54 protein-coding genes, 4 pseudogenes and 1 other annotated feature (1 of these 59 cut by a window edge) are annotated in these 56,782 nt (G+C 57.9%); of the genes and pseudogenes, 17 read left to right on the top strand and 41 right to left on the bottom strand.

The genetic code is table 11. The features are described 5' to 3' along the window. The 3 genes from ACR809_RS00290 to ACR809_RS00280 all read right to left on the bottom strand — a co-directional run. Positions 1-309, bottom strand: partial view of a gallate dioxygenase gene (locus ACR809_RS00290; protein ID WP_032433286.1) — the start only. The gene continues 954 nt to the left of window position 1, outside the view; the window shows 309 of its 1,263 coding nt (coding positions 1-309); its start codon is at positions 307-309; the stop codon falls past the left edge of the window. 13 nt (positions 310-322) lie between these two features. Then, entirely contained in the window at positions 323-1,693 is a 1,371-nt protein-coding gene (locus tag ACR809_RS00285; RefSeq protein ID WP_048299720.1) for an MFS transporter, read from the bottom strand. A 211-nt stretch (positions 1,694-1,904) separates the two neighbouring features. Continuing rightward, positions 1,905-2,846: a LacI family DNA-binding transcriptional regulator gene (locus ACR809_RS00280; RefSeq protein WP_002923154.1), complete on the bottom strand. Its 942-nt coding sequence runs from the start codon at positions 2,844-2,846 to the stop codon at positions 1,905-1,907. Between the two features lie 293 nt (positions 2,847-3,139). Between ACR809_RS00280 and ACR809_RS00275 the strand changes: the two genes are divergently transcribed. From ACR809_RS00275 to ACR809_RS00260, 4 genes are all read left to right on the top strand, one after another. After that, positions 3,140-3,454, top strand: coding sequence for a PTS sugar transporter subunit IIB (locus ACR809_RS00275; protein ID WP_004145041.1), 315 nt, complete (start codon positions 3,140-3,142; stop codon positions 3,452-3,454). An 11-nt stretch (positions 3,455-3,465) separates the two neighbouring features. Then, positions 3,466-4,788 (top strand): PTS cellobiose transporter subunit IIC, encoded by a 1,323-nt coding sequence (locus ACR809_RS00270; protein WP_002923156.1) that lies wholly within the window; start codon positions 3,466-3,468, stop codon positions 4,786-4,788. A gap of 97 nt (positions 4,789-4,885) precedes the next feature. Next, positions 4,886-5,188, top strand: coding sequence for a PTS lactose/cellobiose transporter subunit IIA (locus tag ACR809_RS00265; protein WP_002923158.1), 303 nt, complete (start codon positions 4,886-4,888; stop codon positions 5,186-5,188). A 144-nt stretch (positions 5,189-5,332) separates the two neighbouring features. After that, positions 5,333-6,712, top strand: coding sequence for a carbohydrate porin (locus tag ACR809_RS00260; RefSeq protein ID WP_032422633.1), 1,380 nt, complete (start codon positions 5,333-5,335; stop codon positions 6,710-6,712). Between the two features lie 199 nt (positions 6,713-6,911). Here ACR809_RS00260 and phnV read toward each other — a convergent pair whose 3' ends face one another. The 5 genes from phnV to phnR all read right to left on the bottom strand — a co-directional run bounded on the left by phnV (position 6,912) and on the right by phnR (position 11,601). After that, positions 6,912-7,709 carry a 2-aminoethylphosphonate ABC transport system, membrane component PhnV gene (phnV, locus tag ACR809_RS00255; RefSeq protein WP_004145044.1) on the bottom strand — a complete coding sequence of 266 codons (798 nt, stop codon included), beginning with the start codon at positions 7,707-7,709 and terminating at the stop codon, positions 6,912-6,914. A gap of 2 nt (positions 7,710-7,711) precedes the next feature. Then, on the bottom strand, positions 7,712-8,572 hold the full coding sequence (gene phnU, locus ACR809_RS00250; RefSeq protein WP_002923191.1) for a 2-aminoethylphosphonate ABC transporter permease subunit: 861 nt from the start codon (positions 8,570-8,572) through the stop codon (positions 7,712-7,714). Further along, on the bottom strand, positions 8,572-9,684 hold the full coding sequence (gene phnT / locus ACR809_RS00245; RefSeq protein WP_004901529.1) for a 2-aminoethylphosphonate ABC transport system ATP-binding subunit PhnT: 1,113 nt from the start codon (positions 9,682-9,684) through the stop codon (positions 8,572-8,574). Before phnT ends, phnU begins: the two co-directional genes overlap by 1 nt. Positions 9,685-9,689: 5 nt before the next feature. Then, a complete protein-coding gene (gene phnS / locus ACR809_RS00240) occupies positions 9,690-10,703 on the bottom strand; it encodes a 2-aminoethylphosphonate ABC transporter substrate-binding protein (RefSeq protein WP_020953275.1) in 1,014 nt (337 codons plus the stop codon). 178 nt (positions 10,704-10,881) lie between these two features. Next, complete coding sequence (gene phnR, locus ACR809_RS00235) at positions 10,882-11,601, bottom strand: phosphonate utilization transcriptional regulator PhnR (protein WP_101856131.1); 720 nt, start codon at positions 11,599-11,601, stop codon at positions 10,882-10,884. Positions 11,602-11,742: 141 nt separating this feature from the next. Between phnR and phnW the strand changes: the two genes are divergently transcribed. Together phnW and phnX are read left to right on the top strand one after the other, a co-directional pair. Beyond that, positions 11,743-12,846, top strand: a complete 1,104-nt coding sequence (gene phnW / locus ACR809_RS00230) for a 2-aminoethylphosphonate--pyruvate transaminase (protein WP_102098144.1) — start codon at positions 11,743-11,745, stop codon at positions 12,844-12,846. Positions 12,847-12,855: 9 nt separating this feature from the next. Beyond that, positions 12,856-13,665 (top strand): phosphonoacetaldehyde hydrolase, encoded by an 810-nt coding sequence (gene phnX, locus ACR809_RS00225; protein WP_040173367.1) that lies wholly within the window; start codon positions 12,856-12,858, stop codon positions 13,663-13,665. On the opposite strand, the gene nepI is transcribed toward phnX, so the two are convergent. After that, positions 13,662-14,855, bottom strand: coding sequence for a purine ribonucleoside efflux pump NepI (gene nepI, locus ACR809_RS00220; protein ID WP_002923205.1), 1,194 nt, complete (start codon positions 14,853-14,855; stop codon positions 13,662-13,664). The two genes, phnX and nepI, sit on opposite strands and share 4 nt — an antisense overlap. A 211-nt stretch (positions 14,856-15,066) precedes the next feature. Between nepI and ACR809_RS00215 the strand changes: the two are divergent. Together ACR809_RS00215 and ACR809_RS00210 are read left to right on the top strand one after the other, a co-directional pair. Further along, positions 15,067-15,428: pseudogene (locus ACR809_RS00215) on the top strand (type II toxin-antitoxin system RelE/ParE family toxin). Continuing rightward, entirely contained in the window at positions 15,412-15,735 is a 324-nt protein-coding gene (locus tag ACR809_RS00210) for a helix-turn-helix domain-containing protein (RefSeq protein ID WP_004173862.1), read from the top strand. Before ACR809_RS00215 ends, ACR809_RS00210 begins: the two are co-directional and overlap by 17 nt. Before the next feature lie 128 nt (positions 15,736-15,863). On the opposite strand, the gene ACR809_RS00205 is transcribed toward ACR809_RS00210, so the two are convergent. The 8 genes from ACR809_RS00205 to ivbL form a co-directional block, all read right to left on the bottom strand. Continuing rightward, positions 15,864-16,316 carry a DUF1198 family protein gene (locus tag ACR809_RS00205; RefSeq protein WP_004901545.1) on the bottom strand — a complete coding sequence of 151 codons (453 nt, stop codon included), beginning with the start codon at positions 16,314-16,316 and terminating at the stop codon, positions 15,864-15,866. A gap of 136 nt (positions 16,317-16,452) precedes the next feature. Further along, the gene (uhpT, locus tag ACR809_RS00200) at positions 16,453-17,844 is read right to left on the bottom strand and encodes a hexose-6-phosphate:phosphate antiporter (RefSeq protein ID WP_440310706.1); all 1,392 of its coding nucleotides are present in this window, start codon (positions 17,842-17,844) and stop codon (positions 16,453-16,455) included. A gap of 145 nt (positions 17,845-17,989) precedes the next feature. After that, positions 17,990-19,318 carry an MFS transporter gene (locus ACR809_RS00195; RefSeq protein WP_023283088.1) on the bottom strand — a complete coding sequence of 443 codons (1,329 nt, stop codon included), beginning with the start codon at positions 19,316-19,318 and terminating at the stop codon, positions 17,990-17,992. A gap of 11 nt (positions 19,319-19,329) precedes the next feature. Further along, entirely contained in the window at positions 19,330-20,811 is a 1,482-nt protein-coding gene (gene uhpB, locus ACR809_RS00190) for a signal transduction histidine-protein kinase/phosphatase UhpB (RefSeq protein WP_074193729.1), read from the bottom strand. A 17-nt stretch (positions 20,812-20,828) separates the two neighbouring features. Then, positions 20,829-21,422: a transcriptional regulator UhpA gene (gene uhpA, locus ACR809_RS00185; RefSeq protein WP_040088152.1), complete on the bottom strand. Its 594-nt coding sequence runs from the start codon at positions 21,420-21,422 to the stop codon at positions 20,829-20,831. Positions 21,423-21,572: 150 nt separating this feature from the next. After that, a complete protein-coding gene (gene ilvN, locus ACR809_RS00180; protein WP_002923283.1) occupies positions 21,573-21,860 on the bottom strand; it encodes an acetolactate synthase small subunit in 288 nt (95 codons plus the stop codon). Between the two features lie 3 nt (positions 21,861-21,863). Continuing rightward, positions 21,864-23,552, bottom strand: coding sequence for an acetolactate synthase large subunit (gene ilvB, locus ACR809_RS00175; RefSeq protein ID WP_004173858.1), 1,689 nt, complete (start codon positions 23,550-23,552; stop codon positions 21,864-21,866). 104 nt (positions 23,553-23,656) lie between these two features. Next, entirely contained in the window at positions 23,657-23,752 is a 96-nt protein-coding gene (gene ivbL / locus ACR809_RS00170) for an ilvB operon leader peptide IvbL (protein WP_002923286.1), read from the bottom strand. Between the two features lie 12 nt (positions 23,753-23,764). On the opposite strand from ivbL, the gene ACR809_RS00165 reads away from it, so the two are divergent. The 5 genes and pseudogenes from ACR809_RS00165 (at position 23,765) to emrD (ending at position 27,301) form a co-directional block, all read left to right on the top strand. Continuing rightward, positions 23,765-23,932, top strand: a complete 168-nt coding sequence (locus ACR809_RS00165; RefSeq protein WP_004150272.1) for a hypothetical protein — start codon at positions 23,765-23,767, stop codon at positions 23,930-23,932. Between the two features lie 452 nt (positions 23,933-24,384). Further along, on the top strand, positions 24,385-24,504 hold the full coding sequence (gene tisB / locus ACR809_RS00160; RefSeq protein ID WP_004145059.1) for a type I toxin-antitoxin system toxin TisB: 120 nt from the start codon (positions 24,385-24,387) through the stop codon (positions 24,502-24,504). Between the two features lie 90 nt (positions 24,505-24,594). Beyond that, positions 24,595-25,040, top strand: a pseudogene (locus tag ACR809_RS00155) (GNAT family N-acetyltransferase). A gap of 67 nt (positions 25,041-25,107) precedes the next feature. After that, on the top strand, positions 25,108-25,941 hold the full coding sequence (locus ACR809_RS00150; RefSeq protein ID WP_102098421.1) for a DMT family transporter: 834 nt from the start codon (positions 25,108-25,110) through the stop codon (positions 25,939-25,941). Between the two features lie 175 nt (positions 25,942-26,116). Beyond that, positions 26,117-27,301, top strand: a complete 1,185-nt coding sequence (gene emrD, locus ACR809_RS00145) for a multidrug efflux MFS transporter EmrD (protein ID WP_004181587.1) — start codon at positions 26,117-26,119, stop codon at positions 27,299-27,301. 69 nt (positions 27,302-27,370) lie between these two features. Here the strand turns inward: emrD and dsdC are convergent, their stop codons facing one another. Both dsdC and ACR809_RS00135 read right to left on the bottom strand, forming a co-directional pair. Beyond that, positions 27,371-28,294 (bottom strand): DNA-binding transcriptional regulator DsdC, encoded by a 924-nt coding sequence (gene dsdC, locus ACR809_RS00140; RefSeq protein WP_004150274.1) that lies wholly within the window; start codon positions 28,292-28,294, stop codon positions 27,371-27,373. Continuing rightward, positions 28,282-28,428 (bottom strand): hypothetical protein, encoded by a 147-nt coding sequence (locus ACR809_RS00135; RefSeq protein WP_047718463.1) that lies wholly within the window; start codon positions 28,426-28,428, stop codon positions 28,282-28,284. Before ACR809_RS00135 ends, dsdC begins: the two co-directional genes overlap by 13 nt. Before the next feature lie 91 nt (positions 28,429-28,519). Here ACR809_RS00135 and dsdX point away from each other — a divergent pair, with 91 nt between their 5' ends. Next, positions 28,520-29,857 carry a D-serine transporter DsdX gene (dsdX, locus tag ACR809_RS00130; RefSeq protein ID WP_004173855.1) on the top strand — a complete coding sequence of 446 codons (1,338 nt, stop codon included), beginning with the start codon at positions 28,520-28,522 and terminating at the stop codon, positions 29,855-29,857. 17 nt (positions 29,858-29,874) lie between these two features. Next, positions 29,875-31,203, top strand: a complete 1,329-nt coding sequence (gene dsdA / locus ACR809_RS00125) for a D-serine ammonia-lyase (protein ID WP_004173854.1) — start codon at positions 29,875-29,877, stop codon at positions 31,201-31,203. Positions 31,204-31,206: 3 nt separating this feature from the next. Here the strand turns inward: dsdA and ACR809_RS00120 are convergent, their stop codons facing one another. The 5 genes from ACR809_RS00120 to ACR809_RS00100 all read right to left on the bottom strand — a co-directional run bounded on the left by ACR809_RS00120 (position 31,207) and on the right by ACR809_RS00100 (position 35,446). Next, positions 31,207-31,629, bottom strand: a complete 423-nt coding sequence (locus tag ACR809_RS00120) for a regulator (RefSeq protein WP_122051018.1) — start codon at positions 31,627-31,629, stop codon at positions 31,207-31,209. 74 nt (positions 31,630-31,703) lie between these two features. After that, a complete protein-coding gene (locus tag ACR809_RS00115; protein WP_002923304.1) occupies positions 31,704-32,066 on the bottom strand; it encodes a DUF202 domain-containing protein in 363 nt (120 codons plus the stop codon). Further along, the gene (locus ACR809_RS00110; protein ID WP_002923305.1) at positions 32,056-32,403 is read right to left on the bottom strand and encodes a YidH family protein; all 348 of its coding nucleotides are present in this window, start codon (positions 32,401-32,403) and stop codon (positions 32,056-32,058) included. Before ACR809_RS00110 ends, ACR809_RS00115 begins: the two co-directional genes overlap by 11 nt. 101 nt (positions 32,404-32,504) lie before the next feature. Then, complete coding sequence (locus tag ACR809_RS00105) at positions 32,505-33,827, bottom strand: 6-phospho-alpha-glucosidase (RefSeq protein ID WP_002923306.1); 1,323 nt, start codon at positions 33,825-33,827, stop codon at positions 32,505-32,507. Beyond that, on the bottom strand, positions 33,824-35,446 hold the full coding sequence (locus ACR809_RS00100) for an alpha-glucoside-specific PTS transporter subunit IIBC (protein ID WP_122051017.1): 1,623 nt from the start codon (positions 35,444-35,446) through the stop codon (positions 33,824-33,826). Before ACR809_RS00100 ends, ACR809_RS00105 begins: the two co-directional genes overlap by 4 nt. A gap of 298 nt (positions 35,447-35,744) precedes the next feature. On the opposite strand from ACR809_RS00100, the gene ACR809_RS00095 reads away from it, so the two are divergent. After that, positions 35,745-36,467, top strand: coding sequence for a GntR family transcriptional regulator (locus tag ACR809_RS00095; RefSeq protein WP_004151520.1), 723 nt, complete (start codon positions 35,745-35,747; stop codon positions 36,465-36,467). Here ACR809_RS00095 and ACR809_RS00090 read toward each other — a convergent pair. The 4 genes and pseudogenes from ACR809_RS00090 to ibpA form a co-directional block, all read right to left on the bottom strand. Next, the gene (locus tag ACR809_RS00090) at positions 36,459-38,120 is read right to left on the bottom strand and encodes a putative transporter (protein WP_020802518.1); all 1,662 of its coding nucleotides are present in this window, start codon (positions 38,118-38,120) and stop codon (positions 36,459-36,461) included. The genes ACR809_RS00095 and ACR809_RS00090 overlap by 9 nt on opposite strands. A 101-nt stretch (positions 38,121-38,221) precedes the next feature. Then, a pseudogene (gene dinD / locus ACR809_RS00085) lies at positions 38,222-39,046 on the bottom strand (DNA damage-inducible protein D). Positions 39,047-39,182: 136 nt separating this feature from the next. Continuing rightward, entirely contained in the window at positions 39,183-39,611 is a 429-nt protein-coding gene (gene ibpB, locus ACR809_RS00080; RefSeq protein WP_004145074.1) for a small heat shock chaperone IbpB, read from the bottom strand. Positions 39,612-39,727: 116 nt separating this feature from the next. Then, complete coding sequence (ibpA, locus tag ACR809_RS00075; RefSeq protein WP_004151523.1) at positions 39,728-40,141, bottom strand: small heat shock chaperone IbpA; 414 nt, start codon at positions 40,139-40,141, stop codon at positions 39,728-39,730. Beyond that, positions 40,135-40,210: a sequence feature (ROSE (Repression Of Heat Shock gene Expression) occurs in the 5'-region of heat shock genes and acts as an RNA thermometer to modulate expression.), on the bottom strand. Its footprint overlaps the gene before it by 7 nt. 245 nt (positions 40,211-40,455) lie before the next feature. Between ibpA and ACR809_RS00070 the strand changes: the two genes are divergently transcribed. Further along, entirely contained in the window at positions 40,456-40,788 is a 333-nt protein-coding gene (locus tag ACR809_RS00070; protein ID WP_004151524.1) for a YceK/YidQ family lipoprotein, read from the top strand. A gap of 1 nt (position 40,789) precedes the next feature. Here the strand turns inward: ACR809_RS00070 and ACR809_RS00065 are convergent, their stop codons facing one another. The 13 genes and pseudogenes from ACR809_RS00065 to dnaA form a co-directional block, all read right to left on the bottom strand. After that, positions 40,790-42,016 carry a DUF3748 domain-containing protein gene (locus ACR809_RS00065; protein ID WP_004150284.1) on the bottom strand — a complete coding sequence of 409 codons (1,227 nt, stop codon included), beginning with the start codon at positions 42,014-42,016 and terminating at the stop codon, positions 40,790-40,792. Positions 42,017-42,067: 51 nt separating this feature from the next. After that, complete coding sequence (locus ACR809_RS00060; RefSeq protein ID WP_004150285.1) at positions 42,068-43,405, bottom strand: MFS transporter; 1,338 nt, start codon at positions 43,403-43,405, stop codon at positions 42,068-42,070. Positions 43,406-43,582: 177 nt separating this feature from the next. Further along, positions 43,583-44,731: a galactonate dehydratase gene (dgoD, locus tag ACR809_RS00055; protein WP_016946147.1), complete on the bottom strand. Its 1,149-nt coding sequence runs from the start codon at positions 44,729-44,731 to the stop codon at positions 43,583-43,585. Then, entirely contained in the window at positions 44,728-45,345 is a 618-nt protein-coding gene (locus ACR809_RS00050) for a 2-dehydro-3-deoxy-6-phosphogalactonate aldolase (protein ID WP_004181595.1), read from the bottom strand. The genes dgoD and ACR809_RS00050 overlap by 4 nt, the downstream gene beginning before the upstream one ends. Then, positions 45,329-46,207, bottom strand: a complete 879-nt coding sequence (locus tag ACR809_RS00045; protein ID WP_040227207.1) for a 2-dehydro-3-deoxygalactonokinase — start codon at positions 46,205-46,207, stop codon at positions 45,329-45,331. Before ACR809_RS00045 ends, ACR809_RS00050 begins: the two co-directional genes overlap by 17 nt. Further along, entirely contained in the window at positions 46,204-46,893 is a 690-nt protein-coding gene (gene dgoR / locus ACR809_RS00040) for a D-galactonate utilization transcriptional regulator DgoR (protein WP_004145084.1), read from the bottom strand. The genes ACR809_RS00045 and dgoR overlap by 4 nt, the downstream gene beginning before the upstream one ends. 229 nt (positions 46,894-47,122) lie before the next feature. Further along, positions 47,123-48,256, bottom strand: a pseudogene (locus ACR809_RS00035) (BamA/TamA family outer membrane protein). Then, on the bottom strand, positions 48,253-49,335 hold the full coding sequence (locus ACR809_RS00030) for a hypothetical protein (protein WP_009485044.1): 1,083 nt from the start codon (positions 49,333-49,335) through the stop codon (positions 48,253-48,255). The pseudogene ACR809_RS00035 and the gene ACR809_RS00030 overlap by 4 nt, the downstream one beginning before the upstream one ends. Positions 49,336-49,484: 149 nt before the next feature. After that, on the bottom strand, positions 49,485-50,297 hold the full coding sequence (yidA, locus tag ACR809_RS00025; protein ID WP_004151530.1) for a sugar-phosphatase: 813 nt from the start codon (positions 50,295-50,297) through the stop codon (positions 49,485-49,487). 201 nt (positions 50,298-50,498) lie between these two features. After that, positions 50,499-52,913, bottom strand: coding sequence for a DNA topoisomerase (ATP-hydrolyzing) subunit B (gyrB, locus tag ACR809_RS00020; RefSeq protein WP_004173845.1), 2,415 nt, complete (start codon positions 52,911-52,913; stop codon positions 50,499-50,501). A gap of 28 nt (positions 52,914-52,941) precedes the next feature. Further along, on the bottom strand, positions 52,942-54,015 hold the full coding sequence (gene recF / locus ACR809_RS00015) for a DNA replication/repair protein RecF (RefSeq protein ID WP_004151532.1): 1,074 nt from the start codon (positions 54,013-54,015) through the stop codon (positions 52,942-52,944). Positions 54,016-54,161: 146 nt separating this feature from the next. After that, complete coding sequence (dnaN, locus tag ACR809_RS00010; RefSeq protein ID WP_004145090.1) at positions 54,162-55,262, bottom strand: DNA polymerase III subunit beta; 1,101 nt, start codon at positions 55,260-55,262, stop codon at positions 54,162-54,164. Positions 55,263-55,266: 4 nt separating this feature from the next. Beyond that, on the bottom strand, positions 55,267-56,670 hold the full coding sequence (gene dnaA, locus ACR809_RS00005) for a chromosomal replication initiator protein DnaA (protein WP_004151534.1): 1,404 nt from the start codon (positions 56,668-56,670) through the stop codon (positions 55,267-55,269). Positions 56,671-56,782: the final 112 nt, after the last annotated feature.

Below are 56,782 nucleotides of genomic sequence, written 5' to 3'. Positions count from 1 at the left end.
GTGCCTTGAGAGCGCCGCGTTGCCCTGGACCGGCGGCAGACAGCGCGGTCCGCCGCCTTCATCGGCAACGTCATATTGACTGTCGATTCCCAGCGTAAAAGTCGAATAGTGATCGAAGAAAAAGGCGGTCACATGGTCATTAAAGATGTACACCAGCGCATCCGGTTTTTTCTCCTCCAACCAGCGCTGCAGCGGTTCGAAGCTCTGGAAGATCGGCGCCCATGCCGGGTCCTGCTGTTTATGATGATCGACCGCGAAGCCGATAGTCGGGGTATGAGAGACGGCGATACCGCCGAGAATGTTAGCCATCAGATAACTCCACTTATCGGTGTTCGAGGGGGGATGACAAAGCGTCAAGTTCTGCCTCTGTGAGTCGAGGCTTAGCGTGATTCATACGGTGCAACAAAATACAGATCCCCGCCAGGCAGGCCGGCAGCGCAAGCACCAAAAAGATCGACGAGTGTCCCGGCACGGCCAGCATCAGCATCCCGCCCAGCGTGGAGCTGAGGATAGCCCCGGTACGGCCGATACCATGCATCCAGCTTACTCCGGTAGCGCGGATCTCGGTTTGATAATAGGCGGGCGAATAGGCCTGCAGACCGTTCTGCGCGCCGTTAATGCACATCCCGCTGATAAAAATCAGCACCGACAGCGCCGCCGAACCGAAATCCATCACCCCCTGGGACAACAGGCACAGACAGCCGAGGAAATAGGTTGCCGCAATGACGGCTTTCGCCGAAGCGCGATCCATCAGCATACCGACAAGGATCCCGCCCAGCGGGCCGCCGAGCTGGAACAAGCCGGTCATCATCGCCGCCTGCTGCAGCGACAGCCCGCCGGAGCGGAGAATGGTTGGCAGCCAGCCGTTCAGCAGGTAAATCACAAACAGCCCCATAAAATAGGTTAACCACAGCGCTATCGTGCCGCGGGCATAGCCATGCCGGAACAGCTGCGCCACTTTGCTGCTCCGCGTGATGGGCGGCGCATTCAGCTGGAAAACGGTTTCAGCCGTAAACTGGCCCCCAAGCCGGTTAAGCGCCCTGGCAATCTGCTCGCCCGGTAGTCGGCGCGCCACCATGTTCATCGCCGACTCTGGCAACATCACGATCATAAAGGGGAGCACCACGAGCGGCAGCACGCCGCCAAAAACCAGCGCCGAGTGCCAGCTGTAATGCGATAACAAACCGGCGGCGATAAAGCCGCCGAGGCCGGAACCCACGTTGAATCCGCTGTACATCAGGGTGATCATCACCCCTTTACGCCGCTCCGGCATATATTCCGCCACCAGCGTGACGCAGTTGGGCATCACGGCGCCAAGTCCAAGGCCGGTGAGAAAACGCATCAGCGCCAGCTGTGATGGGCTTTGCGCCACGGCGCCGGCCAGGCTGAACAGCGCAAACAGCGCCACCGACCAGAGTAAAATGCGTTTTCGGCCGTAGCGGTCAGAAAGCGGGCCCGCTACCAGGGCGCCGATGGCGACGCCGAACATGGCCGCCCCGAGTATCGGCCCCATTTCAGCCCGGCTGATGCCCCAGTCCTCAATGAGCGCCGGGGCGACAAAGCCCATCACCGCAGCGTCATAACCATCCAGCATAATGATGATGAAACAGAGTAGCAGCACGTTCCATTGAAAGCGCGAGACCGGGCGGGTATCTATCCACGCTTTCACATCGACAACGTTCGTGTGATTCATAGGGTGACTTCCTCAAGCAGGCGGTACGAATGTTCTGGTTAGTGTTTTTTGAGTGGAACTTTCGTACTCAACTTAAGGCAGGTCACGCAGGCTGTCCGGTTCGAAAATCCGGCGTCAGATATGAGTTTTATTTATAATGTGAGGGATACGACAAAAACCAGCCAGCAAAAAACCCGCAGCCAACGGCGGCGGGTCAGGGCAAGAGCAGCGTTTAGTGCTTCGGAATAATTAAATCGCCGCGCAGCGGGCTGCCGCCCGGGTTGTCCGTTTTCTCGGTCAGCCAGTTGACGATCCGCGACGCCATCGCGTCCATGGAATATTCAATCGCCGGGATAGTCGGGATACCGGGCAGCTGTAACGATCCGGCGAGGCTAAACACCATGACATTTTGCGGAACGGCGCGGTTAAACGCCTGCAGCTGCGGCACCACGCGCTGCGCCTGCTGTTCATCGCTCACCAGCAGCGCGTTAAAGTTCAGCGTCGTGGCGTTATTGACCAGCTCCTGCACCGCCACCGACGGCGAGGTGTTATCCAGAAACACCAGGTTGCGATTAAACGGCAAAAAGTTTTTTTCCAGCGCGTGCTTGTAGCCCAGCAGCACCTGGTCGGCAAAGCCGCTGCTCTGCGGATGAATCAGTGCAATCTGCCGTCTCCCCTGGCTAATCAGATAGTGACAGGCGGTTTCGGCGGCGAAAGCATGATCGAACTGAATACTGTTGTCGCCTTCGCTATCGAGGCAGTCCACCAGCACCACGTCCGGGCGGTTAATATTCAGAGGAAAACGCGCGCCGATGATTAGCACGTTATCGCACAGCCCGCAGGTCAACTCCTCTAGAGAGTTCATCACGCCGTGGCTGGTGTTGGCGAAGCGCAGCAGCAGGTGTTTCTGGTGCTGGCTGAGCTGTTTTTCCAGGGCGTAGAGATAGCTGGTGGTTTGGTTGATGTTGTCCTGGGCGCAGATGACGCCGATGCAGCCGGTGGACTGGCTGAGCAACGACTGGGCTATCATGTTTGGCCGGTAATTGAGCGCTTCCGCCGCCTGCAGCACCGCCTGACGACTGGCTTCCTTCACGCCACGTGAGCCGCTCAACACTCGCGACACCGTGGCTTTGGAAACCCCGGCAAGTCGTGAAACATCATTGATTGTCGACATCATTTTCCCCTGCGCGGGCGCCGCGTCCCGCCAAAATCCTGTAAACCTGAATCGCTTCAATTGTGACCAGCGCAGTATATCCATTTCGCCATTTCTTTGGAAACCGATTTTCCATTTCAGCGCAAAACATCGCCAAATCGACAGAATAATGTGAGCGAAATCCAATAAATCCGCCCTATAAGCAGGAGATCTTGACCACTATCACAGTTCTGCTTTTTATAAATGGAAACCGGTTTCCGTCTGATATCAAATCACCCACGCAATAACTTTTTACATTTTGAGGATGGTCGTCGATGTACAAGATTATGCTGTGCTGCTCTGCCGGGATGTCCACCAGTCTGCTGGTCAGAAAGATGGTTGAGGCGGCGAATGAACGTGACCTGCCGGTGCAGATTGACGCCTATGGCGTTTCCGAATTTGACATGCAGTTTCCGCAGTATCAGGTGGTTTTGCTTGGCCCCCAGGTGAAATACATGTTGAAAACCCTGTCTGACAAAGCGGCTTCCCTGAACATTCCCGTTCAGCCCATCGATACGATGGACTACGGTATGCAGCGGGGAGACAACGTCCTGAATTATGCTCTGTCGCTGATCCCAGCGGCGCACTGAGAGGTGTTGAAATGAGTTCTCTGTATCAGTCCATGATTGCCGTGATCGAGCAATCTATTACTCCGCTGGCAGGACGCCTTGGGCAGCAGAAATACGTTATCGCTATCCGCGATGGCTTCACTGCCGCCTTGCCGTTTATGATCATCGGCTCTTTCATGCTGGTATTTATCTTTCCGCCGTTTTCACCCGATACCACCAACGGCTTTGCCCGCGGCTGGCTTGATTTCTCCCAGCATTACCGCGAACAGCTGATGCTGCCGTTTAACCTCAGCATGGGCGTGATGACCTTCTTTATCTCGGTCGGCATTGGCGCCAGCCTCGGTCGTCAGTTTCAGCTCGATCCGGTGATGTCCGGTCTGCTGGCGTTTATGGCTTTCCTGCTGGTCGCCGCGCCCTATGCCGATGGCAAAATTTCCACTCAGTATCTGTCCGGTCAGGGCATTTTCACCGCGCTGATCACCGCCATCTACTCCACCCGCGTTTACGCGTGGCTGAAGCAAAACAACATTACGATTCGTCTGCCGAAAGAGGTCCCCACCGGCGTCGCCCGTTCGTTTGAAATCCTGATCCCGGTGCTGGTGGTTATTGCGACTCTGCATCCGCTGAATCTGTTTATCGAAGCGCAGACCGGGATGATCCTGCCGCAGGCGATCATGCATCTGCTGGAGCCGCTGGTTTCCGCCTCCGACTCGCTGCCGGCGATTTTGCTCTCTGTTCTGATGTGCCAGATTTTCTGGTTCGCCGGTATCCACGGCTCGCTGATTGTTACCGGCATTATGAACCCGTTCTGGATGGCCAACCTGTCGGCAAACCAGGCGGCGCTGGCGGCTGGCACGGTACTGCCGCACGTCTACCTGCAGGGCTTCTGGGATCACTATCTGCTGATTGGCGGCGTCGGTTCTACCCTGCCGCTGGCCTTCCTGCTGCTGCGTAGCCGGGCCACCCATCTGCGCACCATCGGCAAGATGGGCATCGTGCCGAGCTTCTTTAATATCAACGAGCCGATTCTGTTCGGAGCGCCGATCATCATGAACCCGATGATGTTTATCCCCTTCGTCTGCGTACCGATGGTCAACGCGGTGCTGGCTTACGGCGCGACGCGTCTTGGCTGGCTGAGCCAGGTGGTGTCGCTGACGCCGTGGACTACGCCGGCCCCAATTGGCGCGTCGTGGGCGGCTAATTGGACCCTGAGCCCGGTGGTGATGTGTCTCATCTGCATGGTGATGTCGGCGGTCATTTACCTGCCGTTCCTGCGCGCTTATGAACGTTCCTTAATGAAAACCGAAGTTGAGAAAGCCAAAAATAGCGTTCCGGTAGCAGAAACCGTTAGCTAATCCCTCTCCTTCCGGAGAGATAATAAGATGACAGCGTAATAATGCAGAAAATGGACTTTCACTGCATTATTAAATAATAAATACCTCAGGAATACACATGATTGAATTAGAAGATGCGGTAATGGAAATTATCGTTAATGCGGGACAGTCACGCTCATTATGTTTTGAAGCGCTGCATGCGGCCCGAACCGGAAATATCGACGAAGCGCGCTTACTCTTAAACGAGGCCGACGGTTACGCCCGCCGGGCGCATCAGATGCAGACCCAGCTCATCGGGCAGGATGCCGGTGAAGCGCGTCAGCCCATGACGCTGATTATGGTACATGCCCAGGATCATTTGATGAATTCGCTGCTGGCCCGCGAGTTCTCAGAAGAATTAATCCATCTGTACCAGCGTTAATTAATATGGAATAACGTTAGCGAGAATATTATTCTCCGGCGTCGCTGTACCCTAAAAAACAAATCAGCTTATTTTGGCTATTTATTCTAGCCAGAATGGGATGGTTATTATCTGAAATATATTAATTATTAAAGCGAGATAACCATGAATACTGTAAAAAAACTGCCTTTAGCCATGGCAGTGGTCGCCGCGCTGTGCCCAATTTCTGTCATGGCGCAAGAATTTACGCAGGAACAGATCGACGCCATCGTCGCCAAAGCCGTTGATAAAGCGCTGGCCGACCGCCAGGCAAAAATCGACGCCGCGGCCAACAAAAAGGTCGACGTGATTACTAACCCGGAAACCACCGCCGCCTCGCCGGATATGGCCATTCCGTTCGGCCTCAAGTTCAGCGGCTACGCCCGCTATGGCGCCCACTTCCAGACCGGCGACCAGAAATATGTCGGCGTCGACGGCTCCTATAACGGCGCCTCGGCGATCGGCCGTCTGGGCAACGAAAGCAACGGCGGCGAATTCCAGATCAGCAAGGCCTTCAAAAGCGCGCAGGGGGCTATCTGGGATCTTAACGTGATGTTCGACCACTGGAGCGACGAAGTTAACCTGAAGAAGGCCTACGTCGGGGTCACCAACGTGCTGGAATCCAACCCCAACGCCTATATCTGGGCCGGCCGCGACTTCCACCAGCGTCCGCAACAGGGGATCAACGACTACTTCTGGATGAACCACGACGGCCAGGGCGCCGGGGTGAAGAACTTTGATATCGGCGGCGTGCAGTTCGACGTGGCGGCGGTCTCGCAGGTGAAATCCTGTAGTCCGGAAGTGATGGCCGACGAGACCAACCCGTCGCGCATCACCTGTACCGGCAGCTCCGACACCGGCGACAACGGCCACTACGCGCTGACCACCAAAACCCACAACATCAAGGCCGGGCCGATCGACGTCGAGGTGTACGCCAACTACGGCTTTGATTCGAAGGCGGTGGACAGCGACGCGCGTCTCGAAGCCTGGCAGGGCGGGCTGGTGCTGAGCCACACCAACGACAGCGGGGTAAACAAGGTGATCCTGCGCTACTCCGACAACTCGGATAACAGCGTCTACAACAAAACCGACGACCTGACCACGGTCTACGCCAGCTTCGAGGGCAGCCATAAGTTCACCCAGCAGGCGCAGATCGAATACCTGCTGGCTTTCCATGACTACGACAACGGCAAAGATAATACCGACAACCGCAAAAACTACGGCGCCATCGTGCGGCCGATGTACTTCTGGAACGACGTGCACTCCACCTGGCTGGAAGCGGGCTACCAGCGCGTGGATTACGACCAGGGCGGGGATAACCACGGCTGGAAGCTGACGCTGTCGCAGAACATCGCCATCGGCATGGGGCCGGAGTTCCGTCCGATGCTGCGCTTCTACGTCACCGGCGGCCAGGTGGACAATGAGCATACCGCGAAGGTGAACGGCACCCAGGACCAGCAGCTGGATTCGCTGAACGTCGGCGGGATGTTTGAGGCGTGGTTCTGATGCGATAGCGTTGCCGAAGGAGCGTTCCCGGCTGGCGCTACGCTTAGCCGGGCTACAACGGGTGCGCTCCATTTATGCCGGATGGCGGCATAAATGCCTTATCCGGCCTACGTTCCTTCCTGCGGGCTCCCCCCCCAGGACCGGCAAGCGCAGCGCCGCCGGGCAGTCAGACCCGTGCCCTGGTGACGTCATCAATTCTTTATCTCTGGCTTAATCGGCGGGCGATACGCTCAAGCTTCATCATCAACAGCAGCGTGACGCCCACCAGCACAATGGTCAGCGCCGAGCCATCGGCGATATTGCCGCGATCGGTGAGGCTGAAAATGGTCACCGGCAGCGTCGTCCAGCCCGGCGGATAGATCATCACCGTCGCCCCTAGCTCTCCCATCGACAGCGATAAGCTCAGCGCCAGCGCCGAGATCATCCACGGCGTCATCAGCGGCAGTGTCACATGGCGCAGGCGATACCACGGCGAAGCGCCCAGGCTGGAGGCGACGTTTTCAATATCAGCGGAAATACGCGCCAGCCCGGTCGTTACGTTGCTGAAGGTAAAGGCGGAGATCAGCACGAAGTGCGCCGCCAGAACGATAAAGAAGGTGCCGTTCATCTGCAGCGGCCCCTGGCTAAACGCCACCAGAATGCCCAGCCCGACGGAAACCGAGGGGATGGCGCTGGGCAGATAAAACGCCAGGCCAAGATATTTCTGTAGCGTCGCGCCATACTGGCGCAGCGCCAGCGCCGCCCACATCCCGCACAGCAGCGCCAGCAGGCTGGCGCAGAAGCCCACCATCAGGCTCGAAAACAGCGAATCCCACGCCGCGCCGCGAAAGGCGTTAACAAAGTGGGCAAAGGTAAAGCCGGTGGGCAGCAGGCCATTCCATTGTTTACTCAGGCTGGAGAGTAAAATCACCGCCAGCGGCAGCAGGAAAACGCCGGCAAAAAGCGTCACCGCCAGCGCGCCCGCCGCCGCGCGGCCTTTACGCGACCAAATCAACATCGTTAACTCCTTACGCCAGTGCGCGCCGCCGCCAGCCGATAGAGCATAAACAGCCCCAGCGACAGCAGAATATTGATCAGCGCAATCATGCAGGCCACGCTGTAATCCGACTCCAGAATCGCCTTGCTGTAGACCATCATCGGCAGGGTATTAACCCCTTTGGCGCCAATAAACAGCACGATCCCGAACTCGTTAGTGGTCAATAGCAGGCACAGGCTGCCGCCCGCCATCAGCGCCGGGAGCGCCGCCGGGAAGATAACCTGGGTAATCACCCGTAACGGATGAGCGCCGAGAATACTCGCCGCTTCCAGCTGGCTCTTATCTATCTGCCGCAATCCCGCCATCAGCGGACGCATCACCAGCGGCGTAAAGACGGTAATCTCCGCCAGAATCACGCCGTTAATCGAATAGAGGAAGTCTACCGGCGGCAGTTCAAAAGCAAACAGCGCCATCAGGGTGCCGTTGAGCAGCCCCGCCGAGCCGTAAATAAAGGTGAACGCGAGAGTGATAAGAAAGGTCGGCAGCGCAATAAAAGTATCAATGACCCGGCTCACCAGTTGGCTGCCGGGAAACGGAATAAACACCAGAATCAGCGCCAGCACGCTGCCGAGCACCAGACAGCCAAGGGTAGCGAACACCGCAATCTGTAAGGTATTGAGCAACGCGCCAATAAAGCGTTTTGAGTCAATCACTTGCCAGAAGGTCTCGAGGCTCAGGTTGCCGCTGGCGTCGCGCAGCGCCTGTTCGGCGATCAGCAGCAGCGGATAGAAAAACAGCGTCGCCAGCACCAGCAGCGGCAACGCCAGCCACAGGTAAGGGCGTAGGTTTCGCGCCGGACGCGCAAGCGTGAGGGTTTGCGCCATCATTGCACCTCGATCAGAACCGCATCGCCAGGTTCGAAGTAGAGCGCCAGCTTGTCCCCCGCGCGCGGCAGTGGGTTGACCTGAGTCATGACGATCCGCACCGCTTCGCCGGCAACATCGCACAGCAGATGCGTCAGATCGCCCTGCCAGTGTACCGAGGTCAGGGTAGCATTGAGACGATTACTGGTTGCCGATCGCGGCGCCAGGCTCATGTGCTGCGGGCGAATGCATAACAGCTTTTTGTTGCCATGCAGGCCGCCCCGGCTGAAGGCGTTAATCAGGCCGCCGCCGCAGCTTACGCTAACCAGCCCCGGCTCGGGGCTGTCTTTCAGCGCCGTCGCCTGCAGGATATTGGCGCGGCCGAGGAATTCGGCGCTAAAGCGGTTCGGCGGATAGTGGTACAGCTCGTGCGTTTCACCGTGGGCGATCAGCGACCCGTCTTTCATGATGCCGATTTTGTCCGCCAGGGTCAGCGCTTCGGTCTGATCGTGGGTGACGTAGAGGATGGTGAGCTCCGGCAGTTCGCGATGCAGGCGGGCAATCTCTTCCACCATGTTATGGCGAATTTGCGCATCCAGCGCCGACAGCGGTTCATCAAGCAATAGCACCCGAGGACGCACGGCAATCGCGCGGGCTATCGCCACGCGCTGCTGCTGGCCGCCAGAAAGCTGATGCGGGTAGCGGGTGGCGTAATCCGCCATGCCGACGATTTTTAAGGCTTCAGTCACCCGCTCGGCGATAAGCCCCCTGGGCTGCTTTTGCGCCCGCAGGCCGAAAGCAACGTTATCTTCCACCTTCATATGCGGAAACAGCGCGTAGTTCTGCACCACCATCGCCAGCCCGCGTTTGTACGGCGGCAGCTGGGTGACGTCCGTATCGCCGATCAGGATCCGCCCGCCAGCCGGTTGCACAAAACCGGCAATCGCCCGCAGCACCGTGGTTTTCCCGGAACCGGAAGGGCCAATCAGCGCCAGCACCTCACCGGGCTCAATGGTCAATGACAGCGGTTTTAAGACCACGTTGCCGTGGTATGAAACGCGCAGCGAGTCCAGGGTGATCCCGGACGTCCCCGCCAGCGACGGGGAAGAAGTGACGGTGGTTTTCATCAACATCAGGCTTACTCGCTATCGGTCACTTTATGCCAGCGGGCAATGTCAGCCGACAGCGATACCGCGACATCGTCCCAGTTAGGTTCCCAGCTCTTCACGCCGTCGAGCGCCGCTTTCGCCGCCTTAAAGTTAGCATCATCCGGCGCTACATCGCTGCGTACCGGCAGGCCCCAGGAGCGCGCGCTGACGCTGGATTGCGCCGGTTTATCCAGCAGGAAATTGATCAGCTTTTTGCCGTTTTCGCTGTTCGGTCCGTTCTGCACCAGCCCGATGGTGTAGGGCAGCGCCAGCGCGCTGCGCTCGCCTTTGTCATCCGCCGGCCAGAAAATTTTAACGTTCGGGTTACGCGCCATCTGCGACAGGTTCATCTGCAGATCGCCGTTGGCGACGTACAGCTCGCCTTTGTTGACCAGCGCCGTCAGCTTACCGGTCGAGGCCGATGGGCCAACGTTATTGGCCTGCAGCTTGCCCAGATACTCGAAGCCGGCGTCTTTGCCGCCGAGGCTGTGGAACGCCTGCAGCATCACCGCGGTACCGTCGCCCGCCTGACCCGGCGTGGAGTACTGCAACTTGTTCTTAAAGCGGCTATCCAGCAGATCCTGCCAGCTGGCCGGCGCGGTTTTCAGCAACTGGCCGTTATAGATGAAGGTCAGATAGTTGTTCACCAGCGGCGAATAGCGGTCGTTGGCGCCGGGGATCTGCGCGCTACCTTGCGGGGTAAAGGTTGCCAGCAATTGCTCTTTCGCGGCGCGCTGGATAAACGGCGGCACCGTGACCAGCACGTCAGCCTGCGGATTGGTGCGCTCCTTGGCCAGACGCTCGACGATCGCGCCGGAGCCGCCTTCCACATACTGCACTTTGATCCCCGTCGCTTTGGTGAAGGCAGCGAACTGGCTCTGATACCAGCTGTTATCGCCGTCATGCAGGCCGTCGGCGGAGTAAACCGTGACGACGCCGTCCGCCCAAACCGGAGAGCTGGTCAGCGCGAACAGGGACAGCAGAGCAAGTCGGGAGAGTTTCATCGTTTAAGCCTCATCGGATAGTCAGTTATTCTGGTGTAGACCAGATTTCCCTTCACGCTACCGATGGTTTATGACAAAACGATGAAAGAAGTGTGTCGAAGGAGTTAAAACGAGCGGGATGCGTAGCCCCGGTAAGCGCTAGCGCCACCGGGGAGATCAAAAAATTTAACTAATAAAATCAATGGGTATCGACTTCGATCCGCAGGCTGTCATGCCGCCAGTATTCGATATCATAATCGAGAATACGCCCATGCTGATCGTAATTCAGCCGGCGTAACAGCAGCGCCGGGCGCCCCTCCATCACCCCCAACGCCTCTGCGGCCTGCGCCGGCATTGAGGTGGGATAAAACGACAAATGCATACTGGTATAGATCAGATCGTACTGAGTTTGATAAATCTCGGTCAGACTGCCGTTGAGATCGTGGCGCAGCAGCTCAGGCACCCGCGCGGGCAGACAGTGGTTTTCGCAGTAGCACACCGGCCGGCCATCGGCATAGCGCAGCCGGGTCAGCAAATAGACCTGATCGAAAGGTTGGAGCGCCAGCGGCGCCATCACATCCAGCGGCACGGCAGCCAGGCGGCCATCAAGCAGCACCGTTTTCGGTTCGCGCCCCTGTTCGAGACACAGCTTGTGGAAGTTGGTATTTTGCGTCGGATCCAGCCACAGACGCTCCGGCGTCACAAACCAGCCGCGGCGGTCGGCGCGGTAAATCACGCCGCTGGCCTCCAGCTGCGCCAGGCTCTCACGCACCGTAATCCGCGTCGTGTTGAACAGCGCGCACAGCTCGCGCTCGGAAGGCAGCTTGTCGCCGCTTTTGAGGGCGCCGTTTTGAATACGCGCCTGCAGCTGCGCCTTAATCATCAGGTATTGCGGCATCTCGCCAGAGGGTGATTTCATGTTTACTCACTGCCACTTTTCGTGCGCTCATTATACATAGCCAGATGAATTTTTTGTTGCAGCGCCACATTTCCTTTGACCCTTTCCCGGCTTTGTCTCCATGATAACTATAAATCTGGTATAGACCAAATGGTGAGACAAATGACTTCACGAAATTACCTGCTGCTGACCCCCGGCCCGTTAACCACCTCCCGTACGGTGAAAGAGGCGATGTTGTTCGATAGCTGCACCTGGGATGATGATTACAATCTCGGCGTGGTACAGACCATTCGCCAGCAGCTGGTGCAGTTGGCTACCCCGGCCGACGGTTATACCGCAGTGCTGCTGCAGGGTAGCGGCAGCTACGCGGTCGAAGCGGTGCTCGGCAGCGTCATCGGCGAACAGGGCAAAGTGCTAATCGTCAGCAATGGCGCCTATGGCGCGCGTATGATTGAGATGGCGCAGCTGATGGGCATCGCCTGCCACCCTTACGACTGTGGCGAAGTCTCCCGTCCGGACGTGGCCGCGATCGAACAGATCCTGCAGAACGACCCGGCGATCACCCATATCGCGATGGTACACAGCGAAACCACCACCGGTATGCTGAATCCGATCGCAGAGGTGGCCGAACTGGCGAAACGGTACGATAAACGCTATATCGTCGATGCGATGAGCAGCTTTGGCGGCATTCCGTTGGATATCGCCGCGCTGAATATTGATTACCTGATAAGCTCCGCCAACAAATGCATTCAGGGCGTGCCGGGCTTTGCCTTCGTGATTGCCCGTGAAGCGGAGCTGGCCGCCTGCAAAGGCCGTTCGCGCTCGCTGTCGCTGGATCTGTACGCCCAGTGGCGCTGCATGGAGGACAACCACGGCAAGTGGCGCTTCACCTCGCCGACGCATACCGTGCTGGCCTTCGCCCAGGCGCTGAAAGAGCTGGCGCAGGAGGGCGGCGTCAGCGCTCGCCATCAGCGCTACCGCAACAATCAGCGCCGGCTGGTCGCCGGGATGCGCGCGCTCGGCTTCCGGCCGCTGCTCGACGATAGCCTGCACTCGCCGATCATTACCGCCTTTTATTCACCGGATGCGCCGCAGTATCGCTTTCACACCTTCTACCAGAAGCTGAAAGATCAGGGCTTCGTTATTTATCCGGGCAAAGTATCGCAAAGCGACTGCTTCCGCATCGGCAACATTGGCGAAGTCTACGACGCCGATATCACCGCCCTGCTGGCGGCTATCGACAACGCCATGTACTGGAAACAATAAGGAACCGCCATGAACCGTATTAGCGCACTGATCCTTGACTGGGCAGGCACCACCGTAGACTTCGGCTCTTTCGCCCCGACGCAAATCTTCGTCGAGGCCTTCCGCCAGGCCTTCGATATTGAGATCACCCTTGAAGAGGCCCGCGTGCCGATGGGGCTTGGCAAATGGCAGCACATTGAGGCGCTGGGCAAACTCCCTTCTGTCGACAGCCGCTGGCAGGCCAAATTCGGCCGCGCGATGACGGCCGCGGATATCGATGCGATCTACGCCGCGTTTATGCCGCTGCAAATCGCTAAGGTTGTCGATTTTTCCGCACCAATAGCCGGCGTGGTCGACACCATCGCCACGTTTCGCGCCGAGGGCCTGAAGATCGGCTCCTGCTCGGGTTATCCGCGCCCGGTGATGGAAAAGCTGGTACCGGCCGCCGCCGCCCAGGGCTACGCCCCGGACCACTGGGTCGCCACCGATGACCTTGCCGCCGGCGGTCGTCCGGGCCCGTGGATGGCGCTGCAGAACGTGATTACCCTGGGCATAGACGATGTGGCCCACTGCGTGAAGGTCGACGACGCCGCGCCGGGCATCAGCGAAGGGTTACATGCCGGGATGTGGAGCGTCGGGCTGGCGGTGTCCGGTAACGAATTCGGCGCAACCTGGGAGGAGTACCAAGCGATGTCGAAAGCGGAAATCGCCACCCGCCGCGAGCGGGCGGCAGGCAAACTGTATGCCGCCGGGGCGCATTATGTGGTTGATACCCTGGCGGACCTGCCGGAAGTGATTGCCAACATCAATGCCCGGCTGGCAAAAGGCGAGCGGCCTTAAGCGGGTGAATTCACCTTCACTTTGGCCGCCACCAGCAGGCCGGTAAACAGCATCAATATCCCTGACAACACCAGCGGCGACAGCAGCCCTAAGTGGTCAAGCGCAATGCCGCCGACCGCGGCGCCGCAGGTGTTGGCCAGCTGGATCACCGCCACCTGAATCGACCCGGCTTTTTCCGCCTGATCGGAGAGGGAACGGGTGATCCACGTTGACCACCCCACCGGGATCAGCGCAAACGCGAAGCCCCAGATAATCGCCACCGTCGAGGCGATGATTTTGCTCTCTCCCCACAGCACCAGCGCCACCGCGCAGGCGGTCAGCACCAGCGGCGCAATCGCCAGCGCCGCTTTCACCGAACGCTTGAGCAGCACCGAGGAGAGCGAGGTGCCGATAAAGCTGGCGATACCAAAGCTCAGCAGCACCAGCGTCAGGCCGTCGACGTCAAAACCGGCGAGGGTCATGTAAACCGGGCGAATATAGGTAAAGAAGGCGAACTGTCCGGCAAAGGCCATGAAAATGGCGCACATTCCGGCCATCACCCCCGGACGCTTCAGCAGACCAAACATATTTTGCTGCTGAGAAGCCGATTCACCGGGCAGCGACGGCAGCGCTTTCAGCACCCAGAGCGTACACAGCACGCCCATTACCGCCGCGCCGTTAAAGACGTTGCGCCAGCCGATAAGCCCGCCAAGGAAACTGCCCAACGGGGCGGCGATCACCAGCGCGATTGATACCGCGCCGAAGATAATCGATAGCGCTTTCGGCACCACGCGCATCGGCACCAGACGCATGGTCAGCGATGCGGACATCGCCCAGAAACCGCCGAGCGCCAGGCCCAGACAGGCGCGCCCCAGCAGTAGCAGGGTGAAGCTATCAGCGAAAGATACCAGCAGGCAAGAAAGGGTCAGCAGCAGTGAAAACAGGATAACCACGTAGCGGCGATCGGTTTTACCTATCACCGTGGTGATAAACAGGCTGGAAAACATCGCGACGAATGCCGTCGTCGTCACCGACTGCCCGGCCATCCCTTCGGAGATGCCTAAATCCAGCGCCATCGGCGTCAGCAGGCTGACCGGCAAAAACTCAACGGTAATCAGGCAGGCGACGCAGAAAGCAACCGCGAAAACCGCCGACCAGTTTGGCCGCGCGAGATCGCGTGCATGGGGTTTGGTTTCATTTGAATGACTCATGAGTGACCTGCGAAGAAAGTGGCGGAAAGCTGCGCAGTGTAACATTTTGTATGTGACGTACTTAACGTTTTCGCAACTCTTCTCGCTTTTCATAAGAGGATGCGTAGCTGCTCGCATGTTTAAAAAAACGATGCTTGCTATCGCTTTAACAAATCTCAGGAGAATTTAATATAGCACTATGTGCTATACTTTTAACGACAGGATGTCAGCAATGCGTATCTTTAAAACCAAATGGTTCGCCAGAGAGGCTAGCTCTCATGGCATTTCCGACGACGAGCTCTATCAGGCAATTCAATCTGCGCTTCAGGGCAAGGTGGTTGATTTAGGAGGAGGGGTTTATAAAAAGCGACTCAACAAGAATCGCGATCGCGCAATCATCCTTACCAAAAAAGCGCAGAGTATTGGTTTTATACCTTTCTATATGCCAAACAGGATATGGCCAATATCAACCATCGCGAATTAATGGGGTTTCGTGAGTTAGCAAAACACTATGCCAATCTCTCTGAAGAGAAAACGACGGCCTTAGTTAAAAGTAAAGAATTAGTGGAGATTTGCGATGACAGCAAAAAATAAATACAAAAGCCCGGCTTTCGAAGCGATCCATAGCGCTGCGTCGGGGCTATTCAGCGTTGGCGCAATCCCACAGGAAACAATGCGCCATTTTGATGAATCATGTCTCGGTAGCGTAGCCGCACTTCAACCCATTGAAATTAAAGCGCTACGTGAACAACTCAATGTTAGCCAACCCGTGTTCGCTCGTTATCTGAATACCAGCGTGTCTACCGTGCAAAAATGGGAGACTGGCGCTAAACGACCGAGCGGAATGTCATTAAAATTGCTTAGCGTCGTACAAAAACACGGCCTGAAAATCCTACTGTAGTTATCCTGCCGGATGGCGCTTACGCTTATCCGGCCTACAAGTGACGAGTGCGGAAACCGTAGGCCGGATAAGGCGCAGCCGCCATCCGGCACAAAAAGCGATGAACCCCAGGCCGAATAACTATGAGATCAGTGCAGCCAGTGCACGCCGTCTTCCGGGAGAAACAGGTCGTTGTAGCGCTGCTGTAGGTTATGTAAATCGCTCACATCCGGGTCCAGCTCGCGCAGAAAACCTTGCGCCAGGCGGATCTGCGCGTCGGTAATCGGCGCCGCTAAACGTGCTTTTTGCATCAGGCGATACCAGTAATGCAGGTTTTTTTCGCTGGCGTCGACAATCGCGACCTGCCAGATCAGCAGCACCTGGGCGGCGTTCTGCAGATGTGCTTCATTCGGCCGCTCCAGGTAACGCAAATACTCATTACCGGCGGTTTTTCCCAGCTGATCGATCATCGATTCCAGCGGGACAGGCGTGATGCCGAGGCGTTCGCTCAGGCGGCGGATCGCGCGGCGTGAATCAGAGGTAAGCACCCGAAATCCCACAACAAACACCACTACCAGGGTGGCCAGTCCTATCCAGATCATGCATCCTCTCATCCAATCGCAGCCTGACTATCATAATGGGAATTTGCCTGCTGTCGACTGTCGGACCTGGCATAATGCGCAAGAAATAAAAAAGCCCGGCGCGAAGGCCGGGCAAGGTTACCAAATACCTGGTGAATCAGGCGGTCTGCAAAATACGGTTCTTTTTCTCGCGGCGAATTTTACGCTCTTCAAAGATAGCCACGATGGCCATCAGGCAGATACAGCCGACGGCGGCGGCGTCCAGCGCCGCAAAGGTGCCGGCCCAGCCGGTCAGGCCGAAGACCGGGGTGCCGTCGGCGATCATCCCGAGACCCAGTTTGGCGAAGCTATCGCCGATCAGATAGGCGAAGGTGCCCTTGATCCCATCGGCGGCGCCGATCGCTTTTTTCGGTACGAAACCGACGGCGGCGACGCCGATCAACAGCTGCGGACCAAACACCAGGAAGCCCAGCGCAAATAACGAGGCCAGATAGACGTACTGGTTGCTGGCGTGTTGGTAAACCCCAAGGGTGGCGATAATTAGCGCCAGCGCGATGCAGGCCACCAGCGCGCGGCGGCCGTTGGCCAGATCCGACAGCCAGCCCCACAGTAGCGTGCCAACCAGCGCGCCGACCTCAAACAGGGTAAAGCCCTGAATCGCCACCTCTTTAGACAGCTTCAGCTCCTGGAAGGCGTACACGGTGGACCACTGATCGATACCGATACGCACCACGTAGAGGAAGATGTTGGAGAAGCACAGCAGCCAGATCACTTTGTTTTTCAGCACGTACTCAACAAAGATCTGCCACTTGGTCATCGCATTTACTTCGGTCTCTTTGTCCTCTTCGCTGATCGCTTCGCCAAACAGCTCTTCCGCCGTGCCGAGGCCGTAGGATTCCGGAGAGTCGCTACCGTAGCGCAGGCCGATAAAGCCAACGATCAGCGCAATAATCGACGGGAAGATAAACATGCCGATCACATGGCCGTCGAACAGATAGTTGGCGCCAAACAGCGCCACGCCCGCCGCGCCCGCGCCGCCGAGGTTGTGGGAGATATTCCAGAAGCCGAGGAAAGTGCCGCGTTTGCGTCTGGGCGTCCACTTGGTGATGGTGGAATAGCTGCACGAGCCGCCGGTGCTCTGGAAGAAACCGCTCAGCGCATAGAAGGCGATCATCAGGAACAGGCTGGTAGAACCCGCCCCCATGCTGGCGCTAAAGCCCAGCATACAGATGGCGGAGAGGATCAGCATAAACGGCAGGAACTGCTTGGTGTTTTTGCCGTCGGCATAATAAGAGACCAGCGTCTTGCCCACGCCGTAGGTGATGGAGAAGCCCAGGCCAATCATCCCCAGCTGGGTCATGCTCAGCCCGTAGGTGGAGATCATGTCGTTCTGCGCGATGTTAAAGTTCTTGCGGATCAGGTACATGGTCAGGTAGCCGATGAAAACCACCAGATAGGACTGCATGAAAGGTTTGAACCACATTTTGCGCCGCACATCGAGCGGCAGATCCAGGGTCGGCTTGCGCACCTGATTCAGAAAGGCCAGCATGGGTATCTCCTGAGCTGATTTTTTATGCCTGCGTAATAACCAGGCATTGTAAAAACCAGCGCGCCGTCTGGCCTGAGACGGCGTCCAGGTAAAACCGGGAAAATTTCTTAGTTTTGCCCCGTTCGCGGCGAAAGGGTGAGCTACATCACGCTTCGCTGGCGGTACGCGGCGCCTGCGCGTTTAAAAACGGCAGCAGCAGCAGCGCGGAAATGCCGGCGGCAATCGCAATCACCACGAAGAATCCGGTCCAGTGCCAGATATCCATCACCTGCGCCAGCGGCCAGCCGGAAAGCGAGGCGCCAAGATAAGCGAACAGGCCGACAAACCCGGTTGCCGCCCCGGCGGCTTCTTTATGCGAACATTCCGCCGCCGCCATGCCGATCAGCATCTGCGGGCCGAAAACGAAGAAACCGGTAGTGAAGAAGCAGGCCGCCTGCATGACATAGCTGGCGAACGGCATCAGCCACAGGCCGCCAACCGACAGCAAAATTCCGGCGGCAAAAATCAGGTTCATCGGCCCACGGTTGCCGTTAAACAGCTTATCCGAGCCCCACCCCGCCACCAGCGCGCCGATAAAACCGCCCAGCTCAAACATGGTCACCGCCGAGTTAGCGGTCACCAGATCGACGCCGAGCGTCTCCGACATATACAGATTGCCCCAGTCGTTAATCGCCGCCCGCACCACGTACACCAGCACATAGCACAACGACAGCAGCCAGATGTAGGGATTGGCCAGCACGTAGCGGGTGAGGATCGCTTTACGAGACATCCCAGCGCCTTCCTGCTGCTGGGCGATTTCCAGCGCATCGTGACGCCAGTCGCCCACGGCGGGTAACCCCACCGCCTGCGGGCGATCGCGCAGCCGCCAGCACAGATACAGTCCGGCGAGGATCGCCAGACAGCCGGCGATGATCATCCCGGCACGCCAGCCGTAGTGCAGCGCCGCCGCGCCCACCACCATCGGGATCAGCGCGCCGCCGACGTTATGCGCCGTATTCCATAGCGCCCACCAGCCGCCGCGCTCGGTCCGCGAATACCAGGCCGTCAGCAGTCGGGCGCACACCGGCGAGCCCCAGCCCTGGAAGAAGGCATTCAGCGCCCACAGCAGCGCGAAAGCCCATAGTGAGGAAGAAAAACCGAACAGAATATTCACCACCCCGGTGGCGATAAGCCCCAGCCCCATAAAATAGCGGGCGTCGGAGCGGTCGCTGACGATACCGGAGAAAAATTTCGACAGTCCGTAGGTGATATAGAACAGCGTGGCCAGCAGGCCAATATCGCTGCGGGTCAGGACGTTGCTGGCGAGAATTTCCGGGACCGCGGCGTTAAAGCTTTTGCGGGTGAAATAGAACAGCGCGTAGCCCAGCCAGATGGTCAACAGGATATGGCGACGCCAGTAGCGATAACGCGCATCAAGCTCGCGTTTATCGCTAATCGGCGCAGCGTCCGGCGGGGCTTTTAAAAAGGCGAACATCGGCGATCCTCTCAGGCGTAACGCAGCGGTAGATTGACGCACACCCGGGTACCGTGGGTGCAGGAGATCGTCAGTGTGCCGCCCAGGGCGGTCACGCGCTCGCGCATGCCGGTCAGGCCGAACCCCTGCAGATTCGACCCCGGCGGCAGGCCGCAACCGTCATCTTCCAGCACCAGCATTAGTCGCTCATCCTGCTGCCAGCCCTGCAGAGTGACAGCGCTGGCGCTGGCGTGCTTGACGATATTATTCAGCCCCTCCTGGCAAACGCGAAACAGCGTCACGCGCTGGTTCTCGCTAAGTCCCGCCTCGTTAATCCGCCAGTCGAGATGGCTGACAATGCCGCGGTCCTCCAGCTCCATCTCGCGCATCAACGAACGTACCGCCTGCTCCAGCGGCAGGTCGTCGAGCTGACGCGGACGCAGACGGCCCAGCAGTCTACGCACCGAGTCGTAAACTCCCAGCGACAGCTGTTCTATCAGCTGACCGCTCTGGCGCACGCTGGCGTTGTCCGGCGCCAGCCGCTGTACGATCCCGGCCTGGGTGCGGATAGCGGTGATGGTCTGGCCGATATCATCATGGAGCTCGCGGGCGACGTCTCGCCGCACGCTCTCTTCGGTCTCCAGCAGGCGTTCCGCCAGCCGACGATTACGCGCCAGCTCGCTTTGTAATGACTGGTTCAGCTCGCGTAGCCGCTGGATCCCCGCCCCCAACAGCAGCCCGGTGAGGCTCTGTGCCAGCAGGGAAAGCAATAAATCGACCGGGTGATCGTGCCAGGTCTGGCTGGCAATCAAGGCGATAGCGTTCATCAGGGTGGCGATCAGCGCTCCCTGCCAGCCGTAGTGCCAGGCGAGGGCGATAATCGGCAGCGCCAGACAAAACGGGGTAAAGCGGGAGAGCTCGGCGGGCAGGCCAAGCTGCAGCCACAGGCTAATGGTGAATAACAGCAGATACCAGATCAGATGCCGCCCGCGCCAGTTAACCGGCTGCGCCACCAGCGCCGGCCCCAGCGGCCGCCAGACGGTGCTGGTAAGATAGTGCCAGAAAACCAGGCAGGTCGGCGCCAGCGTCAGGCCGCCGGTCAGCGTCAACAGCAGGGCGTTAAGCCCCTCGTCCCCCTCCGCCAGCCACGGCAGCGATTGCAGCAGAGCGGCGGCCATTAACGCCCCGCCCTGACGCAGCAGCGTCAGCCAGTCGCGCTGCTGCCGGTAGCGCGAGATCAACGCCACCGGCAGCAGAGTCAGCAGGCTTCCGGTCATCAAAATTATCGGGTGCGCCAGCGCCACCTCCTGCGCCAGCCAGAAGATAAGCAGCCACTCGGTTCCCAGCAGCACTGGCCAGTAGCTGCGGGGGCTTTGCAACATTAACCCCAGCCGCAGGCCAAAGGGAAACAGCAGCACCGCTAAATCCGCGCGTTCCACCAGATGCAGACTGATGCTCCACAGGCAGAACCAGGCGGCCGCGAAGATAAAGGCGCAGCCGATGACCGACAGCAATCGTGAGACGACGGCCTTCATTGCCAGCTATCGAACATGCGGCGCGCCAGCTCAACGTCGTTGTTGACGCCCAGCTTTTCCAGCAGGTTGGCGCGGTGTACGTGGACGGTTTTCGGCGACAGACCGAGCTCGGCGGCAATCTCTTTCACCGCCATGCCCTGCGCCAGCTTTTCCGCCACCTGACGCTCGCGTTTGGTGAGCGGATCCTGGCGCCCGGCGGCCAGCTTCATGGCGATATCCGGCGTGAGATAGCAACCGCCGGCCGCCACCGTGCGTACCGCGGCGATAAGTTCATCGGGGCTGCAGCGTTTCGACAGGAAGCCGCGCGCGCCGGCGTTCAACGCCTGCTCGATCAGCGCCGGGCTATCGTGTACCGACAGCATGATGGTCGCCATCCCCTTCGGCAGCTGGCTGAGCAGCTCCAGCCCGGAAATATCCGGCATGGAGATATCGCAGATACAGACCTGCACGCCGCGCCCCGGTAGCCCCGTCAACGCCTCGCGGCCGCTACCAAATTCGGCGACAACCTGAAAATCAGCTTCCAGCCCCAGCAGCTGAGCAAAGCCGGAGCGGACAATCAAATGATCGTCAATAAGGGCGATGGTGGTCATGGTGTGTCCTGGTGCCTGAAAACGCCGGATGGCGGCGTAAACGCCTTATCCGGCCTACGGATTCACTGCTTGTAGGCCGGATAAGCGCAGCGTCATCCGGCAAAGGCGCTTACCTTAGCGATAAGCGCGTGGCTGTTCAAGCCTTGAGCGCTATTCGAAGAACACCGCAATTTTGTTAAACATGGTGGGATCGGACTGGTTACGCGCCACTTTGGTGACATCTTCCAGCTTTTCAATCTGGCTAATCATCTGCCCCAGTCGCTGGTCATCATTTACCAGCAGCCAGATGCGGCTGTGTTCGCTGCCCTGAATTGGCAGACAGAGAATGCCTTCGACGTTAAACGCGCGACGGGCAAAAAGCCCGCACACGTGGGTCATGACGCCGGGATGGTTGCGGACGGTGAGTTCCAGAATGACGTTATCACATTGTTTTTGCATGGCTTATTCCCCCACCATTTCAGTATTGGCCGCACCCGGCGGTACCATCGGATACACTTTCTGCTGTGCGTCGATGCGCACGTGGATCAGCGCCGGCCCCGGACGGTCGATAATCGCCTGCAGCGCCGCCTGCGGATCGACTTCATTATTTAAATCACAGGTTTGCAGGCCAAAACCGGCGGCAATCTGCATAAAGTTAATCATCCCCGGATAGGTGGCGGCAAAAACGCCCTGCTGATAGAACAGGCTCTGCTGCTGATGCACCAGCCCCAGCGCTTCGTTGTTCAGCAGGATAATTTTTACATCCAGCTGATTTTCGGCGGCGGTGGCCATCTCCTGAATATTCATCATCAGGCTGCCGTCGCCGGAGAAGCAGATAACCTTGCGCTGCGGATTCGCCAGCGCCGCGCCGATGGCTGCCGGCAGGCCGAAGCCCATGGTGCCGAGGCCGCCGGAGGTCAGCCACTGGCGCGGACGATTGAGCGGGTAGGCCTGCGCCGTCCACATCTGGTGCTGGCCAACGTCGGTAGTGATGATCGCTTCATCATCCACGCAGGCGGCCACGGCGTTAATCAGGCCGTAATGGGAGAGCGGGTCGCTTTCCTGCGGGATGGCGCAGGGGAATTCGCGCTGCAAGTCGGCCACCAGCTGGCGCCATTCCTCGCGCGGCTGCGCCTCAATCTGCGGGTTCAGCTGGGCTAAGACTTCCGCCACATCGCCCTGAATCGCCACGTGCGGTTGCTTAATTTTGCCCAGTTCGGCGCGGTCGATATCGACGTGGATAATCTTCGCGTTCGGGCAGAACTGCTCGGTCTTGCCAATCGCCCGGTCATCAAAACGGGCGCCTAAAACAATAAGTAAATCCGCCTCCTGCAGAATGAAGTTGGTGCTGCGCGCGCCGTGCATCCCCAGCATCCCCAGCGACAGCGGGTGCGCCTTCGGCAGCATGCCCAGCGCCATTAAGGTCATGGTGGTCGGCAGGTTGGCTTTTTCCGCCAGCTCACGGATCGCCTGCGGCGCGTTAATCACCCCGCCGCCCAGATACAGTACCGGGCGTTTCGCCGCGTTGATCATTGCCGCCGCTTCACGCACGCTTTCAGGCGCGAATGCCGGTGCCGGGGCGCGCTCGCCAGGCTCAGGCAGCGCTTCCAGCTCAATGGTCGCCGACTGCACGTCCTTAGGAATGTCTATCCACACCGGCCCGGGACGTCCGGACTGGGCAATACGGAAGGCGTCGCTGATCACCTGCGGCAGCTCGGCAATGTCGCGCACCAGATAGTTATGTTTGGTGATGGGGATAGAGATGCCGTAGGTGTCCACTTCCTGGAAGGCGTCGGTACCGATCATCGAGGCCGGTACCTGGCCGGTGATGCAGACCAGCGGAATCGAATCCAGGCGGGCATCGGCGATCGCCGTCACCAGGTTCGTCGCCCCCGGGCCGCTGCAGGCCATACAGACCGCCGGCTTGCCTTCGGTACGCGCCATCCCCTGGGCGATAAAGCCCGCGCCCTGCTCATGGCGCGCCAGGATGTGGCGGATCTGCGTGCTCTGGCTTAAGGCATCGTAGATAGGCAGGATGGAGCCGCCCGGAATGCCGCTGACCATAGTGATACCCTGGCGCTCCAGTAAATGAACAACCAGCTGCGCGCCGGTAAAGCGCATTGTGTTTGATGTGGTGCCCGAACTTGCCATGCTCCAGTCCTTTTCTTCTGGGCCGACTTTACCGGGGGGCTCGCCAACAAAAAACCCCGCTCGGTTTGCGCCGGCGGGGTTTGGAATTCGTGTTGTTCCGGACCCTACGGCGCATTGCCGACGACGACCACCACAGACACGACGACCACCGCGGCTGGCGCGGTTTTTAGTAGGGTCGAAGCGATCAGGGTTGCGTTCATTAGGGACCTGTTGTGTCGAAAAATAAGCTGAATTTATACAAACACAGGTTTTACGTTTTCACAATGGATTTATTTTCATCCACGAAAATTTGCGCGAAAGATCACAGTTCGGCGCAAAAGGACAGAAAACAAAAAACCCCGCCGGAGCGAGGTTTTTATCAGCATGGTTACAGGTGGTAGCCGCAAGCACACTGTATTACGTCAACGCCAAAAGTATACGCGATCGCTGCAGTTCGCGCAATTTAAGGTCGGTTTTTCTCTGTCATAGAGTATGGATGAGAGGGGCGGATTTGTCCAAAAAATACTGTTCATCCATACAGTGTTTATCTATACTGGGTGTGTTCACTTTGTGCCATTCGGGGGCCGCAAGTTTGACCGGCGCAACGAAGTCCTGGCTGAAACGGGTGGTGCCGTCAGTGCCTTAACCCCGAGAGAGCACACTGTGTTACGTCAACAACGTGCAGTCACTGGCCCGCGCGGCAACGCGTGGCTCAGCGCTGCGCACCCCTGTCGTTGCAGGCGGCGGGCCGGGAAGCCGTTCATGGAAAGGACGAACTATCGGCCAGGGCAGACGCCGCCGGCGACAGGCAGGGATAAGCTGGCAACGGGCAGCGGAAAGGTACGTCAGCTTATTGTGCTCCTTAACCACAGGAGACGCGCGTATGGGCGGAATGGATATTATTATTTTGATCCTGAAACTCATGGTTGCTGTGTTGCAACTACTTGATGCAGTCCTGAAACAGTTCCGCTGATTCAGGTTCAAGTCGCACCTGAGGGGGGCGGGAAACCGCCCCCCTGCAGGCGCCCGCCGGGCGTCCCGGGATGACTTGATGGAGGAAGCTATGCCACCCCTGTTAATTGCCGCCACGACGCCGGATGCCCCGGGGTTCGCGGCGCTACGAATTGAAAGCCTTGAACAGCATTTCAATATGCTGCGCCGCCTGGCGGAAAACTGGCAGAGCGGCAAAAACCGCTTTAACGCGCCGGGCGAAACGCTGCTGGGCGCCTTCGTCAACCACCAGCTGGTAGGGGTATGCGGCATCAATAGCGATCCCTTCAGTCCGCAGCCGCGGGCCGGGCGCATTCGCCACCTCTACATCAGCGAACGCTACCGTCGCCGGGGCATCGGCCAGCAGCTGCTGGTCTCGGTTATCACCCACTCCAGCGCCTGGTTCGACTTTCTCAACACCCATGCCCCGGCGCAGGCCTGCCCTTTTATGAAAGGCTTGGTTTTCGCCCGGTGTACGATGAACCGCGGGTGACGCATCGCCTGTTTTGTTCGCTTTAACCCCCGCTGGCAGGCAGCGCGGGCGCGTGTTACATTCCGGTGACCTTCACTGTTGAACCTGTCTGCGATGACCCTCACCGTATTCTGCATTTTGCTGTTCGCCGCCCTGCTGCACGCCAGCTGGAACGCTATCGTCAAAGCCAGCGGCGAAAAAATGTACGCGGCGATCGGCGTCAGCGGCTCGGCCGCGCTGATCGCCCTGGTGATGCTCCCCTTTGCCCCGCAGCCCGCGCTGGTCAGCGCCCCCTATCTGCTGGCGTCGTGCGCGTTACAGGTGGTGTATACGGTGCTGGTGGCGAAGACCTACCAGGTATCGGATATGAGCCAGACCTATCCGCTGATGCGCGGCACTGCGCCGCTGCTGGTGGCGGCGATAAGCGTGCTGTTCCTCGGCGATCGTCTGTCGCCGCTGGCCTGGCTGGGCATAGGCGTCATCTGCCTGGCGATTCTGGCGATGGCCTTTAACGGCCACGCCAGCTCGCGCAAAGGCATCGTGCTGGCGCTGATCAACGCCTGCTTTATCGCCGGTTATACGCTGGTGGACGGCACCGGCGTCCGGCTGGCGGGCTCGGCGCTGGGCTACACCCTGTGGACCTTTTTTATGAACGGCTTCTGCCTGCTGTGCTGGGCGATGGTGGCGCGACGGCGTGAGGCCAGTCGTTATTTACGTCAGCACTGGAAAAAAGGCATCCTCGGCGGGATCGGCACCATGGGCTCCTACGGCCTGGCGCTATGGGCGATGACCCAGGCCCCGCTGGCGGTGGTCGCCGCGCTGCGTGAAACCTCCATTCTCTTCGGCGCGCTGATCGCCTTTATCGTCCTGAAAGAGCAACTGATGCCGCTGCGCATCGTGGCCGCCTGCGGGATTGCCGCCGGGGCGATCCTCCTGCGCCTGGCGTAGCCTGAGATGGCAACATTAGTTGCCGTTCCTGTTTACATAATCTGCCTGGAATTCCCTCAACAATCGGCACTTTGCAGTTGTTCTGTCATTTTAATATGGTAGATTCCTCCATCGTTTACGGGATGTGGTAGTCACATATTCTTCATTTCTCTTTACTCACAAAGTATTCATCGACATGAAACGGCATAAGAACTTCAATTTGTTGTTGATGCTGGTACTGCTGGTGGCCGTCGGCCAGATGGCGCAGACCATTTATATTCCGGCCATCGCCGACATGGCGGTCGCGCTGAACGTCCGCGAAGGGGCGGTACAAAGCGTGATGGCGGCCTACCTGCTGACCTACGGTATTTCACAGCTATTCTACGGCCCGCTCTCTGACCGCGTCGGTCGCCGCCCGGTGATCCTCGTCGGGATGTCGATTTTTATGCTGGCGACGCTGGTAGCTATTACCACCCATAGCCTGCCGGTGCTGATCGCCGCCAGCGCCATGCAGGGGATGGGCACCGGGGTCGGCGGCGTGATGGCGCGCACCCTGCCCCGCGACCTGTACGAAGGCGCTCAGCTGCGTCATGCCAATAGCCTGTTAAATATGGGTATTCTGGTCAGCCCGCTGATTGCCCCGCTGCTCGGCGGCATCCTCGACACCCTGTGGAGCTGGCGCGCCTGCTACGCTTTCCTGCTGGTCCTGTGCGCCGGGGTGACCTTCAGCATGGCGAAGTGGATGCCGGAAACGCGCCCGGAAGGGGCGCCGCGCACCAAACTTCTGGCCAGCTACAAAACGCTGTTCGGCACCGGCGCCTTTAACTGCTATCTGCTGATGCTGATCGGCGGCCTGGCGGGGATTGCGGTATTCGAAGCCTGCTCCGGGGTGCTGATGGGCGCGGTGCTCGGCCTGAGCAGCATGGCGGTGAGTATTCTGTTTATTCTGCCGATCCCGGCGGCGTTCTTCGGGGCGTGGTTTGCCGGCCGCCCCAACAAGCGTTTCCCGACCCTGATGTGGCAGTCGGTGATCTGCTGCCTGCTGGCGGGTCTGATGATGTGGATCCCAGGGCTGCTGGGCATCATGACCGTCTGGACCCTGCTGGTGCCTGCGGCGCTGTTCTTCTTCGGCGCCGGGATGTTGTTCCCGCTGGCTACCAGCGGCGCGATGGAGCCGTTCCCGTTCCTCGCCGGAACCGCCGGGGCGCTGGTGGGCGGCTTGCAGAATATCGGCTCCGGCGTGCTGGCCTGGCTGTCGGCGATGATGCCGCAAACCGGTCAGGGCAGCCTCGGCCTGCTGATGATGCTGATGGGCCTGTTGATTCTGCTGTGCTGGCTGCCGCTGGCCTCGCGCTTTACCCACCATCAGCAGCCGGTATAAGCGCCGCTGGCGCTCCCCGGATAGCGGCTTACGCCTTATCCGGGCTATCCCCCAGCGGCGGCTTTTGCCTTATGTCAGGCTGTGCAACCATTCGATAAAGGCGTCGATTTTCGGCCACTGACGGCCCGGCAGGGTGGTCACGTAATAATGCTGATGGCATTTCAGCGTCATATCGCCGAACGGGGCGATCAACTCCCCACTCTCCAGCCGCTTCTGCACCAGCCGTTTACGCCCCATCGCTACCCCGACATGATTCATCGCCGCAATCACCGCTAAATCAGAACGATCGAAGCCAATGCCCGACGATTGCGGCAGTTCAATCCCAAATTGTTGTGCCCAACTGAACCATTCATCGGTGCCGGAATCATTGCTCCATGCCTGGCGATCGTGAAGCAGCGTACAGTGGCGCAGACTGGCAGGATTTGACGTTAACTGCAGCTGGCGGGCGTAATACGGCGTACATACCGGCACGATCGCCTCATCCATCAGAAAATGGTGGCTTAGCTGCGACGACGGCGCGTCATCAAAATAGATTGCCAGATCGATACCCGCCCGCTGCAGATTGACGTTATCGTTGCCGGTCAGCACGGTCAGTGAGATGGCCGGGTAGCGGCGACTGAAATCCCCCAGCGCCGGCACCAGCCAGCACTGGGCGATAGAGGGCCGCGAGTAGACCGTCAGACTGCCGGAGAGCTCCTGGTTTTTGATGTCCAGAATCTCCTGATTGAGACCATCCAGCGACGCCTTCAGCGCCCAGTAAACGCGCTTCCCTTCACGCGTCAGCTCCACTTTGCGGTGCGAGCGGACAAAGAGCTGGATCCCCAGCTCCTCTTCCAGCTGATTAATCCGGTGACTGACGGCGCTTGGGGTGAGCGCCAGCTCGTCGGCGGCAAGGGCGAACGACTCGTGCCGCGCCGCCACCTCAAACGTCGACAGCCTGGAGAGTTGCCAGCCGTTCAGCAACCGGGTACCTAAGGTTTTTAGCACATCCATTCTGCGCTCCTGGCGATAAAAGGGAGTCTGGATGATAAAAAAATAACGCCGGAACTTCCGCTAAAGGATGAGTTAATTTGACCCATAGCATATTTAGAGGTCAATTTTAGAGCTAAATCACCTTTTTGATTCAATTTGGCTCATCTGAAAGGTCATTTATATCGTTTGTCAGCCCATGCCGAGTTTCTGTTCAATAACCACACGTTACTTACGGCGAGGTGGGGTATGGAATCGCAAATTTGGGTTGTGAGCACATTGCTGATTAGCATCGTGTTAATTGTATTAACCATCGTCAAACTGAAGTTTCATCCGTTTCTGGCGCTGCTGCTGGCGAGCTTTTTCGTCGGGGCGATGATGGGAATGGGCCCGCTGGAGATGGTCAACGCCATTGAGAGCGGGATCGGCGGTACGCTGGGCTTCCTGGCGGCGGTGATCGGTCTCGGCACCATTCTCGGCAAGATGATGGAGGTCTCCGGCGCGGCGGAGCGCATCGGCCTGACGCTCCAGCGCTGCCGCTGGCTGTCGGCGGACGTGATTATGGTGCTGGTCGGCCTGATCTGCGGCATTACCCTGTTTGTCGAAGTCGGGGTGGTGCTGCTGATCCCGCTGGCATTCTCCATCGCCAAAAAAACCAATACTTCGCTGCTGAAGCTGGCTATTCCGCTGTGTACCGCGCTGATGGCGGTGCACTGCGTGGTACCGCCGCATCCGGCCGCGCTGTTCGTGGCGAATAAACTGGGGGCTGATATCGGGACGGTTATCGTCTATGGCCTGCTGGTCGGTCTGATCGCCTCGCTGGTCGGCGGCCCGCTGTTCCTCAGGCTGCTCGGCAACCGCCTGCCGTTTAAACCAGTGCCAGCCGAGTTTTCCAACCTCGACGTTCGCGAAGAATCGACGCTGCCGTCGCTCGGCGCCACGCTGTTTACCGTGCTGTTACCGATTGGCCTGATGCTGGTGAAAACCGTCGCTGAACTGAATATGGCGAAAGGCGGCACGCTGTATACAGTGCTGGAATTTATCGGCAACCCCATCACCGCGATGTTTATCGCCGTCTTTGTCGCCTATTACATGCTCGGCATCCGTCGGCAAATGGGGATGGGCGTTCTGCTGACTCATACCGAAAACGGCTTTGGTTCCATCGCCAACATCCTGCTGATTATCGGCGCCGGCGGCGCATTCAACGCGATTTTGAAATCCAGCGGCCTGGCCGATAGCCTCGCGGTGATCCTGTCGAACCTTGATATGCACCCGATTTTGCTGGCCTGGCTGGTGGCGCTTATCCTGCACGCCGCCGTTGGCTCCGCCACCGTGGCGATGATGGGCGCTACCGCCATCGTTGCCCCGATGCTGCCGCTTTATCCCGGCGTAAGCCCGGAGATCATCGCCATTGCCATCGGTTCCGGCGCCATTGGCTGCACGATCGTCACCGATTCCCTGTTCTGGCTGGTAAAACAGTACTGCGGCGCCAGCCTCAGTGAAACGTTCAAGTACTACACGACAGCGACATTTATCGCGTCGCTACTTGCACTGGCCGCCACCTTCCTGCTTTCTTTCATTATCTGAGCGCAAAGAGACGTATGATGAAACACGCTGACCTGACCACCTTAACCGCGACCTTCCCGCTTGTGCAGGATCTGATCGCCCTGAAAGAAACCACCTGGTTTAACCCGGCAACCACCACCCTGGCGGAGGGGTTGCCTTACGTCGGTCTGACCGCCGACGATGTGCAAGACGCCCATGCCCGCCTTCAGCGCTTCGCGCCCTATCTGGCGGCAGCCTTCCCGGAAACCGCCGCGAGCGGCGGGATTATCGAATCAGAAGTGGTTGCCATTCCGGCAATGAAACGCAGCCTTGAGCAAAAATTCGGCCAGCCAATTAGCGGCGAACTACTGCTGAAAAAAGACAGCCATCTGCCAATCTCCGGATCAATCAAAGCGCGCGGTGGGATTTATGAAGTGCTGACCCATGCGGAAAAGCTGGCGCTGGAAGCCGGGCTGCTGACGACCGCAGACGATTATCGCAAATTGCTGACGCCGGAGTTTAAACAGTTCTTTAGCCAGTTCAGCATCGCCGTCGGCTCCACCGGCAACCTTGGGATGTCGATCGGCATCATGAGCGCGCGCATTGGTTTTCAAGTCACGGTGCATATGTCCGCCGATGCCAGGGCGTGGAAAAAAGCCAAACTGCGCAGCCACGGCGTAACGGTGGTTGAGTATGAAGAGGACTATGGCGTGGCGGTCGAACAGGGGCGCAAGGCAGCGGAATCCGACCCGAACTGCTTTTTTATCGATGATGAAAACTCGCGCACGCTGTTCCTCGGCTATGCCGTAGCCGGCGAGCGCCTGAAAGCGCAGTTCGCGCAAGCAGGACGCGTGGTCGATGCCGATCATCCGCTGTTCGTCTATCTGCCGTGCGGCGTCGGCGGCGGCCCCGGCGGCGTGGCATTTGGCCTGAAGCTGGCCTTCGGCGACCACGTTCACTGCCTGTTCGCCGAACCGACCCATTCGCCATGCATGCTGCTCGGCGTCTATACCGGGCTCCACGACCAGATAGCGGTGCAGGATTTAGGTATTGATAACCTGACCGCGGCCGACGGTCTGGCGGTCGGTAGGGCGTCCGGGTTCGTTGGCCGGGCAATGGAGCGCCTGCTCGACGGGTTCTATACCCTTGACGACCAGACGATGTATGACATGCTGGGCTGGCTGGCGGCAGCGGAAAATATCCGCCTTGAACCCTCCGCGCTGGCCGGGATGGCCGGAGCGCAGCGGGTCTGCGCCAGCAAAGCGTACCATCAGCTGCAGGGGCTGAGTGAGCAACAGCTGCAGCAGGCCACCCACCTGGTGTGGGCCACCGGCGGCGGCATGGTGCCGGAAGAGGAAATGGCGCAGTACCTGGCGAAGGGGCGCTAATATTTAGCGCAGCAGCGGCATCAGCGCCTCTGGCGGCCGCTGCTGTCGCCGCAGGTCCCGCATCACTCGCATATAGGGCCCGCTAAAATCGTAGAACTGCCGGTAACCCGCGCACAGCAGGTCTTCCTGTTCGCCACAGCGGCACAGGCGCAGCCACGGGCAGCCGTAGCAGGTGCTGTTGGCCGCCGGCGCGCCTGGCTGGGTCAGCGTCTCGCCGCACCAGGCGCTCAGCGTCTCGCTAAACAGTAAAATATTGATGCGCCCAATATCTTCCCGCACCCAGCGGTGAAAGACTGCGCAGAGAAACTCTCCCCAAAGCGCGGCGTCGCCGGCCGCTAGCTGCGGAATAAAATGGATAGCGGTGAGCCCCTGTTGACGAAGCTGCGCATAGAACGCCTGCGGTTGATGGCAATGATGCGCCTCCACCACGACAGCCTGAAAGGGAGTGTCATGTTGCTGGCCGGGGGCATGAGTGAGAGGCAAATTCGCCGGACATCCTGTCATGACATATCCCTAATGAATAAAACGATCGGTTGAAGGTGAGTAACAGCAAACAGGAATGCCAGAGAAAGTACTGCGAGTGCGATCAAAAATTTGTCACGAACCGCCCGCGGCTGTAAAAAATCGCTATCGTCGACATCCATCAGATGACGACGGCGGGTATAGCCCCAGAGGATCACCGCCACAATCGCCAGCACGCCGATCGACAGCCAGAACGGCAGGCCGGCGCGGTGCCAGCTGTGCTTAATCGCCAGCGCCATCAGCGCGCCGTAGCCCAACAGGGTGCGAAACCAGGCCAGCGAGGTGCGCTCTGGCTGAAGACCGGGATCGCTTTCCCGCCGCGCCCGGCGTTTATCCGCCATACACCACCAGCAGCATCACCGCGGCCACCACCGCCAGCAGCAGAATGCTAATCACCAGCAGCGTGCGGGTATAGGGAAGGTCCTGCTTGAGGCGCATCGCCTTCTCGTTATTCAGCCAGCGCAGATAGCCATAGATGGCCATGCCGCCGGCAAAGAGACACAGCAGCAGGGCGAGAATTTCACGGATCAGCGGCGTGGCAAAGTCCGGCGCTAACTGGTCAAGGCCGACGCCGGCGGCGAGAAAACCGAGCGCCGTGCGGATCCATGCCAGAAAGGTGCGTTCGTTAGCCAGCGAAAAGCGGTAATCCGGCGCTTCGCCGAGGCGGGAGATTTTCATTACAGTTCCTTGTTCATCGCGCTGCAGGCTTCAGCATAGCGTAAATCAGGAACCGGGGAGAAGAACCGGCGCCCCGCAGGGCGCCGGTATTACAACGGGGATTAATGCAGCTCAGGCCAGTAATCTTTGTTGGCGGCAATGAGGTCGTCGAGGATCGCTTTCGCCACCGAGGCGCTCGGCACGGTTTTCGACAGGGTAATCGCCTGCCACAGCTTGTGGTACGAGCGCTGTTCCCAGGCATCGACCACCAGTTTTTCCACTGCCACCTGCTGGCTCATCAGCCCTTTCTGGAAATGCGGGATGTCGCCGACCGTCAGCGGCTCCGGTCCGTTGTGGCCTACCAGACAAGGGATCTCCACCATCGCGTCGGCGTCAAAGTTATGGATCGCGCCATTGTTCGGCACAATCAGCAGCATCCTTTCCTGCGTGTTAAAGGCGATAGCCGTCGCCAGATCGACGATATAGGAGGCATGCTCGTCAATCTCCAGATCGCCGGCGGTGGATTTCCCGGCGGCGATGATCGCCCGGCAGGCGCTGAAGACGTTTTTCTCCCGATGATCCATCACCTCATTGGCGCGGGTGCGTTCCGGGTTGGAGTGGGCTACCACATAGTCCGGGAACAGATAATATTTCAGGTAGGTATTCGGCATGGTCTGCGGATCCAGCGCCTGCACATCTTTCGCTTTGGCAAAGGTGTCGTTCCAGCTGGCCTCGGTGTGCGGATCGTTCGAGGGCGGCACATAGCCGTATTTCGCCACATATTCGCGCAGTTTCGGCATCAAATCATTGCCGTCGAGGTCCTCAATCGAGGTCCACCAGCCGAAGTGGTTGAGGCCGTAGTAGCGCACGCGCATCTGTTTACGGTCTTTGAGGCCGACAATCTGCGCCATCCGCCCTTCAATGCCGATCGGCATATCGCAGATGTTGAGGATTTTGGCGTTCGGCCGCAGACGACGAGTGGCTTCCGCCACAATCGCCGCCGGGTTGGAGTAGTTAAGCATCCAGGCGTTCGGCGAATATTTTTCCATATAATCCACCAGCTCCAGCACGCCGCCGATAGAGCGCATACCGTAGGCGATCCCGCCCGGTCCGCAGGTCTCCTGGCCCAGCACGCCGTGGCGTAGCGGGATTTTCTCATCCTGTTCACGCATCGGATATTTCCCGACGCGGATATGCGCCATGACAAAATCAACATCGGTAAACGCCGCCTGCGGATCGGTGGTATAGCTGAACTCAATCTCCGGCGCCTGCTCTTTGAGGATCACTTTGCACGCCTCGGCGATGGTCTCCTGGCGCGCGCCGTCGTTGTCATAAAATTTCAGCGACCGCAGCGGAAAACGATCCTGGTTTGCCAGCAGCATCAGGACAATGCCCGGGGTGAAGGTGCTGCCGCCGCCTGCGATAACAACTGAGAATTTTTTCATGATACTGCCTCCGTCATGGTGGTATGTTCGGTCGAAAGAGAATCTTTCATCAGGTTTTCCAGCTGGTCGCGCACCTGGGGAACGTGCAGGCCGACGATGACCTGAATCCCGTTGCCGCGGCGTACTACCCCGTGGGCGCCCAGCGCTTTAAAGACGTCGTCACTTTGCGTTTTCGCCATATCGACCAGCGCGATGCGCAGTCGGGTGGCGCAGTTGTTGATGCTTTCAATGTTGTCGGCGCCGCCGAGGGCCTGCAGGAAGCCAGCGGCCTGACCCAGCCGGGTCTCTGGCGCGGCGGCGGCCGTGGTTTTACCTCGTGCCGCCTGGTAATCTGCCTTGCTGTAGAGCTTGATTTCGCTCTCTTCCCGGCCAGGCGTCTTCAGGTTCAGACGCAGGATTAGGGTACGGAAGACTACGAAGTAGAGGGCGGCGAAACAGAGGCCGATGCCTATCTGAATGAACATCATCGAAGCGTGGTGATGGAACATTGGGATCCAGTTTTGCGGCAAGAATTGATCGAGCAGGCCGCCGCCGAAGTTGCCTACCACCCCGCAGATGTACATCACCGTCGCCATGGTCGCCGCCAGCACCGCGTGAACGGCGAACAGCAGCGGCGAGATGAAGAGGAAGGTGAACTCCAGCGGCTCAGTGATCCCGACCAGCATCGCGGTCAGGGTGGCGGGGATCAGCAGGCCGGCGACCTTGACGCGGTTTTCCGGCGCGGCGGTGAAATAGAGCGCCAGCGCAATCCCCACCGACCCAAACACTTTCGAGTTACCGTGCAGGGCAAAGCCGCCCTCCGGGAACAGCGTCTTCAGCGGTTCCGTACTCTGACTGAACGCCTGCAGATGCTCTGCCCAGTAGACCTGCAGTCCGCCCTCCACCACCGCCGGGCCAAAGATGAACGGGCCATAGACGAAGTGGTGCAGGCCGGTGGGGATCAGGATGCGCTCAAGAAAGATGTAAACCCACACCCCAAGCGCCCCGGCTGAGCGCAGAAAGGCCTGCAGCGATTCAATACCCAGCTGGACCTTTGGCCAGCCGAGCAGGGTCAGCCAGGCGCAAGGGATCATCGCGAGGAAGGCGACAATGACCACAAACGATGAACCCTGAAAGATGCCGAGGAATACCGGCAGGGGTTTATCGAAATAGCGATTGTGCAGGGCCGTCACCAGACCGGAGATGACGATGGCGCCGATAATGCTGGTGTCGAGGGTTTTGATCCCGGCAATCATCGTCAGGCCGCTGCCAGCCGTGGGTTCAGCGGAAAAATCGACGCCGAAGAAGTGGCCCCAGGTCATCCCCATGGCGTTGATAAAATAGTTCCAGGTGAGAAAGCTCACCAGCACCGCCAGACAGGCCCGGCCCTGGGCCTGTTTCGCCAGGCCGATCGGCAGACCGACGGCGAAAATCAGAGGCATATTACGAAAGACGGTCCAGCCGCCCTCCTCAATGATGTGAACGATCTGGGCAAACAGGCTGTCGGGTGCGGTCAGCGCTTCGCCGACGAACATCGGGTTGCGCAGCATGATGGCGATACCGACCACGATCCCGGCAAAAGGAAACAACAAAACCGGGGTAAACATGGCGCCGCCAAAGCGTTGTATTTGACTGAGCATTGGGAAATCCTCATGTAACAACTCGTAGGGTGAGTGGCCTTCTTTTTCTTGATTACCGGCCTCACTGGAGAATAAAAATTTGCCCGTCCGACAACATGCCGCGCCGTTGCGATTCGTGATCCCATTCATGGTTTTAATTTGGTCAAAGTTGTCTACTTCGGTAACAAAAGTTAGACATCGATAAGTCAGGCAGCGAAATTAACTAAATGAATGTGTCTTAATTGATTGTAATTAATCTATTTTTTTAGAAAAAAGAGCACAAGGCGACATCCCCTTTTCCTGCACAAGAGGACTACTGGTGATCTACAAATCCATTGCTGACCGCCTGCGGCTGCGGCTGAATTCCGCCGACTTCGCCATCGGCAGCCCGCTACCAGGAGAGAAAAAACTGGCCGAGGAGTTCGGGGTGGCGCGCATGACTATTCGCAAAGCCATCGATCTGCTGGTGGACTGGGGATTGGTTGTGCGTCGCCACGGCTCGGGAACTTACGTGGCGCGTAAAGACGTCCATCATGAAACCAGCAATCTGACCGGCCTGGCGGAAGTGCTGCGTAAGCAGGGTAAAGAGGTGGTGAGTCAGGTGCTGGCCTTCGAGGTGATGCCCGCCCCGCCGGCCATCGCCAGTCTGCTGCGGATTAAAATTGATGAACGGATCTACTTCTCACGGCGGGTGCGCTACGTCGACGGCAAGCCGCTGATGCTGGAGGATAGCTATATGCCGGTGAAGCTGTTCCGCAACCTGTCGCTGAGTCATCTGGAAGGGTCGAAATTTGATTATATTGAGAAGGAGTGCGGAATCATCATCAGCGGGAACTATGAAACGCTGACGCCGGTGCTGGCGGACAAGCAGCTGGCGCGCTCAATGAACGTCCCGGAGCAGACGCCGCTGCTGCGTATTACCTCCCTTTCCTACAGCGACAGCGGCGAGTTTCTTAACTATTCGGTCATGTTCCGCAACGCCAGCGAGTATCAGGTGGACTATCACCTGCGCCGCGTCCAGGCGCAAAGCCCACTAGCTTAGCCCCCAGAACAGCACGGCGAGTAGCTGCGGGGTGATAATGCGCAGGAACATCACCAGCGGATAGACGGTGGCATACGAGAGCGCCGCTGCGCCGCTGGTGGCGTGCAGGTTGTTGGCGAAGGCCAGCGCCGGCGGGTCGGTCATGGAGCCGGCCAGCATGCCGCACAGCGTCAGATAGTTCATTTTCGCCAGCATGCGCGCGAGGATGCCCACCGTCAGCAGCGGGATGGCGGTGATGAAAATGCCGTAAGCGATCCAGCTCAGACCATCGCCCTGGGTCAGGGTGGCGACAAAGTCACCCCCCGATTTTAGCCCGACCACCGCCAGAAACAGCACTATCCCCAGCTCGCGCAGCGCCAGGTTGGCGCTCGGCGGCATAAACCAGTACAGCTTGCCGATACTGCCGATACGCCCAAGGATCAGCGCCATAATCAGCGGCCCACCGGCCAGTCCCAGCTTCAATGCGGCAGGGAAGCCGGGAATAAACAACGGGATAGATCCCAGCAGTACCCCGAGTCCGATGCCGATAAACACCGGCAGCATCTGGACCTGCTGCAGCTTCTGCTGAGCGTTACCCAGTTCGGCGGCCACGGCGTCAATTGCCTCCGGACGGCCGACCAGGTTGAGGATGTCACCAAACTGCAGGCTGGCGCTGCTGCTGGCTACCAGCTCGACGCCTGCCCGGTTAAGCCTGGAGATCACTACGTCATAGCGCTGTTTGACGTGCAGATCGCGTATTTTCTTCCCCAGCACTTTTTCGTTAGTGACCACCACCCGCTCCACTTTCAGATCGGTGCCGCGCGTCGACAGCGAGGTCGCCACCTCCTGGCCTATCACCAGCTGCGCATTGTGCAAATCCTCAGGTCGCCCCACCAGGTGCAGCAGGTCGCCAGCCTGGATAAGGGTGCCCGGCGCAGGCACCATCAACAGCTCGCCACGCTTCAGCCGCGAACAGACGATGTTGTCGCTATTGAGCATCGGCACATCCTGAATCGCCATCTGGTTGAGGTTGGGGTTCTCCACCCGCACGTTAATGGTGTGCAAATGAGCGTGGCCGTTGCCGCTGCTCTCCTCAAACCGCTGGGCCTCTTTCTCGATATTGATGCGAAAGAACAGACGCACCAGCCACATGGTCAGCAGAATGCCGCAGATGCCGAACGGATACGCCATCGCGTAGCTCATCCCCATTTGATCGACCACCTCGAACGGTACGCCGAGATCGCGCAGAATTTGCTGCCCGGCCCCCAGCGCCGGCGTGTTGGTCACCGCACCGGAGAAGATACCGAGCACCACCGGGAGAGGAATATTGAACAGCTTATGCAGCACCGCGGTCACCAGGCCGCCGAGGATAACGATAAGGATAGCGAACAGATTGAGCCGCAGGCCTGAGACCCGCAGCGAGGCGAAAAAGCCCGGCCCCACCTGAATACCGATGGTGTAGACGAACAGGATCAAGCCGAATTCCTGAATAAAATGCAGCATCGGGCTGCTGAGGGCGACGCCCGCCTGATCGACAAAGTGGCCGACGATAATGCCGCCAAATAACACGCCGCCAATACCAAAGCCAACGCCGCGGATTTTGACATTGCCGATCCACAACCCAACCACCGCCACCAGCGCCAGCACGCTGACCGTCAATGCTATCTCACTCATGGTACCGTCCCTGTGAATAACATTATTATTAACAGGGATTATGACCGCGGCCAGGCGGATTGTATGCTGCCTGGCGCACAATAATCATGGAGTAAGATACGCTATTCAGGCGCGTTCTTATTTTTCGCTGCGATAGTGAGTTGCTGAATACTTTTCTCCGGGGAAGGAAGTGCTTCAGGCATAGTGCCACCCAGGTCTTTAATAGTCTGGCGTACTTTTTGCCCTACGTCATAATGCGTTTTGTTGGCGAGTTGCTTCGAATCAACCGCGTCCCGACGTAGTTTTTCTTCCGTTTGGGTAGCACGAAACAGGTTGGCCGCGAGCTCAGTCGATCCCATATAGTCGAGTATTTTTTGGCTTTTCTTTAGGCCCTTACGCTCATGGATTGCTTTTTGGTCAAGACCACCATAGAGACCTTTATAACCATGGTTTTGAAAGACAGCAAAATCAAGAGTCGTCTCAACACCAGCACGTTGGGCCGTTTCAACCAGATGTTTATTATGCTCTTTGAGCTCATTGTGCAGGAACAGTCACTTTTCATCCTCTCGTAGAGACTTAAATATTTGATCATCTTGCAATTCCTGGCGCCGGGTTTGCAAGGCAAAGTACGTTTGCCCCGCAGCAATCACCGGTTTCGACGGATCGCCATTTTGCACTACCAGATAGCAGGCGTAGCGTGAGAGGTGGAAATCTTCAAGATTCCTGCTGGCGCCAGAACCTAATTCGACCATTTTGTTGGTTTCAACAAAATGGTCTGCCGAGGGATGACCACTCGCCTCACATGAAATTATCGCTTTTGCAATGACCTTATAAAAATTCCGCCACTCTTTATAGTCAAGCAGGGGACCAAGGTTGCGGGCAGACCAATACTCCCGCCCCGCCTCATCGCTCTTTCTAATCGCTTCAAATGGCTGCTGTTCGTTCATAACGTATCCTTGTTTGAGTGAGTCCCAAAGTATGATTGTTTTTTAAACTGAAACACCCGTTGCAGCAAGGAAGTTTATTGTGCTCTCGCACACAAAAAAGCCCCGAAAATCGGGGCCTTATAAGTTATTCGCTTAATTAACTATTTAATGCCGGTCGTTCGCTGATGGCGATACGCTGCGGGGCGATCTGCTCAGGCTCATTGCGGGTCAGATCGATATGCAGCAGGCCATTGGTGAAGGTCGCGCCAGAGACCTCCATGTTGTCGGCGAGGGTGAAGCTCAGGCTGAAGGCCTGGCTCACCAACCCCTGGTGCAGCCATGTGGTCTCTTTTTCCGGCTGCTGCGGCGTGCCTTTCACCACCAGACGGGTGCCTTCCAGTTGAATATCCAGATCTTCCTGACGGAAACCGGCCAGCGCAAGGGTAATGCGGTAGTGGTTATCGTCGCTTTTTTCGATGTTATAGGGCGGGAAGCTTTGGCTTTCACCGGCGGTTTGCAGGGCGCTGGCCAGTTTGTCAAAACCGATCCATTGACGCAGCAGGGGGGATAAATCGTAGTTACGCATACTGTTTTCTCCTTCTAAGAAGCGAGTGAATACCTGCGAATTCTGTAAATTCGCATCTGCTCCCTGACGGCGAGCAGGTTGTTACATCAGGCCGCCACGCGGCCTGAAACGGACAATTAGTTGATTTCGATGCGGCGCGGCTTGTTCGCTTCCGGGATCACCCGTTCCAGATCGATATACAGCAGGCCGTTCACCAGATTGGCGCCGCGGACGTGAATGTTTTCCGCCAGCTGGAATTTGCGCTCGAAGTTGCGCTCGGCGATCCCCTGATACAGGTAGGTCCGCTCTTTCTGCTCGGCGGCGTGGGCGCCTTTGACGATCAGCAGATTGTCCTGGGCAGTGATCTCCAGCTCGCTTTCAGCAAAGCCAGCCACCGCGATAGCGATGCGATAGTGGTTTTCGTCTACCAGCTCGACGTTATACGGAGGGTAGCCGCCGTTGCTCTGGCTTTGATTGTTTTCCAGCAGGTTGAACAGGCGGTCGAAACCAATGGCTGAACGATATAGCGGGGAAAGATCGAAGTTACGCATAGTAAATAGCTCCTGAAAATCAGCGAGAATCAAATGACCTTCCATCGTGGACAGGCCGCGGTAATCCGGAATACCCCTCAGGCGTATTCTCAGTGGGTTACACCTATAAAATGGGTTTCTCCCCGTGCTTTTCAAGGGATTGAGGGCAATTTTTTTTGCAGTTTATCGATGATTGCTTAGACTGGGTGGAGGAGCACAAAAAGCAAAGTGCGATGCCCGCCACAGTGCGGCGCAATAACACTATGCATTCACGGGATGGCCCGATATAACCGCTGAAAGGTTATCTCAACGCCCGAAACGACAATGGAAGAACAATGAAAAGCAGACGACTGTTAAAGCTGGTCCTGTTCAGCGGGATAATAAGCCTGAGCGGTTGCTCCAGCGTAATGTCACATACCGGTGGCAAAGAGGGAACCTATCCGGGCACGCGATCCAGTGCGCAAACGCTGGGGGACAGCGATACCAACTGGGGTGTGAAATCGCTGGTGGCGCTGGACATGCCGTTCACCGCCGTCATGGATACCCTGCTGCTGCCGTGGGATATGTTCCGCACCGACAGCTCAATCAAATCTCGGGTCGAAAAGAGCGAGAAGGCTACGCTGGCGACCAACTCGGTGATCCCGCCAGCGCCGATGCCTGCCCAGTAAGTTATCGTCCGGTCTGCGTAACCCACAGCTGACGATAACCGTCCACCTCCTCCATCCAGGCAATCTGTTTACCGTCTGGCGAAAAGACGATCGCGTCCGCCGAGGGCGCATGCGCATGCGTATCGGTTAAAAAGGTGATATCTCCCGTACCGGCATGGCAGCAGGCAATCCGATCCTCCAGCGCAAAACCCAGCCACTCTCCCGACGGATGCCAGTTAAACGCCGACTGGATACCCGACGCGTGATGCGTCAACTGCCGCGGCTCGCCCCCCTGCGGGGAAATAAGCCACAGCTGCACTACGCCGGCGTCGTCGCGCATCAGAAAGGCTATCGCCGTCGCCTGGGGATTGGCGCGCACCCAGTGGCGCGGGACGTTCACCAGTCCCGGGTAGCGGCGATGGTGGGTGAAGGTCAAACGACGCTGGCTGACGCCCGCCGGCGGCGCCGGCATTGTGGTTGCGGTACCGGCCAGCGGCGCCCCGCCAGGCTGCTTCCAGCCGGCTTCATCCTGCGGCAGATCGACAATAAACAGCTCAGGCACTTTATCGCCATTTTCCGCCAGCGTATCGCCAATAAACGCCAGAGTATGGTTCCCGACCCAGCCCTCCTCATAGGCGCGATTAATCTCATCGCTGCCCGGCGCGGGTGCCGGCGTCGTGCGGCTTACCAGCACGCACCAGTGGCTGCCGCCATATTCGCGCGGATGCTGTCCCTGCGGCGTCACCGGTCCATAGGGCGCCGCCACGCCGACGTTGCGCAGATCCAGCGCCGGATCGCGCTCGTGCAGCACGTGATCGTTGTAGGTAAAACTGACAAACTGACCGTTGGGGCTATAGACATGGACGTGGCTGCCGCCGCGCAGCGCGCCGGGCGTGTAGGGGGGGGTAATGTCCATGGCGTCCAGATTCTCGACAGCCCCCTGAAAGGCCACCACCCCGCGGCGATGATGAAAATCATACTGCCACTGCGCATCCGGCCGCTCGGGGCCATGAATAAACACATAGCGCTCCTGGGTTGGATGCACGGTTACCACGCCCACGTGCGCGCCCTGCGTGGCACGATAAATGGTCTCCACAGTACCGCTGTTTACGTTCACTCGCTCAATGGTTTCGCCGGTAAACGATGCGCCGGACGGACGAACGTCGAATACCAGCCACTGGCTGTCGGGAGTCCAGGTATTAATATTGGTAAGCTGGTGATGACGGGGAGCAAAAGTGACTTGTTTCATGACGATACCCTGATGCGAGACTTACGCATCAGGGTAGCGTATCGCAAAAAATTAGCCTACACGTTTCACATCGCCGACCAGCAGGATATAAGACAGCGCGCCTATTAACGCCACCACGGAGATATAAACCAGCGCCGGGCCAAAGCCGTAATCCTGTGCCAGATAGCCAATCACCAGCGGGACGGTGATGCCGCCCAGGCCGCCAACAAAGTTAAACACCCCGCCGGTCAGGCCGATCAGGCGCATCGGCGCCAGGGAGGAGACCAGCGACCAGGTGATAGACGCAAAACCGTTACCGAAGAACGCCAGCGCCATCAGCGCCATGATCCAGATGGGGTCGTTGGTGTAGTTTGCCCCCATGATGCAGGTGGAGATCAACAGTCCACAGATGATCGGCGTTTTGCGCGCCACGCCCAGCGAGTAGCCTTTTTTCACCAGCTTATCCGCCAGCCAACCAGACAGCAGGACGCCAAAAAACGCGGCGAGGAAGGGCACCGTGGTCATAAAGCCGGCCTTCAGCGCGGTGATGCCTTTTTCCTGGGTTAAGTAGTTCGGAAACCAGGTCAGGAAGAACCACAGCGTCGAGGTTACCGCGAACTGTCCAAGGTAAACGCCAACCAGCTTGCGGTGAAAAACCAGCTTCCAGTCCGCTTTCGATAACGGTTGACGCGCCTCTTTCTTCACCGGCGCATCGCCATCCACCAGGCCGCCGCCGTCGCGGATATAGTCGAGTTCGGCTTTACTGATGCTTTTAGTCAGGCGCGGCGGTTGATAAACCTTGAACCAGATCAGCGACCAGATAATGCCGATACCGCCGGTAACGATAAACACCCAGTGCCAGCTCAATAGCTCCTGGATCCAGATCAGCAGCGGCGTGAGGAAAGCCAGGCCAACAAATTGCCCCGAGGTATAAAACCCGACGGCGGAAGCGCGCTCGTGCTCCGGGAACCAGCTGGTCACCATGCGGTTGTTGGTCGGGAAGGCTGGCGCTTCGAAGATGCCGGTAATGGCGCGTAAACCGATAAGCGACATTAAACCGGTGGCGAAGCCTTGTAGCAACGTCGCCACCGACCAGCCAAATATAGCGATAAAGTAGGTAAGCCTGGATCCCACGCGGTCAAGGAACCAACCGCCAGGGATCTGGCAGAGGGTATACAGCCAGGCAAAGGCGGAAAATACGTAGCCCATTTCCGCTTTGCTAATACCAAACTCCTCCTGAATATGCGCCGAGGCGACGGCGAGGTTGGCACGGTCAACATAACAAATAACCACGGTAATAAAGATCATGATGAGCGTCAGATAACGGCGACGCCCGGTTTTTACAGCGGTAACTGAAATATCCATCGCAATCTGTCTCCAGATTTTGGGCATAGCGAAGCCGCTCACCATGCCCGGTAATTTACAGAGGGTGTTTTTGTTTTTTATTAATAACTATGTTGCGATGCGCTAAATAATTCGCGCTGGGGAAAGGCGGCAAATTTTCGCATCCCTGGGAGCATACAATAGTATGTGACCTGGGTAAGAAAATGCAGCCAACGCATCACCAGTGCGAAGTATGACGCGCATTTACCATTCGGCGACAGATCCATCCTCATACCGCCACAACGGATTTCGCCAGTCCGGCGCGTTTTTACTTAACTCAATCACGCGGGCCTCATCAATTTCCACGCCCAGCCCCGGCTTCATCAGAGGTTTAAAGAAGCCGCCTTCCATATTGAAATCTTCTTTGTTTTTCACAAAATCAAGCAGTTCGGCGCCTTTGTTGTAATGGATCCCCATGCTCTGCTCCTGGAAGACCGCGTTATGCGAAACGAAATCAACGTGCAGACAGGCTGCCAGCGCGATCGGCCCCAGCGGACAGTGCGGCGCCAGCCCAACGTCATAGGCTTCCGCCATACCGGCAATTTTATAGCATTCGGTAATACCGCCTGCGTGCGACAGATCGGGTTGTAAAATAGCCACCCCGCCCGCTTCCAGTACCCGTTTAAATTCAAAGCGCGAGAACATACGTTCGCCGGCGGCAATGGGAATATGCGTTTGCGCCGCCAGCCGCGGATAATATTCCGCCTGCTCGGCTAATACCGGTTCCTCAATAAATAATGGGCGATATGGCTCCAGCTCTTTAATTAATACCTTAGCCATCGGCGCGCTAACGCGGCCATGAAAATCGAGACCAAACTCAATTTCATTGCCAAACGCTTCGCGGATTTGCGCCACGGTATTCACCGCCGCGTCAACCGCGCGGGAATTATCGATGAGCCCCATCTCTTCGCAGCCGTTTAATTTAAAGGTGTCGAAACCAATGCCGCGCAGCTTCTTAATCCCGTCAATTACTTCGGCGGGGCGGTCGCCGCCCACCCAGCTGTAGGCTTTAATTTTGTCACGCACCAGCCCGCCCATCAGTTGCCAGACCGGGGCATTCAGAACCTTACCTTTAATATCCCATAGCGCCTGGTCAATACCGGCGATGGCGCTCATCATAATCGGGCCGCCGCGATAAAAGCCGCCGCGGTACATTACCTGCCACAGGTCGTTAATCCGCGCCGGATCCTGGCCAATCAGGTAGTCGCCAAATTCATGAACGGCCGCCTCCACCGTGCGGGCGCGCCCTTCAATCACCGGTTCGCCCCAGCCGACAATGCCTTCATCGGTTTCAATCTTCAGGAACATCCAACGCGGAGGTAAACGGTACGTGGTGATATTGGTTATTTTCATTTCACTGCCTCTCGATACGCTTTTACGAATGCGGCTGCCTGCTGCGCGGTACGTTCAACCGGCTGGCCGGCACGATAGAGATCGCTACCCAATCCTGCCCCAACACAGCCGGCATTAATCCACTGCGCCAGGTTTTCCGGCGTCACGCCGCCAACGGCAAAGACCGGAACCTCGGGCGGAAGCACGGCTTTCAACGCTTTGATGTAATCCGGGCCAAAAGCCGATGACGGGAAGATTTTCAGAGCCTGCGCGCCGGCATCGAGCGCGCTAAAGGCTTCGCTGGCGGTGGCGCAGCCTGGACACACGGTCATGCCGTAACCCACCGCTCGCCGGATCACTTCCGGTTGAATGTTTGGCGTCACAATCAGCCGACAGCCCATGGCCGCCAGCCTGTCGACCTGCTCCGGTTGCAGCACCGTGCCCGCGCCGATAAGCGCCTGCTCGCCGTAAGCGTCGACGACCTGCGGAATACTTTTCTCCCACTGCGGCGAGTTCAGCGGGATTTCGACCGCGTCGAAACCGGCGTCGATAACGGCGCCAACGTGAGCCAGCGCCTCGTCTGGCGTAATACCGCGCAGGATAGCGATAAGTGGAAGGTTAGTTTGCCACTGCATAAGCGATGCTCCTTATTCCTGTCTGAAATGCCGTATCGCCCGCAACCGCGCTGACTTCGCGGCCAATGGCGGCGAATGCCTGCTGATAGCGGGATGTTAACGATGACCCAGCGACGAGACTGATCGCCTGCTGTCCGGCGAATGTGTCGCTGAGGGTGGCAACTTCAGCGCCAATCAGCAGGCCGGAAACAAATTCGCTAACCTGCTCGCGAGGCAGCGCGCCCAGCACGTGCGAAGCGCGAACTTCAAACAGCTGCGGCAGGACGGCGGGGTTGTTGATACCGCGCTGCAGACCTGCCGCGAATGCGGCAGCGGACGTTTCCTGCGGCGGTAAGCCGGCGCCCACCAGCGAGTGCTGAAGCAACAAATGATGCAATTCCCCGGTCAAAACGGTACGAAAATCGTGAATTTGCCGGCGATCGGCCAGTACCCACTTGCAGTGGGTTCCCGGCATCACGTAGACAGACGAAGGGGCTAAGGCGCGAGCGCCCAGCAGCTGCGTTTCTTCCCCACGCATGACGTTATGGTTATCGTCACGGGAAACGCAAAGGCCGGGAATTATCCAGATATTATCGCCAACGGCAGTTAACTGCTGGCCAATATCCGAGAAAGCGGCAGGAAGCGGCAAATAGGGGGCGATTTTCCAGCCCACGTTGCTGCCGACCATCCCTGCCATCACCACCGGTGTGGCGCCATCGCGCCAGTGCTGTGTGATTTCCGCTAACACCGCAGCGGGAGAGCGACCATTCAGGCGCGTTACGCCTGCTTCAGATTGCCTGCTTTCCAGGCATTCTTCGCCCTGATAAAGCCAGGCGCGTAAATTCGTCGATCCCCAATCTATTGCGATGTAGCGAGCCGTCATGTGATTTCCTTAAGCCTTCGTGTCGAGCTGGCGATCATCGTCAACGCCGCCTGCTCCGCCGCGTCGCTATCCTGATGCCGAATGGCGTCAAATAGCGCTTTATGTTCCTGGAGGGTTTTCGGCATGTTGCCTTCATCGCCCATCCAGGTCCGTTCAAATACCGCCCGCTGCAGCGAACTGATCGCCACGCTAAGCTGCTGCAAAACCGGGTTATGTACTGACTGCAGCACCGCCTCGTGGTAGCGAATATCCGCTTCGTTAAAGGCATCCCGGTTTTGGTTGTTGGCGATCATGTCATTGAGCGCCGACTCGATTTCCGCCAGATCGCTTGAGGTGGCGCGTTCCGCCGCCCAACGCGCGATGGCGGGTTCAACCAGGTTGCGCACTTCACTCATCGCGCTGATAAGACGCGGGTCATAGTCATTTTCCAGTACCCACTGCAGCACCTCGGTGTCGAGGTAGTTCCACTGGTTTCTGGGAGCGACAAACGCGCCGCGATAGCGCTTCATTTCAATCAGCCGCTTCGCCATCAGGGAACGAAACACTTCACGAATGATGTTGCGCGAGGTTTCAAACTCCTCACAGAGTTCCGCTTCGGCCGGAAGCGCCGAACCCGGGACGTATTTACCGCTGACGATCTGTTTGCCCAGCGAGATCACAATGCGATCGGTCTTATTGAGAGTCATGGAGAGTCCTTATGCTCTATGTGTACTGCTCTACTTTACCGTCGCTGCTGAATTTCGCCTCATGTTTGTACTACTAACGTGATGCTGTACGTTATCAACATGAGCGTAATGTAGTACAACATTGTTGTGTTGTACTACAATTTGGATCACAAAAAGAACAATTCATGAAAATTAAAGCGCAGCGGCCCTGACAAGAGGCGATAAGAGAGAAAATTAAGGGAAGGAGGCGTTAAAACGCTTCGCCGACCTGGAAGTAAAAGCCGCTGCTGCCATTGCCGATACCGTAGTCGAGGCGAACATTAACGCGAGGTTTGAATTCAAAGCGGTAGCCAACGCCCGCCGAAGGCAGCCAGCGGCCATTATTCAGCGACGACAGTGAGGGCCCCATGGTTCCCGCCCCGGCCCAGGCGACAATCCCGTGCCGCCAGGTGAGCTGCCGGCGGTATTCCAGCTGGCCGCTGACGACCTTTTTATCCCGGTAGCGCCCCTGGTAGTAGCCGCGCATCCGTTCATCGCTGCCGAGCAGCGGCATCATGCTCCACGGTACCTCGCCCTGGGTGAAGGCGACATCGGCCTCTCAGGCGAGCACGCTTTTCTCGCTCAGGGCATGATAATGGCTATAGTGCAGCTGAAATTCCTCAAAGCGGGTATCGCTACCTAATCCGGGCGCATAGTGGGTATAGCGGAGGTTGGCATACTGACCCCGGCGCGGGTTAGGGACAAAGTCGCGATCGTCCCAGTTGATATCGATGCTGGCGCCGGAGCTGAATACCGACGGTCCCTGTGGAGTGTTTTCTATCTTCGGCCGATCGTCATGGTCCATCTCATCGGCATTCTGCGCCGCCAGCGACCATCCCGCCCCGAGATAAACATGATCGATAAGCTGCCGATAAAGGGTGGGTCGCAGGGTCAGTACCTGGGCGGTATACTTCTCTTTTTCATTGTCTTTATCCCCGGCATGAAAACCCTGCCCCCAATAATAAGTGGGCGTGTTGGCTATCGACCCGTCGACAAAAACGCGCCACAGATCACGATCGAAAAAGGTATAGTTTTTCACGCTGAGGCCAAAGGCGCCGGTAGAGCTGGCGTAGCCGCTGAGCGTCAGGGTCGAGTTCTGGCTGGTGGTATCCTGCGGGTCGGGACGATACAGGCCGACGACAGCGGTGCCAATGCCCAACCCTAGTTCCGGCGTATAGAACGGACCGGGCATCACGCCCCAGTCGATGCCTTTGCTGGCGTCGAACTTATCGCTGGCGCCGAGATGCTGCAGCCAGCCGTCGATTTTCTCGCGGCTGAGCGCCTCGGCCTGGCTGCCTGTCGGGCAGACCATCAGCAGCAGAAAAGTGATAAACAGTCGGCTCAAAAGCGATACTCGCCGGCAATAAAGAAACTGTTACGTTCGGCAAAGCCAAACTCGGTAGTAATATTAAAATTCTGCGTCAGCTCGTATTGCGCGCCCACCAGAACGTTCCATGGCGACTGAAGATGCTGCTTCACATCGAAGCGACCGTTATTGTCCTGGTTGGCCAGATTAACCATATTCTGCAGCATCGGCGACGGCATCGAGAGATCGCTGAGGCTGCCTTTAAACTCCTGCTGGACATCCTGATACATGCTGCCAACCCACAGATTTAGCTTTCCGGCGGGGAGATGCAGCGCATCGACCGATGGCGTACTGAAACGATAGCCAACGCGCGGCGAAAAGGTAAGCGCATCGATGCTGCCGTCGAGGATATCAAAGCGCGTTTGCGTGTAGTTGGCGTCCAGCACGGTAAACCAATTGCCGACGCCGCCCACCAGGGTGGTGCCCATCCCGTAGGTAGTACCTTTAAAATCGAGACGAAAGTCGAGATCCTGCATCCCCGGCAGGGGCACCACTTTACCGTTCGGTCCCTTCAGGCCGACAGCTATCTGCGAAATTGAATGCCCTTCGGTGTGCCCCACCAGGCCATAAACGTTCATAAACGGCAGCAGCCAGGCATCCAGCTTGAGCGTCTCGGTTTTGCTGCTTTCCCGCGTATGACCAACGCCAATCTGGAAAGCGTTATCCAGCGAGACCGGCCCATTAGCGAAAATGTTATTCACGGCGTGCTTGCAGACAGGATCCTTACCGCAATCGATATTGCGGCCATCCAGCGACAGCCCGGTGAAGTTTATGCTGTCGACATTAATATTCTGCCGCATATCCATATAGTTAATGCTGACGCCAAACGGCAGCGGCAGGACGTAGCCGCGCTTTCTGGCCTCATCGCCTAGCAAAGGGAGTAGCGAGGACGATGCTGCCGCCGCAGGCTGGCGACTTTCTGGCGCCGGCAGATCCGCGGGCTCTGCGCCGTGATAGGCATACGCCGGTTCGAGCGGCGCCGTTGGTTCCGCGGCCGCGCAAATCTGAACAGAGGCGAATGGCAGCGTAACCAACATCAAACGGTGGTATATATTCATGAAAAGTATGATGTTAGTTCTGAGTTGCTAAAAAGAGGGCGGGTAGCTTATAGAATCCCCTGCAAGGATTGAGGGATTTAAATGCGGATTAACATCTGTTCATGAAAAAAGAGAAGACAGACCCGGCGAACGCCGGGCCGGAAAGAAGTTTACGCTAAAACGTATTTTTCAATGGCGAAGGCAACGCCATCTTCAAGGTTCGATTTGGTGATGAAGTTCGCCGCTTCTTTGACCGCAGGAATGGCGTTATCCATTGCCACGCCGACGCCGGCAAATTCAATCATCGCGATATCATTTTCCTGATCGCCAATCGCCATAATCTCTTCCGGCTTGATGCCCAGCGCATCGGCCAGCGACTTCACGCCAGTGCCTTTATTGACGCGTTTATCCAGTATTTCGAGGAAGTAAGGCGCACTTTTCAGCACGGTGTACTTCTCTTTCACTTCCGCCGGAATACGGGCGATGGCCTGGTCGAGAATTGCCGGCTCATCAATCATCATCACTTTCAGCAGCTGGATCTCAGGATCCATTTTCTCCGCTTCGCAGAACACCAGCGGAATGGTTGCCACATAGGATTCGTGGACGGTGTAGTAGCTGATATCGCGGTTCGCGGTATACAGCGTATTGCGATCCAGCGCATGGAAGTGGGAGCCGACCTCGCGGGAGAGCTGCTCAAGGAAGCGATAGTCGTCATAGCTCAGCGCGGTTTGCGCGACGGTGCTTCCGTCACCAGCCTTCTGCACCAGCGCGCCATTGTAGGTAATGCAGTAATCACCCGGCTGCTCCATATGCAGCTCTTTCAAATAGCTGTGGACGCCAGCGTAAGGGCGACCGGTGGTCAGCACCACGTTAACACCGCGCTCGCGCGCCGCGGCGATGGCGGCTTTCACCGCTGGAGAGATGGTATGGTCGGGCAGCAGCAGCGTGCCGTCCATATCGATTGCAATCAGTTTAATAGCCATAGGGTCCCCGGGTAAGATGAGTCTCCCCTCATGCTAACGCGATTCCGCTCAAAAAACAGTAAAAGTGTCGGCCAGAAAGGGGGATGGAACCGCAGCAGCGGATTCCTCTTTTAGCGGCAAAAGAAAAGCCCGATCGCGCGATGCGACCGGGCTTATACATCCTGTTGCCCCGGTAAAACTCGTTACCGGGAAACATGCGGCTTAAATATCGATATTCGCCGCTTTCAGGGCATTCTCTTCGATAAACGCGCGACGCGGCTCAACGGCATCACCCATCAGGGTGGTGAACAGCTGATCGGCAGCGATGGCATCCTTGACGGTCACGCGCAGCATGCGACGGCTGTCCGGATCCATGGTGGTTTCCCACAGCTGATCCGGGTTCATCTCGCCCAGACCTTTATAGCGCTGGATGGAGAGACCGCGACGGGACTCTTTCACCAGCCAGTCCAGGGCCTGCTCGAAGCTGGCTACCGGCTGACGACGTTCGCCGCGCTCGATGTAAGCATCTTCTTCCATCAGGCCGCGCAGTTTCTCGCCCAGGGCACAAATACGACGATATTCCGGCCCCATAATGAACTCGTTATCCAGCGGATAGTCGGTATCCACGCCGTGGGTACGTACGCGAATAACCGGCTCAAAATGCTGCAGTTCTTTGTTCTCGTGGAGATCGAATTTCCACTGGCTGCCGTGCTGTTCTTTCTCGTTCAGCTCGGAGACCAGGGTGTTCACCCAGCGGGTCACCTTCTGCTCGTCCGCCAGGTCGGCCTCGGTCAGGGTCGGCTGATAGATTAGCTCTTTCAGCAGCGCTTTCGGGAAGCGGCGCTCCATGCGGCCAATCATTTTCTGGGTGGCATTGAACTCGGCAACCAGTTTTTCCAGCGGTTCGCCCGCCAGCGCCGGCGCATTGGCGTTGGTGTGCAGGGTCGCACCGTCGAGCGCGATGGAGATCTGATACTGATCCATCGCTTCGTCGTCTTTAATGTACTGTTCCTGCTTGCCTTTCTTCACTTTGTACAGCGGCGGCTGAGCAATGTAGACGTGGCCGCGCTCGACGATCTCCGGCATCTGACGATAGAAGAAGGTCAACAGCAGGGTACGAATGTGCGAGCCGTCGACGTCCGCATCGGTCATGATGATGATGCTGTGGTAGCGCAGTTTATCCGGATTGTACTCATCGCGACCGATACCGCAGCCCAGCGCGGTGATCAGCGTCGCCACTTCCTGGGAAGAGAGCATTTTATCGAAGCGGGCTTTCTCAACGTTAAGGATTTTACCCTTCAGCGGCAGGATCGCCTGGTTCTTGCGGTTACGACCCTGTTTAGCAGAGCCGCCCGCGGAGTCCCCTTCCACCAGGTACAGTTCGGACAGCGCCGGGTCGCGCTCCTGGCAATCCGCCAGTTTGCCCGGCAGGCCTGCCAGATCCAGCGCGCCTTTACGACGAGTCATCTCACGAGCGCGACGTGCGGCCTCACGGGCGCGCGCGGCGTCAATAATTTTGCCGACTACGATTTTCGCATCGGATGGATTTTCCAGCAGGTATTCGCTCAGCAGTTCGTTCATCTGCTGCTCCACCGCCGATTTCACCTCGGAGGAGACCAGCTTGTCTTTGGTCTGCGAGGAGAATTTCGGATCCGGCACCTTCACGGATACCACGGCAATCAGGCCTTCACGCGCATCGTCGCCGGTGGCGCTGACTTTCGCTTTTTTGCTATAGCCCTCTTTGTCCATATAGGCGTTAAGAGTACGGGTCATCGCCGCGCGGAAGCCGGCGAGGTGAGTACCGCCGTCACGCTGCGGAATGTTGTTGGTAAAGCAGTAGATGTTTTCCTGGAAGCCGTCGTTCCACTGCAGGGCCACTTCCACGCCGATACCGTCTTTTTCGGTGGAGAAATAGAAAATATTCGGGTGGATCGGCGTTTTGTTCTTGTTGAGATACTCAACGAACGCCTTGATGCCGCCTTCGTAGTGGAAATGGTCTTCTTTGCCGTCGCGCTTATCGCGCAGGCGGATAGAGACGCCGGAGTTCAGGAACGACAGCTCGCGCAGGCGTTTCGCCAGGATGTCATATTCAAATTCGGTGACATTGGTGAAGGTTTCCAGGCTTGGCCAGAAACGCACCATGGTGCCGGTTTTGTCGGTTTCGCCAGTCACGGCCAGCGGTGCCTGCGGCACACCGTGTTCGTACATCTGCTTGTGAACTTTGTTATCGCGCTGGATAACCAGCTCCAGCTTCTGCGACAGGGCGTTAACCACCGAGACGCCTACGCCGTGCAGACCGCCGGAAACTTTATAGGAGTTATCATCGAATTTACCGCCAGCGTGCAGGACGGTCATGATAACTTCCGCTGCGGAGACGCCCTCTTCCGGGTGAATGCCGGTCGGGATGCCGCGGCCGTCATCCTGGACGGAGACGGAGTTATCGCTGTGGATGGTGACAACGATATCTTTGCAGTAACCCGCGAGCGCTTCGTCGATAGCGTTATCCACAACCTCGAATACCATGTGGTGCAGACCGGTGCCGTCATCCGTGTCGCCGATATACATACCCGGGCGCTTACGCACCGCATCCAGCCCTTTCAGGACTTTGATACTGGAGGAGTCATAAGAATTCGACATCAACGTTTCTCGCTCATTTAATCTTGGGTTAATCCGTTATTTTACCTTTTTCCACGCGGAACATCTTCGAATTTTTGTCCGACATGTCCATAACGTGTTCAGCGCTGATCGCGCTGACGAAAACCTGCGACTGCGTCGCTTTCAGGCGGCTGGATAACAGACCGCGGCGGGCATCATCAAGTTCCGAGGCAAAATCATCTATCAGGTACAGGCAGCGCCGCCCGCTGACGCGGGTGAGGAACTCTCCTTGCGCCAGACGCAGGGCGCACATCAGCAGCTTAAGCTGCCCGCGCGACAAGGTATCTTCCACCGGCGCCCCGTCGGCGCGAATGCGAAAATCCGCTTTATGCGGGCCGTGGGCGGTGTAGGTTAACATTCTGTCGCGCTCGAAATTCCGCTCCAACACCTCCGCGTAGTCGGTCTCTTTTTCCCAGCCGCGCTGGAAAGAGAAGGTGAGCGTGAATTCCGGTAAAAATTGCTGACAGGTATCCGCCATGTCTTCGACGATAGCGGCGCTGTATTCGGCACGCCAGCGGCTGATCTGCTCCGCCAGCGGGATTAATTCCAGATCCCAAGGCCGCAGCTGGGCATAGCGGCTGACCTGACGCAGCGCGGCGTTGCGCTGCTTGACCAGGCGCTTCAGATTGCTCCAGGCGGTGAAGAATCCGGCTTCGTTATGAAAGCATCCCCAGTCAAGGAATGCTCTTCTGTATTTGGGGCCGCCGTTGAGTAAAGTAAACCCCTCCGGCGTAATCAGCTGCATCGGCATCAGGTGCGCCAGCTCCGCCACTTTGTGGCCGTCGGTGCCGTCGATACGCACCTTGCTGTCGCCCTGTTTGTCTTTGGTCAGGCCGATGGCGGTTTCCCGCTCTTCGCCCTGCAGACGGCCATGCAGAACAAACGCATCCTGCTCGTGGCGGATCACTCGGCCAATTTGCAAACTGCGAAATGCCCGGCCGTGGCCAAGCGTGTAGATAGCTTCCAGCACGCTGGTTTTGCCGCTGCCGTTCGCGCCAACCAGGAAGTTAAAGCCGGGAGATAAAGCGAGATCCGCGCTTTCAATATTGCGGAAGTCTTTGATGAGCAAGCGCGTCAGTGACATATCAGCGTTCTTTGGGCCAGGGCGTTATCGGCGCAGCCAGTTTCAACGCGGACTGCGCGCAGACCCTGGAGCGTACACAAAGTACGTGACAGGGGCGAGCACAGCCCAGGTTGAAAATGGCAAGTAAGATAGCCCGATATTTTCCACTACAATCTCATAGGCATGACGACATAGGCTGCGGATTGAGAGGCCGCATCCTCAATCTGCACGCTCGACACCGAATCCGTCAGCAGAATGCGTACATTCTCGCACTTCAGCGCATTCAGCACATCCAGCACATAGCTAACGTTGAAGCCAATCTCCATCTCCGTTCCGGCGTAGGTCACATCCAGAATCTCTTCCGCTTCTTCCTGTTCCGGGTTATTGGCGGTGATTTTCAGCTGGTTTTCGCTAACGTACAGCCGCACGCCGCGGAATTTCTCGTTGGAGAGAATCGCCGCGCGCGCAAAAGCCTGCTTCAGAATATCGCAGCCCGCTTCGAGGTGTTTATCCGGATTTTTCGGCAATACGCGGCGATAATCCGGGAAACGGCCATCAACCAGCTTAGAGGTGAAGATAAAATCGCCAACGTGGGCGCGGATATTGTTGCTGCCAATCTGCACGCGCAGCGGGGTATCGCCGCCGTCGAGCATCCGCATCAGCTCAATCACCCCTTTACGCGGCACGATCACCGAATGGTTCGGCAGCGACGCTTCCAGCGGCATCGAACAGACCGCCAGGCGGTGACCATCGGTGGCCACCGTGCGCAGTTCGCTGCCTTCGGTTTCAAACAGCATGCCGTTTAAGTAGTAACGAACATCCTGGTGCGCCATCGAGAACTGGGTGGCTTCGATCAGACGCTTCATGGTCGCCTGCGGCAGGGTAAACTCCACTTCACTCTGCCAGTCATCCAGATTCGGGAAATCGGCGGCGGGCAGGGTCGACAGCGAGAAGCGGCTGCGGCCGGAACGCACCAGCATGCGATCGCCTTCCAACTGAACCGCGATCTCCGCGCCTTCCGGCAGGCCGCGGCAGATATCAAAGAATTTCCGTGCCGGAACGGTCGTTGCGCCCGCTTCGTGCGGCTGAACCAGCGCCACGCGCGCCACCATCTCCATTTCAAGATCGGTACCGGTCAGCGACAGCGCGCCGTCCGCGACCTGAAGCAGCAGGTTACCGAGAATGGGCAGCGTCGGACGACCACCTAACGGACCGCTCACCTGTTGCAGCGGTTTTAATAAATGTTCACGTTCTACGGTAAATTTCATAGCGTCACGAGGATAATGTTCTGATTAAATTGGAAAAATCTTCTTTAATGTCGTGGCTTTCTTCACGCAGCTGCTCAATCTTGCGGCAGGCGTGCAGCACGGTGGTATGGTCTCGGCCGCCAAACGCATCGCCGATTTCCGGCAGGCTGTGGTTGGTCAGCTCTTTGGCCAGCGCCATCGCCATCTGGCGAGGACGCGCCACCGAACGGGAGCGGCGTTTGGACAGCAGATCCGCTACCTTAATCTTGTAGTACTCCGCCACCGTCTTTTGAATATTGTCGATGGTGACCAGTTTTTCCTGCAGCGCCAGCAGATCGCGCAGCGCTTCGCGCACGAAATCGATGGTGATCGCCCGGCCGGTGAAGTTGGCGTTGGCGATAACGCGATTCAGCGCCCCCTCCAGCTCACGCACGTTCGAGCGCAGACGCTTGGCAATAAAGAACGCCACTTCGCCCGGCAGGCGGATGTCGTTCTCGTCGGCTTTTTTCATCAGGATCGCGACGCGGGTTTCCAGCTCCGGCGGCTCGATCGCCACCGTCAGCCCCCAGCCGAAGCGGGATTTTAGACGATCCTCAACGCCGTTGATCTCTTTTGGATAACGATCCGACGTCAGGATGATCTGCTGATTACCTTCCAGCAGCGCATTGAAGGTGTGGAAAAACTCTTCCTGGGATCGTTCTTTATTGGCAAAGAACTGAATGTCATCGATCAGCAGGGCGTCAACGGAGCGGTAGTAACGCTTAAACTCTTCGATGGCGTTGTTCTGCAGCGCTTTAACCATGTCCTGAACGAAACGCTCGGAGTGCATATAGACCACTTTCGCGTTCGGCTTACGCGCCACAATGCCGTTCCCCACCGCGTGCAGCAGGTGAGTTTTACCCAGACCCGTCCCGCCATAGAGGAACAGGGGGTTGTAGGCGCCGCCCGGGTTATCCGCCACCTGACGCGCCGCCGCGCGGGCCAGCTGGTTAGATTTACCTTCGACGAAGTTATCAAACGTGTGTTTCACGTTAACGTTAGAGCGGTAGGTCGGCTCCGCCGGCGCCGGGACATTATCCCAGCCAGGGCGCACGATCGTCGGCGCCGCGCGCGCGGTCTGCACCTGCGCCGCCGGAATGGCCGCCGCAGCCGGGCTTACCGCCCCTTTCTGCAGCGAGCTGGCGGGCTTAGCGCCCACCTCAAAACGCAGCTGCGGGGCGTCCGCACCGCAAAAATCATTGAGGAGTCCATTGATATTATTGAGGTATTTGTCCCTTACCCAGTCGAGCACAAAACGGTTTGGCGCATACAGTGCCAGCGTGTTATCGCTCAGTTCCGCCTGCAATGGGCGGATCCACATGCTGAATTCTGTGGCTGGTAACTCATCCTGCAATCGGGCAAGACACTGCTGCCAAAGCGAAAGTGACACGGCGGACTCCACTCGAACATAAAATCGATATCAAAGAAAAACTGAAACAATCGTGATTGTTGGCACACGTCGACAAGACCCTGCATTAGCCGAAAAGCCCCTGCACAAAAGG

Source organism: Klebsiella sp. CD33 (assembly GCF_051992865.1).
Classification (GTDB): domain Bacteria; phylum Pseudomonadota; class Gammaproteobacteria; order Enterobacterales; family Enterobacteriaceae; genus Klebsiella; species Klebsiella pneumoniae.
The sequence above is the reverse complement of the archived record's forward strand: the minus strand, read 5'-3'. Positions and strand labels throughout refer to the sequence as shown.

Bases quoted from the DNA above. Each gene is read 5' to 3' on its own strand.
- ACR809_RS00285 (WP_048299720.1), bottom strand. From the start codon at position 1,693: ATGAATCACACGAACGTTGTCGATGTGAAAGCGTGGATAGATACCCGC.
- ACR809_RS00280 (WP_002923154.1), bottom strand. From the start codon at position 2,846: ATGTCGACAATCAATGATGTTTCACGACTTGCCGGGGTTTCCAAAGCC.
- ACR809_RS00275 (WP_004145041.1), top strand. From the start codon at position 3,140: ATGTACAAGATTATGCTGTGCTGCTCTGCCGGGATGTCCACCAGTCTG.
- ACR809_RS00270 (WP_002923156.1), top strand. From the start codon at position 3,466: ATGAGTTCTCTGTATCAGTCCATGATTGCCGTGATCGAGCAATCTATT.
- ACR809_RS00265 (WP_002923158.1), top strand. From the start codon at position 4,886: ATGATTGAATTAGAAGATGCGGTAATGGAAATTATCGTTAATGCGGGA.
- ACR809_RS00260 (WP_032422633.1), top strand. From the start codon at position 5,333: ATGAATACTGTAAAAAAACTGCCTTTAGCCATGGCAGTGGTCGCCGCG.
- phnV (WP_004145044.1), bottom strand. From the start codon at position 7,709: ATGTTGATTTGGTCGCGTAAAGGCCGCGCGGCGGCGGGCGCGCTGGCG.
- phnU (WP_002923191.1), bottom strand. From the start codon at position 8,572: ATGGCGCAAACCCTCACGCTTGCGCGTCCGGCGCGAAACCTACGCCCT.
- phnT (WP_004901529.1), bottom strand. From the start codon at position 9,684: ATGTTGATGAAAACCACCGTCACTTCTTCCCCGTCGCTGGCGGGGACG.
- phnS (WP_020953275.1), bottom strand. From the start codon at position 10,703: ATGAAACTCTCCCGACTTGCTCTGCTGTCCCTGTTCGCGCTGACCAGC.
- phnR (WP_101856131.1), bottom strand. From the start codon at position 11,601: ATGAAATCACCCTCTGGCGAGATGCCGCAATACCTGATGATTAAGGCG.
- phnW (WP_102098144.1), top strand. From the start codon at position 11,743: ATGACTTCACGAAATTACCTGCTGCTGACCCCCGGCCCGTTAACCACC.
- phnX (WP_040173367.1), top strand. From the start codon at position 12,856: ATGAACCGTATTAGCGCACTGATCCTTGACTGGGCAGGCACCACCGTA.
- nepI (WP_002923205.1), bottom strand. From the start codon at position 14,855: ATGAGTCATTCAAATGAAACCAAACCCCATGCACGCGATCTCGCGCGG.
- ACR809_RS00210 (WP_004173862.1), top strand. From the start codon at position 15,412: ATGACAGCAAAAAATAAATACAAAAGCCCGGCTTTCGAAGCGATCCAT.
- ACR809_RS00205 (WP_004901545.1), bottom strand. From the start codon at position 16,316: ATGATCTGGATAGGACTGGCCACCCTGGTAGTGGTGTTTGTTGTGGGA.
- uhpT (WP_440310706.1), bottom strand. From the start codon at position 17,844: ATGCTGGCCTTTCTGAATCAGGTGCGCAAGCCGACCCTGGATCTGCCG.
- ACR809_RS00195 (WP_023283088.1), bottom strand. From the start codon at position 19,318: ATGTTCGCCTTTTTAAAAGCCCCGCCGGACGCTGCGCCGATTAGCGAT.
- uhpA (WP_040088152.1), bottom strand. From the start codon at position 21,422: ATGACCACCATCGCCCTTATTGACGATCATTTGATTGTCCGCTCCGGC.
- ilvN (WP_002923283.1), bottom strand. From the start codon at position 21,860: ATGCAAAAACAATGTGATAACGTCATTCTGGAACTCACCGTCCGCAAC.
- ilvB (WP_004173858.1), bottom strand. From the start codon at position 23,552: ATGGCAAGTTCGGGCACCACATCAAACACAATGCGCTTTACCGGCGCG.
- ivbL (WP_002923286.1), bottom strand. From the start codon at position 23,752: ATGAACGCAACCCTGATCGCTTCGACCCTACTAAAAACCGCGCCAGCC.
- ACR809_RS00150 (WP_102098421.1), top strand. From the start codon at position 25,108: ATGACCCTCACCGTATTCTGCATTTTGCTGTTCGCCGCCCTGCTGCAC.
- emrD (WP_004181587.1), top strand. From the start codon at position 26,117: ATGAAACGGCATAAGAACTTCAATTTGTTGTTGATGCTGGTACTGCTG.
- dsdC (WP_004150274.1), bottom strand. From the start codon at position 28,294: ATGGATGTGCTAAAAACCTTAGGTACCCGGTTGCTGAACGGCTGGCAA.
- dsdX (WP_004173855.1), top strand. From the start codon at position 28,520: ATGGAATCGCAAATTTGGGTTGTGAGCACATTGCTGATTAGCATCGTG.
- dsdA (WP_004173854.1), top strand. From the start codon at position 29,875: ATGAAACACGCTGACCTGACCACCTTAACCGCGACCTTCCCGCTTGTG.
- ACR809_RS00115 (WP_002923304.1), bottom strand. From the start codon at position 32,066: ATGGCGGATAAACGCCGGGCGCGGCGGGAAAGCGATCCCGGTCTTCAG.
- ACR809_RS00110 (WP_002923305.1), bottom strand. From the start codon at position 32,403: ATGAAAATCTCCCGCCTCGGCGAAGCGCCGGATTACCGCTTTTCGCTG.
- ACR809_RS00105 (WP_002923306.1), bottom strand. From the start codon at position 33,827: ATGAAAAAATTCTCAGTTGTTATCGCAGGCGGCGGCAGCACCTTCACC.
- ACR809_RS00100 (WP_122051017.1), bottom strand. From the start codon at position 35,446: ATGCTCAGTCAAATACAACGCTTTGGCGGCGCCATGTTTACCCCGGTT.
- ACR809_RS00090 (WP_020802518.1), bottom strand. From the start codon at position 38,120: ATGAGTGAGATAGCATTGACGGTCAGCGTGCTGGCGCTGGTGGCGGTG.
- ibpB (WP_004145074.1), bottom strand. From the start codon at position 39,611: ATGCGTAACTACGATTTATCCCCCCTGCTGCGTCAATGGATCGGTTTT.
- ibpA (WP_004151523.1), bottom strand. From the start codon at position 40,141: ATGCGTAACTTCGATCTTTCCCCGCTATATCGTTCAGCCATTGGTTTC.
- ACR809_RS00070 (WP_004151524.1), top strand. From the start codon at position 40,456: ATGAAAAGCAGACGACTGTTAAAGCTGGTCCTGTTCAGCGGGATAATA.
- ACR809_RS00065 (WP_004150284.1), bottom strand. From the start codon at position 42,016: ATGAAACAAGTCACTTTTGCTCCCCGTCATCACCAGCTTACCAATATT.
- ACR809_RS00060 (WP_004150285.1), bottom strand. From the start codon at position 43,405: ATGGTGAGCGGCTTCGCTATGCCCAAAATCTGGAGACAGATTGCGATG.
- dgoD (WP_016946147.1), bottom strand. From the start codon at position 44,731: ATGAAAATAACCAATATCACCACGTACCGTTTACCTCCGCGTTGGATG.
- ACR809_RS00050 (WP_004181595.1), bottom strand. From the start codon at position 45,345: ATGCAGTGGCAAACTAACCTTCCACTTATCGCTATCCTGCGCGGTATT.
- ACR809_RS00045 (WP_040227207.1), bottom strand. From the start codon at position 46,207: ATGACGGCTCGCTACATCGCAATAGATTGGGGATCGACGAATTTACGC.
- dgoR (WP_004145084.1), bottom strand. From the start codon at position 46,893: ATGACTCTCAATAAGACCGATCGCATTGTGATCTCGCTGGGCAAACAG.
- ACR809_RS00030 (WP_009485044.1), bottom strand. From the start codon at position 49,335: ATGAATATATACCACCGTTTGATGTTGGTTACGCTGCCATTCGCCTCT.
- yidA (WP_004151530.1), bottom strand. From the start codon at position 50,297: ATGGCTATTAAACTGATTGCAATCGATATGGACGGCACGCTGCTGCTG.
- gyrB (WP_004173845.1), bottom strand. From the start codon at position 52,913: ATGTCGAATTCTTATGACTCCTCCAGTATCAAAGTCCTGAAAGGGCTG.
- recF (WP_004151532.1), bottom strand. From the start codon at position 54,015: ATGTCACTGACGCGCTTGCTCATCAAAGACTTCCGCAATATTGAAAGC.
- dnaN (WP_004145090.1), bottom strand. From the start codon at position 55,262: ATGAAATTTACCGTAGAACGTGAACATTTATTAAAACCGCTGCAACAG.